The organism is Escherichia ruysiae (assembly GCF_031323975.1).
In the GTDB taxonomy this organism is placed as follows: Bacteria; Pseudomonadota; Gammaproteobacteria; order Enterobacterales; family Enterobacteriaceae; genus Escherichia; species Escherichia ruysiae.
Genome location: NZ_JAVIWS010000001.1, coordinates 1,379,337 through 1,435,657, shown reverse-complemented (window position 1 = coordinate 1,435,657; position 56,321 = coordinate 1,379,337). Strand labels below are relative to the sequence as shown.

At 50.5% G+C, this 56,321-nt stretch carries 55 protein-coding genes, 1 tRNA gene, 3 rRNA genes, 1 other RNA gene and 1 other annotated feature (1 of these 61 only partly in view); of the genes, 35 read left to right on the top strand and 25 right to left on the bottom strand.

The window, feature by feature from the left end; genetic code table 11:
• The 3 genes from RGV86_RS07165 to smpB all read right to left on the bottom strand — a co-directional run.
• Nucleotides 1-429, bottom strand: the 5' portion of a protein-coding gene (locus tag RGV86_RS07165) for an SOS response-associated peptidase (RefSeq protein ID WP_137598311.1). 258 nt of this gene lie to the left of the window's left edge; the window shows 429 of its 687 coding nt (coding positions 1-429); its start codon is at nt 427-429; its stop codon lies off the left edge, out of view.
• A 196-nt stretch (nt 430-625) separates the two neighbouring features.
• Nucleotides 626-988, bottom strand: a transfer-messenger RNA (tmRNA) gene (gene ssrA, locus RGV86_RS07160).
• Nucleotides 989-1,201: 213 nt separating this feature from the next.
• Complete coding sequence (gene smpB / locus RGV86_RS07155) at nt 1,202-1,684, bottom strand: SsrA-binding protein SmpB (protein WP_000162574.1); 483 nt, start codon at nt 1,682-1,684, stop codon at nt 1,202-1,204.
• Between the two features lie 170 nt (nt 1,685-1,854).
• Between smpB and ratA the strand changes: the two genes are divergently transcribed.
• Nucleotides 1,855-2,292 carry a type II toxin-antitoxin system toxin RatA gene (gene ratA / locus RGV86_RS07150; protein ID WP_024191158.1) on the top strand — a complete coding sequence of 146 codons (438 nt, stop codon included), beginning with the start codon at nt 1,855-1,857 and terminating at the stop codon, nt 2,290-2,292.
• Entirely contained in the window at nt 2,282-2,572 is a 291-nt protein-coding gene (locus RGV86_RS07145) for an RnfH family protein (RefSeq protein WP_032226002.1), read from the top strand. The genes ratA and RGV86_RS07145 overlap by 11 nt, the downstream gene beginning before the upstream one ends.
• 57 nt (nt 2,573-2,629) lie before the next feature.
• Here the strand turns inward: RGV86_RS07145 and bamE are convergent, their stop codons facing one another.
• From bamE to nadK, 3 genes are all read right to left on the bottom strand, one after another.
• Entirely contained in the window at nt 2,630-2,974 is a 345-nt protein-coding gene (gene bamE, locus RGV86_RS07140) for an outer membrane protein assembly factor BamE (RefSeq protein ID WP_001203438.1), read from the bottom strand.
• 148 nt (nt 2,975-3,122) lie between these two features.
• On the bottom strand, nt 3,123-4,784 hold the full coding sequence (recN, locus tag RGV86_RS07135) for a DNA repair protein RecN (RefSeq protein WP_000880898.1): 1,662 nt from the start codon (nt 4,782-4,784) through the stop codon (nt 3,123-3,125).
• 85 nt (nt 4,785-4,869) lie between these two features.
• Nucleotides 4,870-5,748, bottom strand: a complete 879-nt coding sequence (nadK, locus tag RGV86_RS07130) for an NAD(+) kinase (RefSeq protein ID WP_001059169.1) — start codon at nt 5,746-5,748, stop codon at nt 4,870-4,872.
• Nucleotides 5,749-5,870: 122 nt separating this feature from the next.
• Between nadK and grpE the strand changes: the two genes are divergently transcribed.
• Nucleotides 5,871-6,464, top strand: coding sequence for a nucleotide exchange factor GrpE (gene grpE, locus RGV86_RS07125; RefSeq protein WP_001366580.1), 594 nt, complete (start codon nt 5,871-5,873; stop codon nt 6,462-6,464).
• Nucleotides 6,465-6,518: 54 nt separating this feature from the next.
• Here the strand turns inward: grpE and RGV86_RS07120 are convergent, their stop codons facing one another.
• Entirely contained in the window at nt 6,519-7,805 is a 1,287-nt protein-coding gene (locus RGV86_RS07120; protein ID WP_010723175.1) for an HlyC/CorC family transporter, read from the bottom strand.
• A 20-nt stretch (nt 7,806-7,825) separates the two neighbouring features.
• Nucleotides 7,826-8,617, bottom strand: coding sequence for a cytochrome C assembly family protein (locus RGV86_RS07115; protein WP_024165125.1), 792 nt, complete (start codon nt 8,615-8,617; stop codon nt 7,826-7,828).
• Between the two features lie 166 nt (nt 8,618-8,783).
• Between RGV86_RS07115 and ffh the strand changes: the two genes are divergently transcribed.
• The 5 genes from ffh to rplS all read left to right on the top strand — a co-directional run bounded on the left by ffh (nt 8,784) and on the right by rplS (nt 12,395).
• Complete coding sequence (gene ffh / locus RGV86_RS07110) at nt 8,784-10,145, top strand: signal recognition particle protein (RefSeq protein ID WP_000460035.1); 1,362 nt, start codon at nt 8,784-8,786, stop codon at nt 10,143-10,145.
• A gap of 247 nt (nt 10,146-10,392) precedes the next feature.
• Nucleotides 10,393-10,641 carry a 30S ribosomal protein S16 gene (rpsP, locus tag RGV86_RS07105; protein ID WP_000256450.1) on the top strand — a complete coding sequence of 83 codons (249 nt, stop codon included), beginning with the start codon at nt 10,393-10,395 and terminating at the stop codon, nt 10,639-10,641.
• A gap of 18 nt (nt 10,642-10,659) precedes the next feature.
• Nucleotides 10,660-11,208, top strand: coding sequence for a ribosome maturation factor RimM (rimM, locus tag RGV86_RS07100; RefSeq protein WP_000043335.1), 549 nt, complete (start codon nt 10,660-10,662; stop codon nt 11,206-11,208).
• Between the two features lie 30 nt (nt 11,209-11,238).
• The gene (trmD, locus tag RGV86_RS07095; protein WP_000264784.1) at nt 11,239-12,006 is read left to right on the top strand and encodes a tRNA (guanosine(37)-N1)-methyltransferase TrmD; all 768 of its coding nucleotides are present in this window, start codon (nt 11,239-11,241) and stop codon (nt 12,004-12,006) included.
• Between the two features lie 41 nt (nt 12,007-12,047).
• On the top strand, nt 12,048-12,395 hold the full coding sequence (gene rplS, locus RGV86_RS07090) for a 50S ribosomal protein L19 (protein WP_000065253.1): 348 nt from the start codon (nt 12,048-12,050) through the stop codon (nt 12,393-12,395).
• Between the two features lie 76 nt (nt 12,396-12,471).
• Here the strand turns inward: rplS and RGV86_RS07085 are convergent, their stop codons facing one another.
• The 4 genes from RGV86_RS07085 to RGV86_RS07070 form a co-directional block, all read right to left on the bottom strand.
• On the bottom strand, nt 12,472-12,954 hold the full coding sequence (locus RGV86_RS07085; protein ID WP_000595359.1) for an OmpA family protein: 483 nt from the start codon (nt 12,952-12,954) through the stop codon (nt 12,472-12,474).
• A gap of 15 nt (nt 12,955-12,969) precedes the next feature.
• Nucleotides 12,970-14,193 carry a diguanylate cyclase DgcN/YfiN gene (gene dgcN, locus RGV86_RS07080; RefSeq protein WP_000368158.1) on the bottom strand — a complete coding sequence of 408 codons (1,224 nt, stop codon included), beginning with the start codon at nt 14,191-14,193 and terminating at the stop codon, nt 12,970-12,972.
• Entirely contained in the window at nt 14,186-14,704 is a 519-nt protein-coding gene (yfiR, locus tag RGV86_RS07075; RefSeq protein WP_085461040.1) for a regulatory sequestration protein YfiR, read from the bottom strand. Before yfiR ends, dgcN begins: the two co-directional genes overlap by 8 nt.
• A gap of 150 nt (nt 14,705-14,854) precedes the next feature.
• Nucleotides 14,855-15,220, bottom strand: a complete 366-nt coding sequence (locus tag RGV86_RS07070) for a DUF2799 domain-containing protein (RefSeq protein WP_000976011.1) — start codon at nt 15,218-15,220, stop codon at nt 14,855-14,857.
• 209 nt (nt 15,221-15,429) lie between these two features.
• Here RGV86_RS07070 and aroF point away from each other — a divergent pair, with 209 nt between their 5' ends.
• Both aroF and tyrA read left to right on the top strand, forming a co-directional pair.
• Nucleotides 15,430-16,500, top strand: a complete 1,071-nt coding sequence (gene aroF, locus RGV86_RS07065; protein WP_001168056.1) for a 3-deoxy-7-phosphoheptulonate synthase AroF — start codon at nt 15,430-15,432, stop codon at nt 16,498-16,500.
• 10 nt (nt 16,501-16,510) lie between these two features.
• Nucleotides 16,511-17,632, top strand: a complete 1,122-nt coding sequence (tyrA, locus tag RGV86_RS07060) for a bifunctional chorismate mutase/prephenate dehydrogenase (protein WP_000225241.1) — start codon at nt 16,511-16,513, stop codon at nt 17,630-17,632.
• A gap of 39 nt (nt 17,633-17,671) precedes the next feature.
• Here the strand turns inward: tyrA and pheA are convergent, their stop codons facing one another.
• The 4 genes from pheA to bamD form a co-directional block, all read right to left on the bottom strand.
• Nucleotides 17,672-18,832, bottom strand: a complete 1,161-nt coding sequence (gene pheA, locus RGV86_RS07055) for a bifunctional chorismate mutase/prephenate dehydratase (protein ID WP_085461039.1) — start codon at nt 18,830-18,832, stop codon at nt 17,672-17,674.
• A gap of 22 nt (nt 18,833-18,854) precedes the next feature.
• Nucleotides 18,855-18,980, bottom strand: a sequence feature (Phe leader region).
• On the bottom strand, nt 18,932-18,979 hold the full coding sequence (gene pheL / locus RGV86_RS07050) for a pheA operon leader peptide PheL (RefSeq protein WP_001386991.1): 48 nt from the start codon (nt 18,977-18,979) through the stop codon (nt 18,932-18,934). (Overlaps the previous feature by 48 nt.)
• Before the next feature lie 102 nt (nt 18,981-19,082).
• On the bottom strand, nt 19,083-19,424 hold the full coding sequence (raiA, locus tag RGV86_RS07045) for a ribosome-associated translation inhibitor RaiA (protein ID WP_000178456.1): 342 nt from the start codon (nt 19,422-19,424) through the stop codon (nt 19,083-19,085).
• 270 nt (nt 19,425-19,694) lie between these two features.
• Nucleotides 19,695-20,432, bottom strand: coding sequence for an outer membrane protein assembly factor BamD (gene bamD / locus RGV86_RS07040; protein ID WP_000197682.1), 738 nt, complete (start codon nt 20,430-20,432; stop codon nt 19,695-19,697).
• A 134-nt stretch (nt 20,433-20,566) separates the two neighbouring features.
• On the opposite strand from bamD, the gene rluD reads away from it, so the two are divergent.
• The 8 genes from rluD (at nt 20,567) to kgtP (ending at nt 32,085) form a co-directional block, all read left to right on the top strand.
• Nucleotides 20,567-21,547, top strand: a complete 981-nt coding sequence (gene rluD / locus RGV86_RS07035; protein WP_000079112.1) for a 23S rRNA pseudouridine(1911/1915/1917) synthase RluD — start codon at nt 20,567-20,569, stop codon at nt 21,545-21,547.
• Nucleotides 21,544-22,275 carry a purine nucleoside phosphorylase YfiH gene (gene yfiH / locus RGV86_RS07030; RefSeq protein WP_085461037.1) on the top strand — a complete coding sequence of 244 codons (732 nt, stop codon included), beginning with the start codon at nt 21,544-21,546 and terminating at the stop codon, nt 22,273-22,275. Before rluD ends, yfiH begins: the two co-directional genes overlap by 4 nt.
• A 129-nt stretch (nt 22,276-22,404) precedes the next feature.
• On the top strand, nt 22,405-24,978 hold the full coding sequence (gene clpB, locus RGV86_RS07025; protein WP_002431841.1) for an ATP-dependent chaperone ClpB: 2,574 nt from the start codon (nt 22,405-22,407) through the stop codon (nt 24,976-24,978).
• Nucleotides 24,979-25,418: 440 nt separating this feature from the next.
• A 16S ribosomal RNA gene (locus tag RGV86_RS07020) occupies nt 25,419-26,960 on the top strand.
• An 85-nt stretch (nt 26,961-27,045) separates the two neighbouring features.
• A tRNA-Glu gene (locus RGV86_RS07015) sits at nt 27,046-27,121 on the top strand.
• Between the two features lie 193 nt (nt 27,122-27,314).
• Nucleotides 27,315-30,221: ribosomal RNA gene (locus RGV86_RS07010) — 23S ribosomal RNA — on the top strand.
• Nucleotides 30,222-30,319: 98 nt separating this feature from the next.
• A 5S ribosomal RNA gene (gene rrf / locus RGV86_RS07005) occupies nt 30,320-30,435 on the top strand.
• The 16S, 23S and 5S rRNA genes sit together here with 1 tRNA gene alongside, the layout of an rRNA operon.
• Before the next feature lie 351 nt (nt 30,436-30,786).
• A complete protein-coding gene (kgtP, locus tag RGV86_RS07000; protein ID WP_000841090.1) occupies nt 30,787-32,085 on the top strand; it encodes an alpha-ketoglutarate permease in 1,299 nt (432 codons plus the stop codon).
• Here kgtP and RGV86_RS06995 read toward each other — a convergent pair.
• From RGV86_RS06995 to trxC, 5 genes are all read right to left on the bottom strand, one after another.
• Nucleotides 32,082-32,405 carry a YfiM family lipoprotein gene (locus RGV86_RS06995; RefSeq protein WP_085461030.1) on the bottom strand — a complete coding sequence of 108 codons (324 nt, stop codon included), beginning with the start codon at nt 32,403-32,405 and terminating at the stop codon, nt 32,082-32,084. The two genes, kgtP and RGV86_RS06995, sit on opposite strands and share 4 nt — an antisense overlap.
• A 45-nt stretch (nt 32,406-32,450) precedes the next feature.
• The gene (gene pssA / locus RGV86_RS06990) at nt 32,451-33,806 is read right to left on the bottom strand and encodes a CDP-diacylglycerol--serine O-phosphatidyltransferase (RefSeq protein ID WP_000949267.1); all 1,356 of its coding nucleotides are present in this window, start codon (nt 33,804-33,806) and stop codon (nt 32,451-32,453) included.
• Nucleotides 33,807-33,919: 113 nt separating this feature from the next.
• Nucleotides 33,920-36,580 carry a peptidyl-lysine N-acetyltransferase PatZ gene (gene patZ / locus RGV86_RS06980; RefSeq protein WP_085461029.1) on the bottom strand — a complete coding sequence of 887 codons (2,661 nt, stop codon included), beginning with the start codon at nt 36,578-36,580 and terminating at the stop codon, nt 33,920-33,922.
• A 31-nt stretch (nt 36,581-36,611) separates the two neighbouring features.
• Complete coding sequence (gene tapT, locus RGV86_RS06975; RefSeq protein ID WP_000138186.1) at nt 36,612-37,310, bottom strand: tRNA-uridine aminocarboxypropyltransferase; 699 nt, start codon at nt 37,308-37,310, stop codon at nt 36,612-36,614.
• Nucleotides 37,311-37,380: 70 nt separating this feature from the next.
• On the bottom strand, nt 37,381-37,800 hold the full coding sequence (trxC, locus tag RGV86_RS06970; protein WP_001098726.1) for a thioredoxin TrxC: 420 nt from the start codon (nt 37,798-37,800) through the stop codon (nt 37,381-37,383).
• 206 nt (nt 37,801-38,006) lie between these two features.
• Here trxC and RGV86_RS06965 point away from each other — a divergent pair, with 206 nt between their 5' ends.
• Complete coding sequence (locus RGV86_RS06965; RefSeq protein WP_000997415.1) at nt 38,007-39,044, top strand: tRNA/rRNA methyltransferase; 1,038 nt, start codon at nt 38,007-38,009, stop codon at nt 39,042-39,044.
• A gap of 46 nt (nt 39,045-39,090) precedes the next feature.
• Here RGV86_RS06965 and ung read toward each other — a convergent pair whose 3' ends face one another.
• The gene (gene ung, locus RGV86_RS06960; RefSeq protein ID WP_000184515.1) at nt 39,091-39,780 is read right to left on the bottom strand and encodes a uracil-DNA glycosylase; all 690 of its coding nucleotides are present in this window, start codon (nt 39,778-39,780) and stop codon (nt 39,091-39,093) included.
• A gap of 303 nt (nt 39,781-40,083) precedes the next feature.
• Here ung and grcA point away from each other — a divergent pair, with 303 nt between their 5' ends.
• Nucleotides 40,084-40,467: an autonomous glycyl radical cofactor GrcA gene (gene grcA / locus RGV86_RS06955; protein ID WP_000627804.1), complete on the top strand. Its 384-nt coding sequence runs from the start codon at nt 40,084-40,086 to the stop codon at nt 40,465-40,467.
• 60 nt (nt 40,468-40,527) lie between these two features.
• On the opposite strand, the gene eamB is transcribed toward grcA, so the two are convergent.
• The gene (eamB, locus tag RGV86_RS06950; protein WP_085461027.1) at nt 40,528-41,115 is read right to left on the bottom strand and encodes a cysteine/O-acetylserine transporter; all 588 of its coding nucleotides are present in this window, start codon (nt 41,113-41,115) and stop codon (nt 40,528-40,530) included.
• A gap of 102 nt (nt 41,116-41,217) precedes the next feature.
• Here eamB and RGV86_RS06945 point away from each other — a divergent pair, with 102 nt between their 5' ends.
• Nucleotides 41,218-42,099, top strand: a complete 882-nt coding sequence (locus tag RGV86_RS06945) for a LysR family transcriptional regulator (RefSeq protein ID WP_085461035.1) — start codon at nt 41,218-41,220, stop codon at nt 42,097-42,099.
• A 31-nt stretch (nt 42,100-42,130) separates the two neighbouring features.
• Here RGV86_RS06945 and srmB read toward each other — a convergent pair whose 3' ends face one another.
• Nucleotides 42,131-43,465, bottom strand: coding sequence for an ATP-dependent RNA helicase SrmB (srmB, locus tag RGV86_RS06940; RefSeq protein WP_000219193.1), 1,335 nt, complete (start codon nt 43,463-43,465; stop codon nt 42,131-42,133).
• Nucleotides 43,466-43,596: 131 nt separating this feature from the next.
• Between srmB and trmN the strand changes: the two genes are divergently transcribed.
• Nucleotides 43,597-44,334 (top strand): tRNA(1)(Val) (adenine(37)-N(6))-methyltransferase TrmN, encoded by a 738-nt coding sequence (gene trmN / locus RGV86_RS06935; protein ID WP_024212358.1) that lies wholly within the window; start codon nt 43,597-43,599, stop codon nt 44,332-44,334.
• Here the strand turns inward: trmN and nadB are convergent.
• Nucleotides 44,319-45,941, bottom strand: coding sequence for an L-aspartate oxidase (gene nadB / locus RGV86_RS06930; RefSeq protein ID WP_032225980.1), 1,623 nt, complete (start codon nt 45,939-45,941; stop codon nt 44,319-44,321). The two genes, trmN and nadB, sit on opposite strands and share 16 nt — an antisense overlap.
• 255 nt (nt 45,942-46,196) lie before the next feature.
• Between nadB and rseD the strand changes: the two genes are divergently transcribed.
• From rseD to shoB, 13 genes are all read left to right on the top strand, one after another.
• Nucleotides 46,197-46,352 (top strand): rpoE leader peptide RseD, encoded by a 156-nt coding sequence (gene rseD, locus RGV86_RS06925; RefSeq protein WP_032147913.1) that lies wholly within the window; start codon nt 46,197-46,199, stop codon nt 46,350-46,352.
• Nucleotides 46,349-46,924, top strand: coding sequence for an RNA polymerase sigma factor RpoE (gene rpoE / locus RGV86_RS06920; protein ID WP_001295364.1), 576 nt, complete (start codon nt 46,349-46,351; stop codon nt 46,922-46,924). The genes rseD and rpoE overlap by 4 nt, the downstream gene beginning before the upstream one ends.
• A 32-nt stretch (nt 46,925-46,956) precedes the next feature.
• Nucleotides 46,957-47,607 (top strand): anti-sigma-E factor RseA, encoded by a 651-nt coding sequence (gene rseA / locus RGV86_RS06915; RefSeq protein WP_085461026.1) that lies wholly within the window; start codon nt 46,957-46,959, stop codon nt 47,605-47,607.
• A complete protein-coding gene (gene rseB, locus RGV86_RS06910) occupies nt 47,607-48,563 on the top strand; it encodes a sigma-E factor regulatory protein RseB (RefSeq protein ID WP_000812045.1) in 957 nt (318 codons plus the stop codon). The genes rseA and rseB overlap by 1 nt, the downstream gene beginning before the upstream one ends.
• A complete protein-coding gene (rseC, locus tag RGV86_RS06905; RefSeq protein ID WP_032225978.1) occupies nt 48,560-49,039 on the top strand; it encodes a SoxR-reducing system protein RseC in 480 nt (159 codons plus the stop codon). Before rseB ends, rseC begins: the two co-directional genes overlap by 4 nt.
• A gap of 197 nt (nt 49,040-49,236) precedes the next feature.
• Nucleotides 49,237-51,036, top strand: a complete 1,800-nt coding sequence (gene lepA, locus RGV86_RS06900) for a translation elongation factor 4 (protein ID WP_000790173.1) — start codon at nt 49,237-49,239, stop codon at nt 51,034-51,036.
• A gap of 15 nt (nt 51,037-51,051) precedes the next feature.
• Complete coding sequence (gene lepB / locus RGV86_RS06895) at nt 51,052-52,026, top strand: signal peptidase I (RefSeq protein ID WP_000002532.1); 975 nt, start codon at nt 51,052-51,054, stop codon at nt 52,024-52,026.
• 272 nt (nt 52,027-52,298) lie between these two features.
• Nucleotides 52,299-52,979, top strand: coding sequence for a ribonuclease III (gene rnc, locus RGV86_RS06890; RefSeq protein ID WP_001068343.1), 681 nt, complete (start codon nt 52,299-52,301; stop codon nt 52,977-52,979).
• A complete protein-coding gene (gene era / locus RGV86_RS06885) occupies nt 52,976-53,881 on the top strand; it encodes a GTPase Era (protein WP_000020737.1) in 906 nt (301 codons plus the stop codon). Before rnc ends, era begins: the two co-directional genes overlap by 4 nt.
• Nucleotides 53,882-53,892: 11 nt before the next feature.
• Nucleotides 53,893-54,621 carry a DNA repair protein RecO gene (gene recO / locus RGV86_RS06880; RefSeq protein ID WP_000399406.1) on the top strand — a complete coding sequence of 243 codons (729 nt, stop codon included), beginning with the start codon at nt 53,893-53,895 and terminating at the stop codon, nt 54,619-54,621.
• Between the two features lie 11 nt (nt 54,622-54,632).
• The gene (gene pdxJ, locus RGV86_RS06875; RefSeq protein ID WP_001297412.1) at nt 54,633-55,364 is read left to right on the top strand and encodes a pyridoxine 5'-phosphate synthase; all 732 of its coding nucleotides are present in this window, start codon (nt 54,633-54,635) and stop codon (nt 55,362-55,364) included.
• A complete protein-coding gene (gene acpS / locus RGV86_RS06870) occupies nt 55,364-55,744 on the top strand; it encodes a holo-ACP synthase (protein WP_000986026.1) in 381 nt (126 codons plus the stop codon). The genes pdxJ and acpS overlap by 1 nt, the downstream gene beginning before the upstream one ends.
• A gap of 441 nt (nt 55,745-56,185) precedes the next feature.
• Nucleotides 56,186-56,266 (top strand): type I toxin-antitoxin system toxin ShoB, encoded by an 81-nt coding sequence (shoB, locus tag RGV86_RS06865; RefSeq protein ID WP_000128779.1) that lies wholly within the window; start codon nt 56,186-56,188, stop codon nt 56,264-56,266.
• Nucleotides 56,267-56,321 lie beyond the last annotated feature (55 nt).

Below are 56,321 nucleotides of genomic sequence, written 5' to 3'. Positions count from 1 at the left end.
TTCTGCCTCATCGCCGCGTGTGAACGGGGAACGGCCAATTGCTGCCATAAAAATGGGTTGACCATCTTTGCGATGAATGAAGTAAGGTTGTTTTATGTCACCGTCTTTTTTCCACTCAAACCAGCCATCAGCAAAACAGATTGCCCTACCATGCTGCCAGAGAGGTTTAAACATCCGACTGGTTGCGGCGGTTTCTACACGTGCGTTAATCAGCGGAGGTTTATTCCACCATTCGGGCGCATATCCCCAGAACACAGGATCAAGATGCAACCGCTCATCTCGTTCGCTTAACAATAGTACTTTAGTTCCCGGAGCAACGTTGAAGCGATCTATTGGTTCGGGTTCGTATGGGATATCACGCTCTGATTCTTCTGATAACAGGGCAAGATAGTCTTCACGCGTCATTGATTGGGCGAAACGTCCGCACATAGAAACCTCCAGTAACCAGACTGAAAGTATAGGGTAGAGACAAAGAAAAGCCCGCATCTGCGGGCTTTCATGTCATTAGGGAGCTGCGGCTCCTTTGCGTATCCTTTTTTGTCTCCTCACCGTCTGGTCGGTGTCCTGCTGAGACTGCTAACTTCCTGTTTTTGTTGGTGTTATCCTTACACCGTCCAATCATGATTGGTGGAGCTGGCGGGAGTTGAACCCGCGTCCGAAATTCCTACATCCTCGGCACTACATGCTTAGTCTGTCTTTACATTCGCTTGCCAGCTGCGGACGGACACGCCACTAACAAACTAGCCTGATTAAGTTTTAACGCTTCAACCCCAGGCAGGGCTTCCACGCGATCTCTTTTGGGTTTGACCTCTCTTGATCCCCGTCCTAAGAGCGGAGGCTAGGGAGAGAGGGCTCTAAGCAGGTTATTAAGCTGCTAAAGCGTAGTTTTCGTCGTTTGCGACTATTTTTTGCGGCTTTTTACGAGGCCAACCGCCCCTCGGCATGCACCTTGGGTTTCGCAAATCCCGTCGAATCCAGAATCAGCCCCAATGTGTAACGGCGAGTATACCAGATTTGTGAGCGTCATGACCAGCCCCAATGGCGTTATCGTTCAGGATTTAGCGCCCGCGTAGCATGATTTTTATTCGATTAAGCAAAGGGATGACGACATCTGTATCAAATATGATAGCCGATAAGATGTGCATTCGCGCCACCGGAGAGGGGAGGCGCGGTGAGGATCTGCAGTATATGTGATGCAGGTTTAACGGTGAGCGTTTTTCATGATACGCGCTTTATCAACCTGCCATTCACGTTCTTTGATGTCGGAACGTTTATCGTGCTGTTTCTTACCTTTCGCGACGCCGATTTTCACTTTGCACCAGGCATTTTTCCAGTACAGAGAGAGCGCCACTACGGTATAGCCTTCACGATTGACGCGACCATATAATGAGTCCAGTTCGCGCTGATTGAGAAGTAACTTGCGGGTACGAGTAGGATCGCACACCACATGTGTGGAAGCCACAGCCATCGGCGTGATATTTGCGCCAAACAGGAACGCTTCTCCGTCGCGCAGAAGGACATAGCTGTCGCTAATATTGGCTTTTCCTGCGCGCAGGGATTTAACTTCCCAGCCTTGCAGGGCAAGTCCCGCTTCGAACTCTTCTTCAATAAAGTATTCGTGACGGGCGCGCTTGTTAAGCGCGATGGTCGCTGAACCAGGTTTATGTGCTTTTTTCTTCGTCATAAGCGTCGTGAATCATCGGTAATCTGAAATCGAAAATACCCCATATCAATCCTGCGGGGGACAAGGCTCTATCTTAGCATGAACACGATGTTACCCAGCGCCGGGATAGCGTTTTTTTTACAGCAGGATAAATGATATTATTTGTTGGATTTTTGTTGATGGAATTTGTTATGCCTCAAATTAGCCGGACCGCACTCGTTCCCTACAGCGCGGAGCAAATGTATCAGTTAGTGAATGACGTTCAGTCTTATCCTCAGTTTTTGCCAGGTTGTACTGGAAGTCGGATTCTGGAGTCCACTCCTGGACAGATGACCGCTGCGGTAGATGTCTCTAAGGCTGGGATCAGCAAAACGTTTACTACCCGCAACCAGTTGACCAGTAACCAAAGTATTCTGATGAATCTGGTTGATGGGCCGTTCAAGAAATTGATCGGCGGCTGGAAGTTTACACCGTTGAGTCCGGAAGCGTGCCGTATCGAGTTTCATCTCGACTTTGAGTTTACTAATAAGTTGATTGAACTCGCCTTCGGTCGCGTGTTTAAAGAGCTGGCGGCTAATATGGTGCAGGCTTTCACCGTGCGAGCAAAAGAGGTTTATAGTGCCAGGTAAAATTGCTGTAGAGGTAGCTTACGCGTTACCAGAGAAGCAGTATTTGCAGCGTGTAACATTGCTGGAGGGCGCGACGGTTGAAGAGGCAATTCGCGCAAGTGGTTTGCTGGAATTGCGTACAGATATCGATTTAACTAAAAATAAAGTCGGCATTTACAGTCGTCCGGCAAAACTGAGCGATATCGTGCGCGAGGGCGATCGTGTAGAGATTTATCGACCACTGATTGCCGATCCGAAAGAGCTTCGTAGACAGCGCGCAGAAAAATCGGCGAATAAATAGCAGGCAGAAAAAAGGTGCTCACTGAGCACCTTTTTTAATCGCTATAAACAGCAAGTTTTATTCGTTGCCACTCAGCGCAGGTTTGTTATCAATATTGGTCAACACACCGCTGCTGTTAAAGGTCAGCGTCAGAGTTTGCTGCGTTACACCTTCATGGCCTGGTTGCTGGCGGAAGACATAGAACCAGGTATTTGTACCAAATGGATCGGACATCAGCGGTGTACCCAATGCGTACGCAACTTGTTGTTGCGTCATGCCAACGCGTATTTTGGACACGTCGTTAGCGGTCAGATAGTTCCCCTGGTTGATGTCAGGACGGTAAACCACTCGCTCCAGAGTGGAACAGCCTGCGGTCAACATCAATAGTACTGCTGCTGCAGCAGTCAGCGTTTTACAGCGCATAGTGATTTGATTCCTTTTCGGGCCCGAGCAGTACGTGGCTCATCTGTAATATGCCGATGATAATAGACCTTTCATCACTTTAAAACCTTTTGCTTTCCGGTCTTACGGCGTTTTGCTGTTTATTCTGACCGTGAAGCAGGAAAAAAGTTTACGCTGCCAGTAGTTCTTTCGCGTTCGCCAGCGTGTTGCGTGTGACTTCACTGCCGCCAAGTAGGCGCGCCAGCTCTTGTAACCGCGCCTTTTTATCCAGGGATTGCATATGCGTTTCGGTCATAGCGCCATCGGTTTCTTTGCTGACAAAATAGTGTTGATGACCGCATCCTGCAACTTGTGGCAGGTGGGTAACACACATCACCTGGGTTGATTCACCAAGCTGACGTAGCAGTTTGCCGACAACTGCCGCTGTCGGACCGCTAATCCCCACATCCACTTCATCGAAAATAAGCGCCGGGGTTTCCATTTTACGCGCGGTGATGACCTGAATTGCCAGTGCGATACGGGACAATTCACCACCGGAGGCGACTTTGGCAATGGGCTGCATCGGCTGACCTGGGTTGGTGGTTACCCGAAACTCAATACGATCAGCGCCGTCAGTGCCCAGGTGATGTTCGTCAAATTTAACATCAATCGTAAACTGGCCATGCGGCATGGAGAGCGCCTGCATACTGTCGGTGATCAGGTGCGCCAGCTCAGTTGCATAGTGCTGGCGTTGCAGGTGTAATGCGCGCGCCGTTTCCAGCGCCTGCTGATGATGTTTCGTTACCGCCAATGCGAGTGTTTCTTGCGAGTCAGCTTGATCGTCCAGTTGCTGCTGTTCTTCCAGTAGCGACTGGTAATACTGTGGCAATGCCTCAGGGCTGACGTGATGTTTACGTGCCAGCGAAATCTGTTTGGAGATGCGCTGTTCAAGTTCAAACAAGCGGTTAGGGTCGAGATCCAGACGATCGCAGTAGTGGCGTAATTCGTCACTGGCTTCGGCAATCTGGATAGTAGCCTCTTCCAGCATATCAAGTACGCCGGACAGTTTGCTGTCCATACCAATCAATTCGCTGACCAGTTGTTTAGCGGTGTAAAGCTGGCTTTGCAGGTTCGCATCTTCACCGTCGGCCATTAATGCCAATGCATTCTGGCTGGTCGTAAGCAATTGACCGCTGTTAGCCAGACGTTTGTACTCTTCGTCGATTTGTTCAAACTCGCCGGGCTGCGGATTAAATTCGTTTAATTCTTTTAATTGGTATTGCAGTAGTTCAGCTCGGGCGGCGCGTTCCTGACTGAGTTGTTGATGATGCGCGAGGTCACGGCAGCTTTGATGCCACAACTGATAACGTGCGGTCATTTCCTGGAGCAGAGACGTTTCATTGGCGTAGCCATCAAGCAGGAATTTCTGATGCTCAGGTTTGGTGAGTAACTGATGAGCGTGTTGACCATGGATCTGAATCAGCAACTGACCCAGTTCGCGTAGCTGAGACAGCGGAACAGCCGTACCGTTGATAAAACCACGAGAGCGACCATCACTACTGATAACACGACGAAGCAGGCATTCGTGGCCATCTTCCAGTTGGTTTTCTTCCAGCCAGTGCAGTGCTGCGGGCGTATCTTTCAGTGAAAAACGGGCGCACAGATCAGCGCGGGCAGCGCCGGTACGCACCATGTCGGCTTCAGCACGACCACCGAGACACAGGCCGAGAGCATCTATCGCAATAGATTTACCCGCGCCGGTCTCGCCGGTTATTACGGTCATGCCGCTGTGAAAATCAATCTCAAGCTCACGAACGATAGCAAAATTGCTGATGGTCAGTTGTGCCAACATAGTTGTTTTCCTGTATGAAAAACCATTACTGTTATTGTGTACAGTATAAACTGGTTTTATATACAGTAAAGAGGCTGGCATAAAATTAGAATAATTTTTTTGACCAGCCGAGTTTGGTACTTAATGTATTGAAATAGCTGTAATCTTTCGGATGAATTAGATTCAGATGGTAATCACAGCGACGAATCAGGACATCTTCACCTTCCTGAATCGGCAGTGCTATCTGACTGTCACAACTGATTTCCAGGTCGTTACGTCGATGCGAAAAACGCAGGCGGATCGTGCTGCTGCTGTTTATGACCAGTGGTCGCGCTGACAACGTATGCGGGAACATGGGTACCAGGGTAATCGCATCCAGAGAGGGGGTCAGAATTGGGCCACCCGCCGACAGAGAATAGGCGGTAGAGCCTGTAGGTGTCGAAATAATCAGTCCATCAGATCGCTGAGAAAACGCAAAGATCTCGTCGATGTACACTTCGAACTCAATCATATGCGCCACTTTGCCAGGATGTAGTACCACTTCATTAATCGCGGTGCTGATGCGTTTCTGGCAATCTTGCTGACAGACCTGCGCTTCCAGCAAAAAACGTTTCTCGCTGATGTAATGACCTTCCAGCACATCGGCTAATTGTTGCTGGGCGTTATCGGGATCAAGGTCAGTCAGGAAACCCAGGTTGCCACGGTTGATGCCGATGACTTTAATGTCGTAGCGCGCGAGTGTGCGCGCCGCGCCCAGCATATTGCCATCGCCACCAACGACTACTGCGAGATCAGCCAGTTGCCCAATCTCCGCGAGCGTACCAGTTTTCACATTCTTCAGTTGTAGTTCGTGAGCGATTTGCTGCTCGACGATGACCTCGTAACCTTTTGTGCACAGCCAGCGGTAGAGCATTTCATGTGTTGTCAGTGCAGTAGGGTGCCGTGGGTGTCCCACAATGCCAATACACTTGAAATGATTATTCATTTTTCCGAGGTCCTTGTTGCGAAGATTGATGACAATGTGAGTGCTTCCCTTGAAACCCTGAAACTGATCCCCATAATAAGCGAAGTTAGCGAGATGAATGCGAAAAAAACGCGGAGAAATTCATGAGTAGTAAAGAACAGAAAACGCCTGAGGGGCAAGCCCCGGAAGAAATTATCATGGATCAGCACGAAGAGATTGAGGCAGTTGAGCCAGAAGCTTCTGCTGAGCAGGTGGATCCGCGCGATGAAAAAATTGCGAATCTCGAAGCTCAGTTGGCTGAGGCTCAGACCCGTGAACGTGACGGCATTTTGCGCGTAAAAGCGGAAATGGAAAACCTGCGTCGTCGTACTGAACTGGATATCGAAAAAGCGCATAAATTCGCGCTGGAAAAATTCATCAACGAATTGCTGCCGGTGATTGATAGTCTGGATCGCGCGCTGGAAGTGGCTGATAAAGCTAATCCGGATATGTCTGCGATGGTTGAAGGCATTGAGCTGACGCTGAAGTCGATGCTGGATGTAGTACGTAAGTTTGGCGTTGATGTGATTGCCGAAACTAACGTGCCGCTGGACCCGAATGTGCATCAGGCTATCGCAATGGTGGAATCTGATGATGTAGCGCCGGGTAACGTACTGGGCATTATGCAAAAAGGTTATACGCTGAACGGTCGTACGATTCGCGCGGCGATGGTTACTGTAGCGAAAGCAAAAGCTTAATTACTGTTTTCGTAATAAATTACGGCCCGGCATGTGAATGCTGGGCCGTTTTTGTTACTCCGCCACACTCTCGCGCAGCGGTTTCACAGGAAAAACTTTTACCTGCTTAATCATATTGTCCTGTACGTCGAGAATATCGATATCGTACTCGCCAATACGCACGCGAGTGCCTGCGACAGGAATCTCTTCCAGTGCTTCCAGAATGACGCCATTAACCGTGCGTGCATCGTCTTCCGGTAGATGCCAGTTAAAGGCTTTGTTGATTTCTCGCACGTTGGCGGTGCCATCAATAATCACCGAACCGTCGTTTTGCGGAGTGACTTCTTCGGCAAGCGTTGGCGACATCGACGTGGTGAAATCGCCGACAATCTCTTCCAGAATATCTTCAACCGTCACCAGCCCCTGAATATCGCCGTATTCGTTGACAACCAGGCCGACTTTCTTTTTATTGCGTTGAAATTTAACTAATTGGGTACTGAGCGGCGTGCCTTCCGGCACAAAATAGATTTCGTCCGCAGCGCGCAGCATAGTTTCTTTAGTGAACTCTTTTTTCTCCGACATTAGCCGCCAGGCTTCACGCACACGCAACATGCTGATAGCGTCGTCCAGCGAGTCGCGGTACAGCACTATGCGCCCGTGAGGAGAGTGGGAGAGCTGACGGAGAATCGATTTCCAGTCATCGTTGATATCAATACCGATAATTTCACTGCGCGGCACCATGATGTCATCAACGGTCATTTTTTCCAGATCGAGTACCGACAGCAGCATATCCTGGTTACGACGGGAAATTTGTGACCGCGATTCGTGCACAATGGTGCGCAACTCTTCTTTACTCAAAGAGCCGCTAACCACGATATCGGTTTTGATGCCCATCATGCGCATTAACATGCGGGTGATCGCGTTCAGCAACCAGACCAGCGGCATCATCAAAATTTGCAGCGGAGCTAACAGAAAACTACTCGGATAGGCGACTTTTTCCGGGTACAGCGCGGCAATGGTTTTCGGCAATACTTCGGCAAAAACCAGCACTACGAAGGTCAGTACGCCAGTCGCAATTGCCACACCCGCATCGCCGTACAAGCGCATCCCAACAATAGTGCCGAGCGCGGAGGCAAGAATATTGACCAGGTTATTGCCGATTAACACCAGGCTTATCAGGCGGTCTGGCTTGCGTAGTAATTTTTCGACCCGTTTAGCCGAACGATTACCCTGCTTCGCCATATGCCGCAGACGATAGCGGTTGAGTGTCATCATTCCGGTTTCGGAGCCGGAAAAATAGGCTGAAATGACCACCATGATGATCAGAATTATGATCAACGTGGTAGTAGAGATATGTTCCAGGGGAAACTCCTTTTCTGGTTTTAGCTGATTAACTGCTGGACAATTCGGCTGCCAAAGTAGGCCAGTGTAAGGATGACCGCTCCTGCAACGTTAAACCAAACGACGCGGCGCCCACGCCATCCTTCATGATAATGCCCCCACAGCAGCACAATATAGACAAACCACGCCACAATAGAGAGCACGGCCTTGTCGATATTTTCCATGCTAAATAAGTTGTGCATGTAGAACAGGCCGGTACAAAGAGTGAGCGTTAACAGCACCACGCCAATTTGCGTAATGTGGAACATTTTACGCTCAATACTCATCAGCGGCGGCATTTCCTGATTGAATGCCAGCTTCTTGTTCTTCAGTTGATAATCAATCCATGCCAGTTGCAACGCGTACAGGGCGGCAATAATTAGCGTGGCATAGGAAAAGAGCGATAAGCCAATGTGCACCAGCATTCCTGGCGTTGCTTCCAGATGAGTGATGTATTCATTGGGCATGAAGGTCGCCAGCGCCAGATTGATGAGCGCAAAGGCATAAACAATCGGCAACAGCAGCCAGCCACGGTTGCGTGAGGCCACGATGGTCATTACCGTACAAATCATCAGGCTGACCAGCGAACCGACATTCAACAGGCTAAGGTTTTGTCCGCTATCGCCGCCAGGCAAAATGCGGGCTTCAAGAGCGATAGCGTGGCAGACCAGCGCGATGACCGCAGAAATAATAGCCATTCGCCGCCAGCCGCCGTTTTTTTGCAGCAGACCGGGAACAATCAGCGCGAGACTGACGGAGTAGGCGACGAGCGCGAGCAGAGCAAAAACGGGCATAGTGATGTCGACAGTTTGAGCAATGAGAAAGAAAAGCAGTATAGCGTCAGGTGAACGCTGCTCCAACCGTTGCATAACAACAAAGACGCCTTCATGTTATACTGCGGCAAAATACAGATGATGTGTCGCGATTGCGGCCAACCGTTTCCACCCCAGGCGAGAGACAATGTTTGATAATTTAACCGATCGTTTGTCGCGCACGCTGCGCAATATCAGTGGCCGTGGACGCCTTACTGAAGACAACGTTAAAGATACGCTGCGCGAAGTGCGCATGGCGCTGTTGGAGGCGGACGTCGCTCTGCCGGTAGTGCGTGAGTTTATCAATCGCGTAAAAGAGAAAGCGGTTGGTCATGAAGTTAATAAAAGCCTGACGCCGGGGCAGGAGTTCGTCAAAATCGTCCGTAACGAGTTGGTTGCGGCGATGGGCGAAGAGAACCAGACCCTGAACCTGGCTGCGCAACCGCCTGCGGTGGTGCTGATGGCGGGCCTGCAAGGTGCCGGTAAAACAACCAGCGTGGGTAAACTCGGTAAGTTCCTGCGCGAGAAGCACAAGAAGAAAGTGCTGGTGGTTTCTGCCGACGTTTATCGCCCGGCGGCAATCAAACAGCTTGAGACGCTGGCCGAACAGGTAGGCGTCGATTTCTTCCCTTCAGATGTTGGTCAGAAGCCGGTTGATATTGTTAATGCGGCGCTGAAAGAAGCCAAACTGAAATTCTACGACGTGCTGCTGGTGGATACCGCCGGTCGTCTGCACGTTGACGAAGCGATGATGGATGAGATCAAACAGGTCCATGCGTCGATTAACCCGGTTGAAACCCTGTTTGTGGTTGACGCCATGACCGGTCAGGATGCTGCCAATACGGCAAAAGCGTTCAATGAAGCGTTACCGCTTACCGGCGTAGTGTTGACTAAAGTGGACGGCGATGCGCGTGGCGGTGCGGCGCTTTCTATTCGCCATATTACCGGCAAGCCCATCAAGTTCCTCGGTGTTGGCGAGAAAACAGAGGCGCTGGAGCCGTTCCACCCGGATCGTATCGCTTCACGCATTCTCGGCATGGGCGATGTTCTGTCGCTGATCGAAGATATCGAAAGCAAAGTTGACCGCGCGCAGGCTGAGAAATTAGCCAGCAAGCTGAAAAAAGGTGATGGCTTCGATCTCAACGATTTCCTTGAGCAGTTGCGCCAGATGAAAAATATGGGCGGCATGGCCAGCCTGATGGGCAAGCTGCCGGGCATGGGGCAGATCCCGGATAACGTGAAGTCCCAGATGGACGATAAAGTGCTGGTGCGTATGGAAGCCATCATCAACTCGATGACGATGAAAGAGCGCGCTAAGCCAGAAATCATCAAAGGTTCGCGTAAACGCCGTATCGCTGCCGGTTGCGGTATGCAGGTGCAGGACGTTAACCGTCTTCTGAAGCAGTTCGACGACATGCAGCGCATGATGAAGAAAATGAAGAAGGGCGGAATGGCGAAGATGATGAGAAGCATGAAGGGTATGATGCCCCCAGGCTTCCCAGGCCGCTAATCGGCCTGGCTTATTTGCCATTTTGGCACCGGGGTATGCTCGTCATCCTCACGTACTGGGGTACGCTCCGGTGACTGCGCGCACTCCGGCACCAAACTGGCTGCGCCGCCAGCGGCCTTTTAATGCCGGGTTAGCAACTGTTGGTTGCAATTTCTGCAAAAATGAGTAAAATTTTCGGGCTTTTAATATGACACCGGACTCCGTTCCTCGATGGGGTCCGGTTGTTTTATTCACACAAGAGGATGTTATGGTAACTATTCGTTTAGCACGTCACGGCGCTAAAAAGCGTCCGTTCTACCAGGTTGTTGTCGCTGACAGCCGTAATGCACGCAACGGTCGCTTCATCGAGCGCGTTGGTTTCTTCAACCCAATCGCTAGCGAAAAAGAAGAAGGCACTCGCCTGGATCTGGATCGCATCGCTCACTGGGTTGGCCAGGGCGCAACTATTTCTGATCGCGTTGCTGCGCTGATCAAAGAAGTAAACAAAGCAGCTTAATCTGTCACGGTGGTCATGATGAGCAAACAACTCACCGCGCAAGCACCTGTTGATCCCATCGTTTTGGGAAAAATGGGTTCGTCTTACGGTATTCGTGGGTGGCTCAGAGTGTTTTCTTCCACCGAAGACGCCGAAAGCATTTTTGACTATCAGCCCTGGTTTATCCAGAAGGCGGGTCAGTGGCAGCAAGTCCAGCTGGAAAGCTGGAAGCACCACAATCAGGACATGATCATCAAGCTGAAAGGTGTTGACGATCGTGATGCGGCGAACCTGCTGACGAACTGTGAAATTGTCGTGGATTCATCGCAGCTGCCTCAGCTTGAAGAGGGTGACTACTACTGGAAAGACCTGATGGGCTGCCAGGTAGTGACCACTGAAGGCTACGATCTCGGTAAAGTCGTCGACATGATGGAAACCGGATCTAATGACGTTCTCGTCATTAAGGCAAACCTGAAAGATGCGTTTGGTATCAAGGAACGTCTCGTACCGTTCCTCGATGGGCAGGTTATCAAGAAAGTCGATCTCACTACTCGTTCAATCGAAGTAGATTGGGATCCTGGTTTTTAAACCACCGGATAAACGGTAAAAGACGGCGCTATGTGGATTGGCATAATTAGCCTGTTTCCTGAAATGTTCCGCGCAATTACCGATTACGGGGTAACTGGCCGGGCAGTGAAAAATGGCCTGCTGAGCATCCAGAGCTGGAGTCCACGTGACTTCACGCATGACCGGCACCGTACCGTGGACGATCGTCCTTACGGCGGCGGACCGGGGATGTTAATGATGGTGCAACCTTTACGGGACGCCATTCATGCAGCAAAAAGCGCGGCGGGTGAAGGCGCTAAGGTGATCTATCTGTCACCGCAGGGGCGCAAGCTTGATCAAGCGGGCGTCAGCGAACTGGCAACGAATCAAAAATTGATTTTGGTGTGCGGTCGCTACGAAGGTATAGATGAGCGCGTGATCCAAACCGAAATTGACGAAGAATGGTCAATCGGCGATTACGTTCTCAGCGGTGGTGAGTTACCAGCAATGACGCTGATTGACTCCGTTTCCCGGTTTATTCCGGGGGTACTGGGACATGAAGCCTCGGCAACGGAAGATTCCTTTGCTGAAGGATTGCTGGATTGCCCGCACTATACGCGGCCTGAGGTGTTAGAAGGGATGGAAGTTCCGTCAGTGTTACTGTCGGGCAACCATGCCGAGATACGTCGCTGGCGTTTGAAACAGTCGCTGGGCCGTACCTGGCTTAGAAGACCTGAACTTCTGGAAAACCTGGCTCTGACTGAAGAGCAAGCAAGGTTGCTGGCGGAGTTCAAAAAGGAACACGCACAACAGCAACATAAACATGATGGGATGGCGTAAGCCCCCGAGATATCAGTTTACCCAGGATAAGAGATTAAATTATGAGCAACATTATTAAGCAACTTGAACAAGAGCAGATGAAGCAGGACGTACCTTCCTTCCGTCCGGGTGATACCGTGGAAGTGAAAGTATGGGTTGTTGAAGGTTCCAAAAAACGTCTGCAGGCATTCGAGGGCGTGGTTATCGCTATTCGTAACCGCGGTCTGCACTCTGCATTCACTGTTCGTAAAATTTCCAACGGCGAAGGCGTTGAGCGTGTCTTCCAGACTCACTCTCCGGTAGTTGACAGCATTTCTGTCAAACGTCGTGGTGCTGTTCGTAAAGCTAAACTGTACTACCTGCGTGAGCGTACTGGTAAGGCTGCTCGTATCAAAGAGCGCCTCAACTAAGATTTCGCTTAAGCGACATCCTGTTAAGAAGGGCTGGCCAATTGGCTGGCCCTTTTTTTATCTACTGAAATTGTATTTAAGGCGCACTAATTACCACCGCAACGCGGCGGTTTTCAGCCCGGCCCTGTGCTGTCTTGTTGCTGGCAATAGGATATTTTTTCCCTAAACCCTGAGTGGTGAGATTGCTGCGCGGAATCTGTCCACCCTCGGCCCAGGCATCGGCGACGACATTCGCTCGCTTCAGTGATAAGGCTTCGTTGTAGCTATCTTCACCATAGTTATCGGTATGACCATCCATACGGGCATGTGTTAGCCCGGTAGAGGTCAGTTTTGCCGCCATAGTCTGGATTTGTTGCTGACTTTCCGGAAGCAGTTTGTAGTCATTTTTAGCAAACAGAATAGTGTCGGATAAGCCAAGCGACCAGTCACCGGCAGATTCAGTAAAACCATAAGACTGCATAGCAGCGACTTGCTCTGGGGTAAATTTGCCTTGTGGAGTCTGGCAACCAGCCAGTATCAGAGTGGAGAAAACCAGAGGTGCTACCAGTTGCTTTATCATGTAGATATTTCCTTGTTATTTCACCAGCTTTTCGGCGCGCTGATGTTTGGCCTGATACATATTACGATCGGCAAGCTCTTGTAATTTTTCCGCAGAAGCGTGTTCGCGAGTCAGAGCGTATCCAATACTTAAGGTCATACTGGTCTGGTGACCGTTATGGAGATCGAATGGGCGATGAAAGGTTTGTGTGAGAGCAGTACAAATACGCTGTACTTCATATTCTGACAGTACGCCATACAGAATCATGGCGAACTCATCGCCTCCTATACGGTACGCTTGATGCCGTTTCCCGCTAAATTCCATTAACCGTGTTGCTATCTCGATCAAGACCTGATCACCCGTCGCGTGACCCCATGTGTCATTGATATATTTAAAATTATCGCCATCAAGAAAAAGTAAGGCTGAGGTTTCCCGAACGGCAGAATCACTCATTAACGTATTGATGCAGTTGCGGAATGCAGCGCGGTTAGCCAGGCCGGTTAACGGATCATGCAGGGCAGTACGTAAGAGTTGCGCATTTTTTGCCTGTAAACGAAGCTGCCACTCTTCCATTTCATCCAGCAGACTATTGAAGTCGAGAGCAAAGCGGTGAAATTCTTCGATGCGCTCTTCCGAAACTCGTCGGGAAAAATTGCGGTTGGATCGCACATCATGAACTACATCAGTAATGTTTTTTAGCGCCTCCACCAGTCCGTTATGCAAATGGCGGGTGAGGGTGATTGCAATGCCTGATGCCAGCAGAATACAACCGGTAAGCACAGCGAGTGAAAACCAGATGAAATGGCTGATTGAACTGTCGCGAGCGGTTAACTGAACTTCGCCGATGATTTTTCCATTGTGGCGAATGGGCTGAATTACCGGTGCGGGAAAGAGCCAGTGGCTAATGAAATTGCTGAATCTATCTCCCGGTTCTCTGGCTGTGTAGTGCCAGGATGCAATGATATTTTGCTGATTATCACGTACTTCAGCGGTTGAAAATTGACCTTGCTGCCCTAGTGCGGCCAGGGTTTCTGTCGCTGCCGAACCATCGGCAAAAACGACCGCTGCTTCCAGACTATAAGTCATGGTTGCTGCGGTGAGCGCCAGGTTTTTTTGTGCGTATTGTTTCAGTGTCAGTACCGACGTCACGGAAAGCAGCAGCCAGATCAGCGTCATGGTGATAAAGATGCTGGTCATGCTGATGTTGCGTAATGCTCTTTTAAACGTTGGTCGCTTATTAAGAGAATTATCGTTATCCATCTTTTTTCTTCCGAGCGAGCATTAAGACATCCGGGTTGACCTTTACACCACTACGCGATAAGGCATCCAGGTTGACGGCAAATCTGACATCATTATTGTTGATAATCAGACAAAAGGCGCTGCCAATAATGCACTCTGCATTTTGTTCGGCAATTAATAATAACGCCTTAGACGGATATTGTTTGATTAATTCTATCTGGAATGTCGGTGATTCGTTGCCAAAATAAAAACCATTGCAGTCTGAAATCAGTGCTTCTTGTTTGCTGTGAATGATGACGGGCAGATAAGGTAAAGAAGTCGCGCCATTATCTTGTAGGGCGGTACTAAAACGTGAAGATGAAAAAATACATAGCTTTGGCGGGCCAGATAACGCTGGCCAACGAGTGTAGCTGACAATACCGGAAACCATCAGACGCACATTTTTCGCGGTGTTAGTGGTTTCCTGAGCGAGTAATGGTGCACTCGCCAGGAGGGGCATCAGCAGTAAAAATAACCGGTGGGAAAAACGCATTCAGGGATCCTCACCACCGTCGCTCGAAATGCATCGATAATTTTTTCAGAATGCTCATTAAAATATCATTCTTTTATGCGGGCGTCATCACGATGAGAATTAAAGTTTGAATGAGTTAAATCTTATGATTAATTTATTGAGGCGCTCCAGTTAATTCAATCGCATCGTGCTGGCATTTTCATCTGCCCCTTTTTGCCATGCTTCATGTAGTTGGTTGGCATTTTCAACATTGTTGCAGCTGGCAGGGAAACTTTTACCGGAAAGCCCTCTGGCATAAGTAAAATCGATTTGGCAGGTTTTCTTTTGTCCTTCGGCATATCCTTTAAGGTATACCCCCCGATCAGCCTGTGAATCGCTAAATGTATCGCGATCTTTTATGGCAATGCCAGATATAGCATCTTCCATACCAACATCATACCAGTCGGTGCTGGTTAAGTTTGGCGCGTGAGTATAAGGATCAATCTGGCAACCACTAACCACCAAAGCCAACAAGGAACCGATAAATTTTTTCATCATTTTCTCTCCTTTTTTCAAAGCATAGCGGATTGTTTTTAATGATGGTGTAAATTTATTTATACGAATTTTGTGGCTTGTAGCTTATTAAAATTGTATGTGTAAAGTAATATTTACGTAATTTGGATTGAAATCTTTACTAGCTGTGTTATCGTTACGTCATCCTCATTGAGGATCAACTATCGCAAACGAGCATAAACAGGATCGCCATCATGCAAAAAGACGCGCTGAATAACGTACACATTACCGACGAACAGGTTCTGATGACCCCGGAACAGTTGAAGGCCGCTTTTCCATTAAGCCAGCAACAAGAAGCCCAGATTGCTGATTCGCGTAAAACTATTTCAGATATTATCGCCGGGCGCGATCCTCGTCTGTTGGTAGTTTGTGGGCCTTGCTCCATTCATGACCCTGAAACCGCTCTGGAATATGCTCGTCGATTTAAAGCTCTTGCCGCAGAGGTCAGCGATAGCCTCTATCTGGTGATGCGCGTCTATTTTGAAAAACCCCGTACGACTGTCGGCTGGAAAGGGTTAATTAACGATCCTCATATGGATGGCTCTTTTGACGTAGAAGCCGGCCTGCAAATCGCGCGTAAATTGCTGCTTGAACTGGTGAGCATGGGGCTGCCGCTGGCGACAGAAGCGTTAGATCCAAATAGCCCGCAATACCTGGGCGATCTGTTTAGCTGGTCGGCAATTGGTGCTCGTACCACGGAATCGCAAACGCACCGTGAAATGGCATCCGGGCTATCTATGCCGGTTGGTTTTAAAAACGGCACCGACGGCAGTCTGGCAACGGCAATTAACGCCATGCGCGCTGCCGCTCAGCCACACCGTTTTGTTGGTATTAACCAGGCAGGGCAGGTTGCGTTGCTACAAACTCAGGGGAATCCGGACGGACATGTGATCCTGCGTGGCGGTAAAGCGCCGAACTACAGCCCTGCAGATGTCGCGCAATGTGAAAAAGAGATGGAACAGGCGGGACTGCGTCCGTCTCTGATGGTAGATTGCAGTCACGGTAATTCCAATAAAGATTATCGCCGTCAGCCTGCGGTGGCAGAGTCCGTGGTTGCCCAGATTAAAGACGGTAATCGCTCAATTATTGGTCTGATGATCGAAAGTAACATCCACGAAGGCAATCAGTCTTCCGAGCAACCGCGCAGCGAAATGAAATACGGTGTATCCGTAACCGATGCCTGCATCAGTTGGGAAATGACCGATGCCTTGCTGCGTGAGATTCATCAGGATCTGAACGGGCAGCTGACGGCACGCGTGGCTTAAGAGGTTTATTATGGTTGCTGAGTTGACCGCGTTACGCGATCAAATTGATGAAGTCGATAAAGAGCTGCTGAATTTATTAGCGAAGCGTCTGGAACTGGTCGCCGAAGTCGGTGAGGTGAAAAGCCGCTTTGGACTGCCTATTTATGTCCCGGAGCGTGAGGCATCTATGCTGGCCTCGCGTCGCGCTGAGGCGGAAGCCTTGGGTGTACCGCCAGATCTTATTGAGGATATCCTGCGTCGGGTGATGCGGGAGTCCTACTCCAGCGAGAATGACAAAGGCTTTAAAACGCTTTGTCCTACGTTGCGCCCGGTGGTTATCGTCGGTGGTGGCGGTCAGATGGGGCGCTTGTTCGAGAAGATGCTGACCCTCTCGGGTTATCAGGTGCGGATTCTGGAGCAACATGACTGGGAACGTGCGGCTGATATTGTTGCCGATGCCGGAATGGTGATTGTCAGTGTGCCGATTCATGTGACCGAACAGGTTATCGCCAAATTACCGCCTTTACCGCAGGATTGTATTCTGGTCGATCTGGCATCGGTGAAAAATGGACCGTTACAGGCCATGCTGGCGGCACATGATGGTCCGGTGTTGGGACTTCACCCGATGTTTGGCCCGGACAGCGGCAGTCTGGCGAAGCAGGTGGTGGTCTGGTGTGATGGACGCCAGCCGGAAGCATATCAATGGTTTCTGGAGCAAATTCAGGTTTGGGGCGCGCGGCTGCATCGGATTAGCGCCGTCGAGCACGATCAGAATATGGCGTTTATTCAGGCACTGCGCCACTTTGCCACTTTTGCTTATGGTTTGCATCTGGCAGAAGAAAATGTTCAGCTTGAGCAACTTCTGGCGCTCTCTTCGCCCATTTACCGCCTTGAGCTGGCGATGGTTGGGCGACTGTTTGCTCAGGATCCGCAGCTTTATGCCGACATCATTATGTCGTCAGAACGTAATCTGGCGTTGATCAAGCGTTACTATAAGCGTTTTGGCGAGGCAATTGAGCTGCTGGAGAAGGGGGACAAGCAGGCGTTTATCGACAGTTTCCGCAAGGTGGAAAACTGGTTTGGCGATTATGCGCAACGCTTCCAGAGTGAAAGCCGCGTGTTATTGCGTCAGGCGAACGACAGTCGCCAGTAGTCATCTTGTGCCGGGGAGGCATCACCCGGCACGATTTCATCACGCCGGGTCAACAGGCACTACATTCTCACTTGGGTAACAGCCTAATACCTTCATCGAACGGGTAATTTCACCTAACTCTTTCAATGCTTTTTGCATTTCCGCTGATTCAAGATTGGCCTGAATATCCAGATAAAACATCTCTTCCCACGGATTACCGTGAATCGGGCGTGATTCCAGACGGGTCATAATCAGATTATGGTTACGCAGTACCAGCAATGCTTCTACCAGTGCACCAGCTTGTTGTCCGGTCGCCATTAATAATGTGGTTTTTGCCGGAACCTGGTCAGACACGTTAATCGCTTTACGTGCCAGCACCACAAATCGGGTGAAGTTTTGTCGCTGATTTGCCTCAATACGTTCCAGTACCTGTAAACCGTACAAAGAGCCGCCTGCCTCGCTCCCCAGTGCAGCAACATGCGGTGATTTTGCCTGTGCAACCTTTTCCATCGCCGCAGACGTACTTTCGGTATATTCAATCTTCCAGTGCGGGTAACGATTAAGAAATTTACTGCATTGCTGGAACGGCTGTGGATGGCTGTAGACTGTGGTGATGGTTGATAAATCTGTAGTACCAGAAACCAGCAGGCAGTGATCGATGGTCAGCGTCATCTCGCCAACAATCGATAAGCTGGTATGTTGTAGTAGATCGTAAACGTCGTTTATGGCACCTGAACTGGTATTCTCAATCGGTACTACCGCATAGTCGGCCTGACCGGTTTCCACCTGATTAAAAATATCAGCAAATTTTGCGCAACCGCTTTCAATAAATTGTTCGAAATGGCGGGCAGCGTACTGACGTGCGGCAAGGTGTGAATAGGAACCTTTAGGGCCGAGAAAAGCAATACGTGCTGAATGTGGATTAATTTTATTGAGATGCTGCTGGAGCAGTGCCTGCTGAGTTAATACGGAATCTTCAATGATGAGCTGGAACAGGCGAGTAATGTAATGGGCGTCCAGATGGTGCGTTTTACCGAGCGTAATTAATCTTTCCAGTAAATCGCGTTCACGATCAATATCACGCACGGGGCGATGAGAGAGCAGTTTGGCTTTTCCCACCTCGACAGCCAGTTCACGCCGCTCTGCCAGTAACGCCAGTAATTTTTCATCCAGCGCGCTGATTTTCTCGCGCAGCGCCAGTAATGGGTTTTCCGATGTCATAGTGTTGCCTTTTTTGTTATCAATAAAAAAGGCCCCCCGGTTTGGGAGGCCTTATTGTTCGTCTTCGCATTCTGTTTCACACGACGAAACGCCTCCCATTCAGGGGAAGGTAAAAAAGAATGCGAAGAAGAACGGCGTGTGTTTCATGTTTGTTTCCTTAAGCGACTTAAGTACAGTACCTGTACTGTTTTCACGCTGTCAACAAAAAACGCGCCCGAAGGCGCGTTGGCGATACACTCAATATAAAGGACTACTCTTCTTCAACTTCTTCGACGAAGTTGGCGTCTTTCACCGATGTTGCGGCACGACGTGCTTCGCCTTTGTGCTGCAGTTTATTGAGCTGCCGTTCCAGCTTGTTGATCAATTCGTTAATTGCGGTGTACATATCTTCATGTTTACCACTGGCAACCAGAACGCCGTTAGGTGTATTGATTGTGGCGTCAGCAACGAACCCTTGTGGCTCTTTGGACAAAATGATATGTGGATTAATCAGATGTGTTTGCCATTTTTCCAGTTTGGCGAGACGGTCTGCGACATGTTGGCGGATGGCCGGAGTAATTTCCATTTGTTTGCTGGTAATGTTCATTGTCATAAATTTTACCTCTTGTCTTCCCGTCTTGGTGAATTCAGCATACCGTTCCTGATGTCAAAATGTGTGATGGAAATCTCATAATTTTGTCACTTTTTGTCAATGAGGCTTTTTTGTGAGAAATCGCAGGAAGAGGTGTTTTTTTACTTGAGGAATATCTCAAAGCGAGCCATATTTGATGGGATCGATAGTGACTAAATCGCTTCAGTTTCACAACTGACAGAATAAAAAAACGGCAGCTCAAGGGCTGCCGTTTTGTGTTTCAGATTTCTGTTATGTATTGCTGCTGTTTGCGGCGATGATTTTCGCTACTTTTTCAGCTTGCGCATTCATCTGCATCTGACGGTATGCATTTTCCATCAGCGGCAGCGCATCACGCGTAGCCTTGGTATCCGGGTAATCGCGCAACATGCCTTCTACACGGTTAACGACGGCAACCCATGCACCACGTTCTGTATAGTACTCAGCAACGGAGTATTCATATTTCGCCAGACGATCTTTCAGGAATACCAGACGTTTGGTGGCATCGGTGGTGTACTGACTGTTTGGATAGCCGCGAACCAATTTGGAAAAGTCACTAAACGCAGCTCGTGCATGTTGAGGATCGCGATCGCTACGGTCAACGCCAAAGAACCCTTGCAGCGCACTGTCATCCAGCGCCATATTGGTCAGGCCACGCATGTACATGACATAATCGATATTCGGATGGGTCGGGTTGAGGCGAATAAAACGATCGATGGCAGCCTGTGCTAACGGCAAATCGGCGTTTTTATAGTAGGCGTAGATGAGATCCAGCTGCACCTGCTGCGAATACGGACCAAACGGATAGCGATTATCTAACGCTTCCAGTTGCGTTATTGCCTGTCTCCAGTTACCGTCCTGCAGCTTTTGTTGTGCAGTCGCGTAAATTTCATTTGGCGGATTATCAGGTACTTCTTCCTTTGACCCCGAGCAACCCGCCAAAAACAGGCTTAGTGTGGCGGCTGCCACCAGATATTTCATGCGCGTCATGACGTTTTGACTTTCCTCAAAATGTAATACGGGAGATTCTCTGTTCCTGCTCCCGGTTAAGACCAGCTACAATAGCACACTATATTAAACGGCAAAGCCGTAAAACCCCAACGATAAACGAAGAAGCAGTATATATGGCACAACGAGTACAGCTCACTGCAACGGTGTCCGAAAACCAACTCGGTCAACGCTTAGATCAGGCTTTGGCCGAAATGTTCCCGGATTATTCACGTTCGCGGATAAAAGAATGGATCCTCGACCAGCGCGTGCTGGTTAACGGCAAAGTTTGTGATAAGCCGAAAGAAAAAGTATTAGGTGGCGAGCAGGTTGCCATCAACGCTGAGATTGAAGAAGAAGCACGTTTTGAACCGCAGGATATCCCGCTGGATATCGTCTATGAAGATGAAGATATCATCGTCATTAATAAACCGCGCGACCTGGTGGTACATCCTGGCGCGGGTAACCCGGATGGCACGGTATTGAATGCGTTGCTTCATTACTATCCGCCAATTGCCGATGTTCCACGTGCGGGCATTGTCCATCGTCTGGATAAAGACACCACTGGTCTGATGGTTGTGGCAAAAACCGTTCCGGCTCAGACGCGTTTAGTCGAATCTTTGCAACGGCGTGAAATTACTCGTGAGTATGAAGCGGTGGCAATTGGTCATATGACCGCTGGTGGTACGGTGGATGAGCCAATCAGTCGCCACCCAACCAAACGTACTCACATGGCGGTACATCCCATGGGCAAACCGGCGGTCACTCACTATCGCATCATGGAACACTTCCGTGTGCACACGCGTCTGCGGTTGCGTCTGGAAACTGGACGTACGCACCAGATCCGCGTGCATATGGCCCATATCACTCATCCGCTGGTGGGCGATCCGGTTTATGGTGGTCGTCCGCGTCCGCCAAAAGGGGCTTCGGAAGCATTTATCTCCACGCTGCGTAAGTTTGACCGCCAGGCGCTTCATGCAACCATGCTGCGTCTTTATCACCCAATCTCCGGCATCGAAATGGAATGGCATGCGCCTATTCCACAGGATATGGTGGAGCTGATTGAGGTGATGCGCGCCGATTTCGAAGAGCATAAGGATGAAGTTGACTGGTTATGAGTAAGCTGATTGTCCCGCAGTGGCCGCTGCCAAAAGGTGTTGCGGCCTGTAGCTCTACCCGTATCGGCGGCGTGAGCTTGCCGCCTTACGACTCGCTCAACCTCGGCGCCCATTGTGGCGATAACCCGGATCACGTTGAGGAGAATCGCAAGCGGCTTTTTGCTGCGGGCAATTTGCCTTCAAAACCGGTCTGGCTTGAGCAGGTGCACGGCAAAGATGTGCTTAAGCTTACTGGCGAACCCTATGCTTCAAAACGAGCGGATGCCTCTTATAGCAACACACCCGGCACGGTTTGTGCTGTGATGACTGCCGACTGCCTGCCCGTGCTGTTTTGTAATCGTGCGGGAACGGAAGTCGCCGCCGCTCATGCTGGCTGGCGTGGACTGTGCGCTGGCGTGCTGGAAGAGACGGTCTCCTGTTTTGCTGATAACCCCGAAAACATTCTCGCCTGGTTAGGGCCAGCAATCGGTCCACGCGCGTTTGAAGTGGGGGGGGAGGTCCGCGAGGCATTTATGGCAGTAGACGCCAAAGCGAGTACAGCTTTTATTCAGCATGGTGATAAGTATCTGGCAGATATTTATCAGCTTGCCCGCCAGCGTCTGGCGAGCGTTGGTGTTGAACAAATTTTCGGCGGCGACCGCTGTACATTCACGGAAAATGAGACTTTCTTCTCTTATCGTCGCGACAAGACCACGGGTCGTATGGCAAGTTTCATTTGGCTGATATAACCTAAAGAATCAAGACGATCCGGTACGCGTGATTTTCTTTTCACATTAATCTGGTCAATAACCTTGAATAATTGAGGGATGACCTCATTTAATCTCCAGTAGCAACTTTGATCCGTTATGGGAGGAGTTATGCGTCTGGATCGTCTTACTAATAAATTCCAGCTTGCTCTTGCCGATGCCCAATCACTTGCACTCGGGCACGACAACCAATTCATCGAACCACTTCATTTAATGAGCGCCCTGCTGAATCAGGAAGGGGGTTCGGTTAGCCCTTTATTAACATCCGCTGGCATTAATGCTGGCCAGTTGCGCACAGATATCAATCAGGCATTAAATCGTTTACCGCAGGTTGAAGGTACGGGTGGCGATGTCCAGCCTTCACAGGATCTGGTGCGCGTTCTTAATCTTTGCGACAAGCTGGCGCAAAAACGTGGTGATAATTTTATTTCGTCAGAACTGTTCGTTCTGGCGGCACTTGAGTCTCGCGGCACGCTGGCCGACATCCTGAAAGCAGCAGGGGCGACCACCGCCAACATTACTCAAGCGATTGAACAAATGCGTGGAGGTGAAAGCGTGAACGATCAAGGAGCCGAAGACCAACGTCAGGCTTTGAAAAAATACACCATCGACCTTACCGAACGTGCCGAACAGGGCAAACTCGATCCGGTGATTGGTCGTGATGAAGAAATTCGCCGTACCATTCAGGTACTGCAACGTCGTACTAAAAATAACCCGGTGCTGATTGGTGAACCTGGCGTTGGTAAGACTGCCATCGTTGAAGGTCTGGCGCAGCGTATTATCAATGGCGAAGTGCCTGAAGGGCTGAAAGGCCGCCGCGTACTGGCGCTGGATATGGGCGCGCTGGTGGCCGGGGCAAAATATCGCGGTGAGTTTGAGGAACGATTAAAAGGCGTACTGAACGATCTCGCTAAACAGGAAGGCAACGTCATCCTGTTTATCGACGAATTACATACTATGGTCGGCGCGGGTAAAGCCGATGGCGCAATGGACGCCGGGAACATGCTGAAACCGGCGTTGGCTCGTGGTGAACTGCACTGCGTGGGTGCCACGACGCTGGACGAATATCGCCAGTACATCGAAAAAGATGCTGCGCTGGAACGTCGCTTCCAGAAAGTATTTGTCGCCGAGCCAACGGTGGAAGACACCATTGCTATTCTGCGTGGCCTGAAAGAACGTTACGAACTGCACCACCATGTGCAAATTACTGACCCGGCAATTGTTGCAGCGGCGACGTTGTCTCATCGCTACATTGCTGACCGTCAACTGCCGGATAAAGCCATCGACCTGATCGATGAAGCAGCATCCAGCATTCGTATGCAGATTGACTCAAAACCAGAAGAACTCGACCGACTCGATCGTCGTATCATCCAGCTCAAACTGGAACAACAGGCGTTAATGAAAGAGTCTGATGAAGCCAGTAAAAAACGCCTGGATATGCTCAACGAAGAACTGAGCGACAAAGAACGTCAGTACTCCGAGTTAGAAGAAGAGTGGAAAGCAGAGAAAGCATCGCTTTCTGGTACACAGACCATTAAAGCAGAACTGGAACAGGCGAAAATCGCTATTGAACAGGCTCGCCGTGTAGGTGACCTGGCGCGGATGTCTGAACTGCAATACGGCAAAATCCCAGAACTGGAAAAGCAACTGGAAGCCGCAACGCAGCTCGAAGGCAAAACTATGCGTCTGTTGCGTAATAAAGTGACCGACGCCGAAATTGCTGAAGTGCTGGCGCGTTGGACTGGGATTCCGGTTTCTCGCATGATGGAAAGCGAGCGCGAAAAACTGCTGCGTATGGAGCAAGAACTGCACCATCGCGTTATTGGTCAGAACGAAGCGGTTGATGCGGTATCTAACGCTATTCGTCGTAGCCGTGCGGGGCTGGCGGATCCAAATCGCCCGATTGGTTCATTCCTGTTCCTCGGCCCAACTGGTGTGGGGAAAACTGAGCTTTGTAAGGCGCTGGCGAACTTTATGTTTGATAGCGACGAGGCGATGGTCCGTATCGATATGTCCGAGTTTATGGAGAAACACTCGGTGTCTCGTCTGGTTGGTGCGCCTCCGGGATATGTCGGTTATGAGGAAGGTGGCTACCTGACCGAAGCGGTGCGTCGTCGTCCGTATTCCGTCATCCTGCTGGATGAAGTGGAAAAAGCGCATCCGGATGTTTTCAACATTCTGTTACAGGTACTGGATGATGGGCGTCTGACTGACGGGCAGGGGAGAACGGTCGACTTCCGCAATACGGTGGTCATTATGACCTCTAACCTCGGTTCCGATTTGATTCAGGAACGCTTTGGTGAACTGGATTATGCACACATGAAAGAGCTGGTGCTCGGTGTGGTGAGCCATAACTTCCGTCCGGAATTCATTAACCGTATCGATGAAGTGGTGGTCTTCCATCCGCTGGGTGAACAGCACATTGCGTCGATTGCGCAGATTCAGTTGAAACGTCTGTACAAACGTCTGGAAGAACGTGGTTATGAAATCCACATTTCTGACGAGGCGCTGAAACTGCTGAGCGAGAACGGTTACGATCCGGTCTATGGTGCTCGTCCTCTGAAACGTGCTATCCAGCAGCAGATCGAAAACCCGCTGGCACAGCAAATACTATCTGGTGAATTGGTTCCGGGTAAAGTTATTCGCCTGGAAGTTAATGAAGACCGGATTGTCGCCGTCCAGTAATGATAAAACGAGCCCTTCGGGGCTCGTTTTTGTCTATAAGTTAGACGGAAAAGACTATATTTAAGATGTTTTGCTTGAAAAATGAGCGAACGATAAAGTTTTTTTATTTTTCGCTTGTCAGGCCGGAATAACTCCCTATAATGCGCCACCACTGACACGGAACAACGGCAAACACGCCGCCGGGTCAGCGGGGTTCTCCTGAGAATCTCAACAGAGAAAAGCAAAAAATGCTTGACTCTGTGGCGGGAAAGCGTATTATGCACACCCCGCGCCGCTGAGAAAAAGCGAAGCGGCACTGCTCTTTAACAATTTATCAGACAATCTGTGTGGGCACTCGAAGATACGGATTCTTAACGTCGCAAGACGATAAATGAATACCAAGTCTCAAGAGTGAACACGTAATTCATTACGAAGTTTAATTCTTTGAGCATCAAACTTTTAAATTGAAGAGTTTGATCATGGCTCAGATTGAACGCTGGCGGCAGGCCTAACACATGCAAGTCGAACGGTAACAGGAAGCAGCTTGCTGCTTTGCTGACGAGTGGCGGACGGGTGAGTAATGTCTGGGAAACTGCCCGATGGAGGGGGATAACTACTGGAAACGGTAGCTAATACCGCATAACGTCGCAAGACCAAAGAGGGGGACCTTCGGGCCTCTTGCCATCGGATGTGCCCAGATGGGATTAGCTAGTAGGTGGGGTAACGGCTCACCTAGGCGACGATCCCTAGCTGGTCTGAGAGGATGACCAGCCACACTGGAACTGAGACACGGTCCAGACTCCTACGGGAGGCAGCAGTGGGGAATATTGCACAATGGGCGCAAGCCTGATGCAGCCATGCCGCGTGTATGAAGAAGGCCTTCGGGTTGTAAAGTACTTTCAGCGGGGAGGAAGGGGGTAAAGTTAATACCTTTGCTCATTGACGTTACCCGCAGAAGAAGCACCGGCTAACTCCGTGCCAGCAGCCGCGGTAATACGGAGGGTGCAAGCGTTAATCGGAATTACTGGGCGTAAAGCGCACGCAGGCGGTCTGTTAAGTCAGATGTGAAATCCCCGGGCTCAACCTGGGAACTGCATCTGATACTGGCAGGCTTGAGTCTCGTAGAGGGGGGTAGAATTCCAGGTGTAGCGGTGAAATGCGTAGAGATCTGGAGGAATACCGGTGGCGAAGGCGGCCCCCTGGACGAAGACTGACGCTCAGGTGCGAAAGCGTGGGGAGCAAACAGGATTAGATACCCTGGTAGTCCACGCCGTAAACGATGTCGACTTGGAGGTTGTGCCCTTGAGGCGTGGCTTCCGGAGCTAACGCGTTAAGTCGACCGCCTGGGGAGTACGGCCGCAAGGTTAAAACTCAAATGAATTGACGGGGGCCCGCACAAGCGGTGGAGCATGTGGTTTAATTCGATGCAACGCGAAGAACCTTACCTGGTCTTGACATCCACGGAAGTTTTCAGAGATGAGAATGTGCCTTCGGGAACCGTGAGACAGGTGCTGCATGGCTGTCGTCAGCTCGTGTTGTGAAATGTTGGGTTAAGTCCCGCAACGAGCGCAACCCTTATCCTTTGTTGCCAGCGGTCCGGCCGGGAACTCAAAGGAGACTGCCAGTGATAAACTGGAGGAAGGTGGGGATGACGTCAAGTCATCATGGCCCTTACGACCAGGGCTACACACGTGCTACAATGGCGCATACAAAGAGAAGCGACCTCGCGAGAGCAAGCGGACCTCATAAAGTGCGTCGTAGTCCGGATTGGAGTCTGCAACTCGACTCCATGAAGTCGGAATCGCTAGTAATCGTGGATCAGAATGCCACGGTGAATACGTTCCCGGGCCTTGTACACACCGCCCGTCACACCATGGGAGTGGGTTGCAAAAGAAGTAGGTAGCTTAACCTTCGGGAGGGCGCTTACCACTTTGTGATTCATGACTGGGGTGAAGTCGTAACAAGGTAACCGTAGGGGAACCTGCGGTTGGATCACCTCCTTACCTTAAAGAAGCGTTCTTTGAAGTGCTCACACAGATTGTCTGATAGAAAGTGAAAAGCAAGGCGTCTTGCGAAGCAGACTGATACGTCCCCTTCGTCTAGAGGCCCAGGACACCGCCCTTTCACGGCGGTAACAGGGGTTCGAATCCCCTAGGGGACGCCACTTGCTGGTTTGTGAGTGAAAGTCACCTGCCTTAATATCTCAAAACTCACTTACGAGTGATGTTTGAGATATTTGCTCTTTAAAAATCTGGATCAAGCTGAAAATTGAAACACTGAATAGTCGAAAGATTATTCGTGAGTCTCTCAAATTTTCGCAACACGATGGTGTTTTACGAAACATCTTCGGGTTGTGAGGTTAAGCGACTAAGCGTACACGGTGGATGCCCTGGCAGTCAGAGGCGATGAAGGACGTGCTAATCTGCGATAAGCGTCGGTAAGGTGATATGAACCGTTATAACCGGCGATTTCCGAATGGGGAAACCCAGTGTGATTCGTCACACTATCATTAACTGAATCCATAGGTTAATGAGGCGAACCGGGGGAACTGAAACATCTAAGTACCCCGAGGAAAAGAAATCAACCGAGATTCCCCCAGTAGCGGCGAGCGAACGGGGAGCAGCCCAGAGCCTGAATCAGTGTGTGTGTTAGTGGAAGCGTCTGGAAAGGCGCGCGATACAGGGTGACAGCCCCGTACACAAAAATGCACATACTGTGAGCTCGATGAGTAGGGCGGGACACGTGGTATCCTGTCTGAATATGGGGGGACCATCCTCCAAGGCTAAATACTCCTGACTGACCGATAGTGAACCAGTACCGTGAGGGAAAGGCGAAAAGAACCCCGGCGAGGGGAGTGAAAAAGAACCTGAAACCGTGTACGTACAAGCAGTGGGAGCCTTGATTTATCAGGGTGACTGCGTACCTTTTGTATAATGGGTCAGCGACTTATATTCTGTAGCAAGGTTAACCGAATAGGGGAGCCGAAGGGAAACCGAGTCTTAACTGGGCGTTAAGTTGCAGGGTATAGACCCGAAACCCGGTGATCTAGCCATGGGCAGGTTGAAGGTTGGGTAACACTAACTGGAGGACCGAACCGACTAATGTTGAAAAATTAGCGGATGACTTGTGGCTGGGGGTGAAAGGCCAATCAAACCGGGAGATAGCTGGTTCTCCCCGAAAGCTATTTAGGTAGCGCCTCGTGAATTCATCTCCGGGGGTAGAGCACTGTTTCGGCAAGGGGGTCATCCCGACTTACCAACCCGATGCAAACTGCGAATACCGGAGAATGTTATCACGGGAGACACACGGCGGGTGCTAACGTCCGTCGTGAAGAGGGAAACAACCCAGACCGCCAGCTAAGGTCCCAAAGTCATGGTTAAGTGGGAAACGATGTGGGAAGGCCCAGACAGCCAGGATGTTGGCTTAGAAGCAGCCATCATTTAAAGAAAGCGTAATAGCTCACTGGTCGAGTCGGCCTGCGCGGAAGATGTAACGGGGCTAAACCATGCACCGAAGCTGCGGCAGCGACACTATGTGTTGTTGGGTAGGGGAGCGTTCTGTAAGCCTGTGAAGGTGGCCTGTGAGGGTTGCTGGAGGTATCAGAAGTGCGAATGCTGACATAAGTAACGATAAAGCGGGTGAAAAGCCCGCTCGCCGGAAGACCAAGGGTTCCTGTCCAACGTTAATCGGGGCAGGGTGAGTCGACCCCTAAGGCGAGGCCGAAAGGCGTAGTCGATGGGAAACAGGTTAATATTCCTGTACTTGGTGTTACTGCGAAGGGGGGACGGAGAAGGCTATGTTGGCCGGGCGACGGTTGTCCCGGTTTAAGCGTGTAGGCTGGTTTTCCAGGCAAATCCGGAAAATCAAGGCTGAGGCGTGATGACGAGGCACTACGGTGCTGAAGCAACAAATGCCCTGCTTCCAGGAAAAGCCTCTAAGCATCAGGTAACATCAAATCGTACCCCAAACCGACACAGGTGGTCAGGTAGAGAATACCAAGGCGCTTGAGAGAACTCGGGTGAAGGAACTAGGCAAAATGGTGCCGTAACTTCGGGAGAAGGCACGCTGATATGTAGGTGAAGCGACTTGCTCGTGGAGCTGAAATCAGTCGAAGATACCAGCTGGCTGCAACTGTTTATTAAAAACACAGCACTGTGCAAACACGAAAGTGGACGTATACGGTGTGACGCCTGCCCGGTGCCGGAAGGTTAATTGATGGGGTCAGCCGCAAGGCGAAGCTCTTGATCGAAGCCCCGGTAAACGGCGGCCGTAACTATAACGGTCCTAAGGTAGCGAAATTCCTTGTCGGGTAAGTTCCGACCTGCACGAATGGCGTAATGATGGCCAGGCTGTCTCCACCCGAGACTCAGTGAAATTGAACTCGCTGTGAAGATGCAGTGTACCCGCGGCAAGACGGAAAGACCCCGTGAACCTTTACTATAGCTTGACACTGAACATTGAGCCTTGATGTGTAGGATAGGTGGGAGGCTTTGAAGCGTGGACGCCAGTCTGCGTGGAGCCGACCTTGAAATACCACCCTTTAATGTTTGATGTTCTAACGTAGACCCGTTATCCGGGTTGCGGACAGTGTCTGGTGGGTAGTTTGACTGGGGCGGTCTCCTCCTAAAGAGTAACGGAGGAGCACGAAGGTTGGCTAATCCTGGTCGGACATCAGGAGGTTAGTGCAATGGCATAAGCCAGCTTGACTGCGAGCGTGACGGCGCGAGCAGGTGCGAAAGCAGGTCATAGTGATCCGGTGGTTCTGAATGGAAGGGCCATCGCTCAACGGATAAAAGGTACTCCGGGGATAACAGGCTGATACCGCCCAAGAGTTCATATCGACGGCGGTGTTTGGCACCTCGATGTCGGCTCATCACATCCTGGGGCTGAAGTAGGTCCCAAGGGTATGGCTGTTCGCCATTTAAAGTGGTACGCGAGCTGGGTTTAGAACGTCGTGAGACAGTTCGGTCCCTATCTGCCGTGGGCGCTGGAGAACTGAGGGGGGCTGCTCCTAGTACGAGAGGACCGGAGTGGACGCATCACTGGTGTTCGGGTTGTCATGCCAATGGCACTGCCCGGTAGCTAAATGCGGAAGAGATAAGTGCTGAAAGCATCTAAGCACGAAACTTGCCCCGAGATGAGTTCTCCCTGACTCCTTGAGAGTCCTGAAGGAACGTTGAAGACGACGACGTTGATAGGCCGGGTGTGTAAGCGCAGCGATGCGTTGAGCTAACCGGTACTAATGAACCGTGAGGCTTAACCTTACAACGCCGAAGGTGTTTTGGCGGATGAGAGAAGATTTTCAGCCTGATACAGATTAAATCGACAGGTCGGAATAAGACGTGTTGATAAACAGAATTTGCCTGGCGGCCGTAGCGCGGTGGTCCCACCTGACCCCATGCCGAACTCAGAAGTGAAACGCCGTAGCGCCGATGGTAGTGTGGGGTCTCCCCATGCGAGAGTAGGGAACTGCCAGGCATCAGATAAAGCAGAAGGCCATCCGTAAGGATGGCCTTTTTGCGTTGGTGCAAAAAAATGCCGGATGCGACGCTGGCGCGTCTTGTCCGGTCTACGCAGGCACGGTAGGGGGAAACCGCGCATTATTCCTCCACATACGCCAGCAAATACGGCTTCCCCAATTTGCCCACTTCCATACGTCCCCTTTACCAGAAATCTATCGTTAAGATCCTCAATAACCATTTTCCTGCTAACTAAATTCATGGTTAAGGTTGTATAATGATACACAACAAATGTATAACATTTTATTTACTAAAAAAATAAACAACAGCAACCGACAAAGCATCGGATTAGGGCAGGAGAAATAGTGGCATGGCAGAAAGCACTGTAACGGCAGACGGCAAACTGACAAGTAGTGATACTCGTCGCCGCATTTGGGCAATTGTGGGGGCCTCTTCAGGTAATCTGGTCGAGTGGTTCGATTTCTATGTCTACTCGTTCTGTTCACTCTACTTCGCCCACATCTTCTTCCCTTCTGGGAACACGACTACTCAACTACTGCAAACAGCCGGTGTTTTTGCTGCGGGATTCCTGATGCGCCCAATAGGCGGTTGGCTATTTGGACGCATAGCCGATAAACATGGTCGTAAAAAATCGATGCTGTTATCGGTGTGTATGATGTGTTTCGGCTCACTGGTAATCGCCTGTTTGCCTGGTTATGAAACAATCGGTACGTGGGCTCCGGCATTATTGCTTCTCGCGCGTTTATTTCAGGGATTATCCGTTGGCGGAGAATATGGCACCAGCGCCACCTATATGAGTGAAGTCGCAGTAGAAGGTCGTAAAGGTTTTTATGCTTCATTTCAGTATGTCACGTTGATCGGCGGACAACTGCTAGCCCTACTGGTTGTCGTGGTTTTACAACACACCATGGAAGACGCTGCACTCAGAGAGTGGGGATGGCGTATTCCTTTTGCGTTAGGAGCTGTGTTAGCTGTTGTAGCGTTGTGGTTACGCCGTCAATTGGATGAAACTTCACAACAAGAAACACGCGCTTTAAAAGAAGCTGGATCTCTGAAAGGATTATGGCGCAATCGCCGAGCATTCATCATGGTTCTCGGTTTTACCGCTGCGGGCTCCCTTTGTTTCTATACCTTCACCACTTACATGCAGAAGTATCTGGTGAATACTGCGGGAATGCACGCAAACGTAGCAAGCGGCATTATGACAGCAGCACTGTTTGTATTTATGCTCATCCAGCCGCTCATTGGGGCACTGTCGGATAAGATTGGCCGCCGAACTTCAATGTTATGTTTCGGTTCTCTGGCAGCCATTTTTACCGTTCCGATTCTTTCAGCATTGCAGAACGTTTCCTCTCCTTATGCCGCTTTTGGTCTGGTGATGTGCGCCCTGCTGATAGTGAGTTTTTATACTTCAATCAGTGGAATACTGAAGGCTGAGATGTTCCCGGCACAGGTTCGCGCATTAGGCGTTGGTCTGTCATATGCAGTCGCCAATGCTATATTTGGTGGCTCCGCAGAGTATGTAGCGTTATCGTTGAAATCGGTAGGAATGGAAACAGCCTTCTTCTGGTATGTCACCTTTATGTCAGTTATTGCATTTCTGGTTTCACTAACATTGCATCGCAAAGGGAAGGGAATGCGTCTTTAGTGATGCGCCAGTTGCCAGATGGTATAGCCGGTGCTTGCACCGGCGATATCCCAGGCAAAATCTTTCCAGCTCCAGCCGCTCCCTTCAGGGCGGCTATCCCAAAGTTCTTTTGACGCGCCCAGCCCTACAGAGAACATCAGCCCGAACGTGGCGCTACGGTCAGAGCTCATTCCCTGATGCTGTGCGTATTCATTTCCGGCGGCAGAAAGCATCGCCGAGGCGATAAAGTGTTGAGCTTTATCCTGCCCGCTCCAGCTATCGTTAGCCATGTGGCTGCATCCAGAAAGTAACAATAGCGAACAGACAAAAAGAATACGCAAAACGTGGCCTCCAAAAAACAAACCCCGTACAGGACGGGGTTGTGATTACAGGATGCGGCTAATTAATCGGTCGATGCGGATACGGCGCAAACGGCGGATAAGTTTGCGAACCTTCACCGGATAATCGGCAATACTTTGCAGATCGCGGTAGTGCTTAACGATGGTAGTATGCTCGCGGATCAGCTCCAGTTCTTTCTCACGCTGTGGTGCAAGCTCCAGTTGCGGATCGTGGATCAAAATGGCGTTTTCCAGATCCAGACGCCAGGCGCGTGGGTTCAGGTTATTACCGGTTACCAGCATCCACTTATCATCAACCCACATCCCTTTCAGGTGATAGGTGTTGTCGTCATCTTTCCATAACCGAACCACTAACTGGTCAGTATTGACGTAATACTGCAAACGGCTCAGGAAGCGACGCAGATTGATCTCATAAAGATAAGGCAGTGCGCCAATTATCTTGAAAGGTTCATCTTCCGGAATGTAGAAGTCATTCGCGGTTTTATCACCAACAATAATTTCGACCTTTTTCCCTTCGCGCAGCAACTGGATGATATTGCGCACAAGGATTGCTGGCAGGTTGAAGTAGGGGGTGCAGATGGTTAGTTTCTGCTCGGCACAAGGCATAAGATGGAAAATGGTCTTGTTCAACAGACTCGATTTCCCCAGACCTACCAACGGCGTTACGGAAAGCTGATCGTTGTCGGCATCGCCCTGGAAATGATAAGCGGCATCACGCAGCTCCTGGCGGAACAGGCGAATGTCGTTCTTGATTTCCGGACTTTTTGGGCGATTAACATCATCCAGACGATTAACGCCGCGACCATTCATAATATTCTGTGTAACCCATTCAAACATAATGTCTGACATCTTACGGTTACGGATCAGATGATAACGGTCGTAGCGATATTTATCGTGCTGATGCAGGTAAACATCGTTCAGGCTGGCACCGCTATAAAGTACGCTATCGTCGATGATAAAGCCTTTAAAGTGCAGAACACCAAGGGCTTCACGGGTATTGATTGGAACGCCATAAACCGGAACATCTACGCCCGGATTTTCCTGCGCCATGCGGCAGTACCAGTCAGCGTTAGTGTTAGATGCCGCAGCGCCAATGCGTCCACGTTGTGCACGATGCCAGTCGACCAGCACCCGCACATCCAGTTCCGGACGCTGCCTTTTAGCCTCATACAACGCGTTCAGAATGCCTTTGCCACCGTCATCCTGTTCGAGATACAGGGCGACAATGCAAATGCGCTGCTTCGCGCTGGCTATTTTTTCCAGCAGCGTCTCCCGGAAGTCGGCGGGAGCGTAAAAGAAATCGACATCATCAACTGATTGAGAAATCTTGGGTAGTTGGGCAAGGTGTTGTTGATGTTTATTACGCTTAAATTTTGACAACATCACAGTGCATTTCTTCTCTGTTCATTGAAGGGTCCTCTGTGCAATGCAGACGACATAAGCGGGCAATAATAACACCAGTCCCGATTAAGTGGTCAACATTTCCAGTACCTTACTCATGATTCCTCGCGCTGGGCAAGATTTAGCGTAAGCCCAACGATCCCCTCTTCGAGCTGGATATCAACGTTAAACCCGAGCTTGCGGGCTAGCGCCACCATGCCACGATTGTTTGGCATCGTAATACCATTCAGACGTTGTAGTCCGTGATCTCGCGTATAGGTAATCAACTTTTCCATTAAGCGTCGACCTAAGCCTAACCCTTTGAGATCCGAGCGAACCAGTACAGCAAATTCGGCATCGATGTTATCAGGATCGGAAATCGCACGCGTGACGCCGAGGATCTCTTCCGTTTGATCAATACGTCGTACCGCTACAAACGCCATTTCCCGATCGTAGTCGATCTGTGTCATGTTGGCTAAATCTTCATGGGTAAATTCGTTGATCTCGCTAAAGTAGCGGTAATAAAGATCTTCTTTGGTGACTCGCGAAATGAATTGCTGAAGTTGTGGCTCATCTTCTGGCAAAATCGGGCGGAACAAGCAGCGTTCACCGTTTTTCAATTCTACCCATTCTTCCAGCTGATGCGGATAAGGGCGCACTGCCAGCCGACTCTCGTTATCGCCTTCAAACGGCGCGATATCCAGCGTGACATCCAGCGCGGTAAATTCACTGCCAGAAGCCAGCAAAGGATGAATATCCAGACGCTGAATTTCCGGGCAATCGACAATCAAGTTGGAAACCTGCACCAGAAGCTGGCTCAGGCCTGCAACATCTAATGGGCGTAGCGCACTGCGCGCACGAATCTTTTTACTTTTGATTCCCTGAATAACCAGATAGCGGGCCAGGTTCATATTCAGCGGCGGCAGTGCGACGACGGCTTGATCTTCAGGACGCCACTCCACACCGCCTTCACCCAGCATGATAAGCGGCCCGAAAACCGGATCGTGCTCAACCACAACCCGCAACTCCTGAGCGCCAGCACGGTTAGCCATACTTTGCACCAACAGGCCGTGGACCCGCGCCTGCGGCCAGGTCATTTTTACGCGATCGAAAATAGCGTTTGCCGCTTGCTGGACTTCATTGGCTGTACGCAGGTACAGCATGACGCCCTGAACTTCCGATTTATGTGGAATATCCGGCGAACGCAATTTCAGTGCCACCGGATAACCAATCTGTTCGGCAATATGCACCGCTTCGGTGCTATCACTGGCAATCCAGGTAGGGAGCGTGTTCATGCCATACTCTTGCAGAATGGGCTGAACTTCATGGGTATCGAGCGACGTAGCCCCTTCGGCAATCGCCTGTTGCAACAGAAGATGCGCTTCTGCGGTATTAGAGGTCAGATTGCTGGGCAGCGCCGGCGTTTCGCGTAGTTGCTTCTGATTACGTCGGTACTCCACCATATGCATAAAAGCGGTAATAGTACCTTCCGGCGTTCGATAGGTCGGCAGCCCGGCTTCGCTGAATAAACGTCGTGCCTCTTGCGAGGAGTGTTCTCCACACCAGTTCGTCAGCAGAGATAAATACTTGCTGCGAGGGTGATGTTTTACCGCTTCAATTAATGCTTGCGCACTTTCTGTTGCGGGCGCTGCGGCGCTGGGCGAATGAATAACCATCAGCGCATCAAAATCCTGGCTGTGAAACAGAATATCCAGCGTTTTGACATAATGCTCGCTGCTGGCGTCATCGCGCAGATCGAGCGGGTTAGAGATAGCAACATGTTCTGGCAGCGCATCGCGCAGTTTCTGGCAAATCTCTTCACTTAGCGTTGCCAGCTTGCCATTGCGCGACCATAAGGCATCCAGTGCCAGCGCGGCAGGCGCGGCACCGTTGCTGATTATCATCAGCCGGTCGCCACGTAGCGGGCGCATATGGCTAAGGGTTTCTACCGCCGAAAACAGTTCGTGAGTGTCCTGCACTCGTAATAAACCTGCACGCTGAATAGCTGCATCCCACGCCGGATCCATTCCTGCCGTGGTGTTCAACAGACGTTGCGCCGCTGGGCTACGTCCGCTTTTAATCACCAGAATCGGTTTATTGCGCGAGGCGCTACGGGCAGCCGAAACAAAGCGTCGCGCATCGCTTAACTGTTCGAGGTAGAGCAGGATGGCACTGGTTTTACTGTCGCGCGCCAGATAGTCGAGCAATTCATCAACGTCGATATCCAGGCTGTCGCCGAGAGCAATAAAATACGAAAAGCCCATCTCACGCTGTTGCGCCCAGTCGAGGATGGTGTTGGAGACGGCAGCCGATTGCGAAATAAACGCCAGCTTGCCGCGTTTAATCGGCACAGGCGAAAAGCTGGCATTCAGACCTTGCCAGGGAGCCAGTAAGCCCAGACTGTTTGGTCCTAGCAAGCGCATGTTATGGCGCAAGGCGCAGGCGCGGAGATCTTCGTGTTGAGATGCCGGTGCAGAAAGAATAATGCAGGTTTTACAGCCTTTCTCGCCGAGCTCTTCCAGAAGAGCAAGATTACGGCTGGCATTGGTACATAAAACCGCAAGGTCGGGTGTAAAGGGTAAGCTGGCAATATCCGGCCAGGCCAACACACCCAACACCGCTTTCCAGGCTGGCGTCACCGGGAGTACCGGTCCGTTAAAGCCTCCCGCCAGCAGGTTACGCATCATCAGGTAACCTGCGCGATTGGGTTTCATCGATGCGCCAATTACCGCAATCGATTTTGGTCGCAGTAGTGCTTCCAGTCCTCGCTGACTCATACCGGTCTCCCGCAGAAGTGACCGAATGATTTTAAACGCTTTCTAACAGTTCTGCTGTGATGCTACCCAGATGTTGCGTTTTTCCTGCCAGATAGCGCGTTTTAAAACGAGTGAAATGCTCGCCTAAGCCCGTTGCTGCTTCGGTATCGCCTGCCATATCTAAAAGTGCGATGGCTACTTCGGCAGTACAATATTGGCCTTCGGCCTGGGCTTCACGCAGGCGATAGGCAGAAAGCCGGGAAAGATCGACGGAAATAACCGGGAAATTATCCAGATACGGACTTTTACGAAACATCTTGCGTGCTTCCGGCCAGGTGCCATCGAGCATAATAAACAGCGGCGGCTTACCGGAAGGCGGCGAGAAGATGACTTCCCGTTGCTCGCCGGCATACGAGGCAGGAAAAACCACCATTGGCTGATAATCCGGGTTTTGTACCAGATCCAGCAAATCTTGCGAGGGTTCGGTACGCGACCATTGAAACGCGACAGTATCCGGCAAGATATCAGCAATTAAACGTCCGGTATTGCTGGGCTTCATTGGCTCGGTATCGAACATCAGCAAACAAAAACGGCTTTTTGCTTCAGTTGGGGTGATTGTCGAACAGAGGCAAAGTTTCTCTGGCAAAAGACAGCGTTGGCAACGACGAACGCGATTACCACGGGCAAGAAAAGGACGCGTTGCGCGTGCAATACGTTCGGCGCGTAACTGGAGAACAGCGTTTTCGGTCATGAGAGAGAGCGTCGAAAAACCGCCATTGTCGCAGAGGAGAAAACGGGGCACAAGATGCGCCCCGGCAAGATTAAAGAGATTCGTTCAACCAGCTATCGAACGGCGCTTTCGGCACAGCGCCGTTAAGCATGTCAACAACCTGACCATTTTTGAAAATCATGATCGTCGGAATGCTACGAATACCAAAGCGGCTGCTTAATTCACGTTCGGCTTCGGTATTCACTTTTACAAAACGCACTTTACCGCTACGCTCTTGCGCAACATCTTCAAAAATCGGCGCGAAGTTACGGCAAGGGCCGCACCACGGCGCCCAGAAGTCGATCACTACAGGCAGATCGTCTTTCAGCAATTTGTCGAGTGTTTCACCGGTCGCATTAATCACCTCTCCGTCAAACAGGTCGTGACCGCAGCGTCCGCATTTTGCCGCATCTTCGATCCGATCGTCGGGAATGCGATTGATGGCCTGACAATGGGTACAAACGGTATTCATAACTAACCTCGGGATGAGTAAGGAGACTTATCGGCAATGACGCCGGTATGTTTCTAATATGTTACATATTATCAAAGGCAATGTTCCAGACAACAATCTGTTTTATTCAATAGATATGATAGTCGCAGGCTTTGGTACGAAATCATGGCGAACCGCGCGCACTTCGGGTAATCTGCGCGCTTCGCGCAGCGCTGGTGGAGAAAAGCATGAACGATGAAATGAAAGGTAAAAGCGGCAAGGTCAAAGTGATGTATGTCCGCAGTGATGATGATTCTGATAAACGTACCCATAACCCGCGAACCGGGAAAGGGGGCGGGCGTCCAGGAAAATCTCGTGCTGACGGTGGCCGTCGCCCCGCCCGCGATGACAAACAGAGTCAGCCCCGTGACCGCAAGTGGGAAGAGTCGCCGTGGCGCACCGTTTCCCGCGCGCCGGGTGATGAGGCACCAGAAAAGGCCGATCACGGTGGCATCAGTGGTAAAAGTTTTATTGATCCCGAAGTTTTGCGTCGTCAGCGTGCGGAAGAAACCCGCGTCTACGGCGAAAATGCATGTCAGGCACTGTTCCAGAGCCGTCCGGAAGCGATTGTTCGCGCCTGGTTTATCCAGAGCGTAACGCCACGTTTTAAAGAAGCATTGCGCTGGATGGCGGCAAACCGCAAAGCGTACCATGTAGTGGATGAAGCGGAACTGACAAAAGCGTCAGGCACGGAACATCACGGCGGCGTTTGCTTCCTGATCAAAAAGCGTAACGGCACAACCGTACAGCAGTGGGTAAGCCAGGCTGGCGCGCAGGATTGCGTACTGGCGCTGGAAAACGAATCTAACCCGCATAACCTGGGTGGCATGATGCGTAGCTGTGCGCACTTCGGCGTGAAAGGCGTTGTGGTGCAGGATGCAGCGTTGCTGGAATCGGGTGCGGCAATCCGTACCGCAGAAGGCGGCGCAGAGCACGTTCAGCCGATTACCGGCGACAACATTGTTAACGTGCTGGATGATTTCCGTCAGGCGGGTTACACCGTGGTAACCACTTCCAGCGAACAGGGTAAACCGCTGTTCAAAACCAGTCTGCCAGCGAAAATGGTGCTGGTGCTGGGTCAGGAATATGAAGGGTTACCGGATGCCGCACGCGATCCGAACGATCTGCGCGTGAAGATTGACGGTACTGGCAACGTTGCCGGGCTGAATATCTCTGTCGCAACTGGTGTGCTGCTTGGCGAATGGTGGCGTCAGAATAAAGCCTGATAAATCAGCCGGATGGCAATTCTGCCATCCGGTATTTTTCCGTCAATTACTCACTCTCTGCCGGTAATACTGGCATCCAGTCAATCGGCGTCTCGCCACGTTGTACCAGCCACTGATTTGCCAGCACAAAATGGTTGCAGCCAAAGAATCCACGATGCGCCGAAAGCGGTGACGGATGTGGCGCTTTCAGCACGTGATGGCGTTGCTTATCTATAATCGCCCCTTTCTTTTGCGCATGTGATCCCCACAACAAAAACACCACGCCTTCACGATGCTGATTAATCAGGCTGATGACTTTATCAGTAAACGTTTCCCAGCCGAGGCTGGCGTGGGAATGTGCCTGGCCTGCGCGCACCGTCAATACGGTGTTGAGCAGGAGAACCCCTTGACGTGCCCAGCTTTCAAGATAGCCATGTGTCGGGCGAGTAAAGCCTGGAAGGGTATTTTCCAGCTCTTTGTACATATTCAGTAGAGAAGGCGGTATAGCAATGCCTGGGCGAACGGAAAATGCCAGACCGTGCGCTTGTCCGGAGCCGTGGTAAGGATCCTGACCGAGGATCACCACTTTGACATCGCCCAGTTCAGTAAAGCGAAAGGCGTTAAAGACATCTTTTTGTGGTGGGTAGATGGTTATCCCGGACTGCCGCTCGCTGGCAACGGTCTGGAGGGTGTTAAGAAAATAGGGTTGCTGCTTTTCTTCAGCCAGCACGTCATGCCAGGTTAATTGGTTAGTCATCTCGCTCTCCTGCGGATCTTCAATCCGCCTAGCTTAACTGCTTCTTTCTACAGAACAAAATCAAGCTCATTTTTTAGCCATAAACGAGTGCAAAAAAATGTAAATTGGTAAAATTCCACACTCGTATAAGTTGATGTAAAACAATAAAATCCATTTACGACCACATTTGATGTGTGGTTTTTGTTGATTTAAATCAAAGAATCAAGGGTGTTTGAGGAGTATATATACACTCAAGCAACAATGGTTTTACCAATTGGCCGCAACAGGCTAATCAAATCAAATAATTTGCCGGGGAGGCATCACATGATTACAGGTATCCAGATTACTAAAGCCGCTAATGACGATCTGCTGAACTCTTTCTGGCTGCTGGACAGCGAAAAAGGCGAAGCGCGTTGCATCGTTGCGAAAGCAGGTTTTGCAGAAGACGAAGTGGTTGCAGTAAGCAAACTGGGTGACATTGAATACCGTGAAGTTCCAGTAGAAGTTAAACCAGAAGTTCGCGTTGAAGGTGGCCAGCACCTGAACGTAAACGTTCTGCGTCGTGAAACTCTGGAAGATGCAGTTAAGCATCCGGAAAAATATCCGCAGCTGACCATCCGTGTATCCGGTTATGCAGTTCGCTTCAACTCTCTGACTCCGGAACAGCAGCGCGACGTTATCGCTCGTACCTTTACTGAAAGCCTGTAAGGCTTAAGTAGCAAGTTATTAAGCGGAAGAGGGTGACCTCTTCCGCTTTTCTTTTGTCTTTCAATAGAAAATGCGTACCGCACAATAGACCAGCAACAGCGCCAGCACGATATTCAACTGGCGGCCATAGCGGTTAAACAATCGCTGAAACAGATGTCCCGCCAGCGCCCAACACACATTGCCAAACGTCCCAATCATCGCCAGCAAAACGCTGACGCCAACTACCCAGCTTAACGCCTGTGTTTGCGGCAGAACAAACGTCGACAGTGCCGTAATGCCGTACAAAATAATTTTGACGTTCACAAACTGCAAAGCAAAGCTGGCCCAAAAACTGATCGGTTTTGCCTGAAGTCCGTCTTCTTTTGTTGGACTGGTAGCGATTTTCCACGCCAGCCAGACAATATATGCTGCCCCCGCCCAACTCAACAAATGCACTGCTGCCGGATCGATAACAGCCAGTGAAAACGAAATTCCCGCACACAGCAACATGACGATTAAAAATCCCAGACTCATCCCTGCCAGCACGCGGGAACTCTGACGAACCCTATGCGACGTGGCTGAACTCAAAGCGAGAATATTGTTCGGTCCTGGCGTGAGGGCCGTAATCAGAGTGTAGGTCCAAAAAGCACTTAAAAGGGTCGGTGTCACTTGTTATCTCCTCTGTTTTGGTAGACAGTACCCGACATGAAACATTTAAAAAAATGAATGTTTTTTCATTCTAAATTCGACAATCTCGATAGGTTTGGGTTTATGGATCTGCGCCGTTTTATTACGCTTAAAACCGTGGTGGAAGAGGGTTCCTTTTTGCGAGCTTCGCAAAAATTGTGCTGCACACAATCGACGGTGACTTTTCATATTCAGCAGCTTGAGCAGGAGTTCTCGGTACAGTTGTTTGAGAAAATTGGTCGACGGATGTGCCTTACCCGCGAAGGAAAAAAGCTGCTGCCGCACATTTATGAACTCACCAGAGTGATGGATACCCTTCGTGAGGCTGCCAAAAAAGAGTCGGATCCGGACGGGGAGCTGCGCGTTGTTTCGGGCGAAACGTTACTCTCTTACCGAATGCCGCAGGTGTTGCAGCGTTTTCGGCAACGCGCACCAAAAGTGCGTTTATCGTTGCAGTCGCTGAACTGTTACGTGATCCGTGATGTGCTACTGAATGATGAGGCCGATGTCGGCGTCTTTTATCGCGTAGGGAATGATGATGCCCTGAACCGACGAGAGTTGGGTGAACAATCGCTGGTGCTGGTGGCTTCACCACAAATTGCAGATGTCGATTTTACTGAGCCGGGAAGACATAACGCCTGTAGCTTTATTATCAACGAACCGCAATGTGTCTTCCGGCAGATATTTGAGAGCACGCTGCGTCAGCGGCGGATCACGGTGGAAAGCACCATTGAGCTTATAAGCATTGAAAGTATCAAGCGATGTGTCGCGGCAAACATCGGAGTCAGCTACTTACCGCGATTTGCGGTAGCAAAAGAGCTGGAGTGCGGAGAATTAATTGAATTACCCTTCGGCGAACCGTCGCAGACCATTACGGCAATGTGCGCTCACCATGCCGGAAAAGCGGTTAGCCCGGCGATGCATACTTTTATTCAGTGTGTTGAAGAGTGTTTTTTGCCGGGATAAAAAAATGCCGGGCTTAAACCCGGCATTATGATTACTCTTCTGTCGTTTGCGGCGGCACGCCCGTTCCGCTTGGTTTGCGGCGCTTACCAATATTTTTGGTATCGCGATGGCGTTTTTTCACCCGTGGCTTCTCTTTCTCTTTAGCCTTTTTCTTCTCGGCGCGTTTTGCCAACACTTTTTTCGATGGCTTGCCGGTCTGTTTCTCGCTTGGCGCACGCGTTTTCGGGCGTAACTCATCAATTACGCGAGCTTTAATTGGCTCTTCAATATAACGGCCAACTTTGCCCAGCAGCAGATGGTCATGAGCTTCAACCAGTGAAATTGCGGTGCCTTTACGGCCAGCGCGAGCGGTACGCCCGATACGGTGCAAATAAGTATCGCCACTGCGCGGCATATCGAAGTTAAAGACGTGGCTGACATCCGGAATGTCGATACCACGCGCGGCAACATCAGTTGCAACCAGTACGTTAACGCGGCCTTCGGTCAGGCGTTTGATCGCTTCGTTGCGTTTGCCTTGCACCATCTCACCTTCGAGATAGCAGTTGTTGATGCCTGCTTCGCGCAGCCAGTTTGCCAGTTCATGCACACGCTCACGCTTACGCACAAAGACAATTGAGCGAGTCGCTTCCGGCTGTTTTAACAGATGCACCAGCAACGCAGTTTTATGCTCAAGATCATCGGCGCGGTAATACCACTGATGAATCTTTTTGCGCTCACGGGTGGACGGATTCGCAGAAACTTCCACCGGATCTTCGAGCAGACGCTCAGCAAAATCCTGAATAGCATCGCCTTCCAGTGTTGCCGAGAAGAGCAGGGTTTGTTTACGCCAGCGAGTTTCGCCAGCAATATGTTCGATATCCTGGGCGAAGCCCATATCCAGCATACGGTCTGCTTCATCGAGGATCAGCGTTTCAACCGCGCGGCAATCGAAGTTCTCTTCTTTTATATACTGCAGCAGACGACCAGTTGTGGCGACCACGATGTCCTGGTTTTCGCTGAACACTTCTGCGTGGTTCATATAAGCCACGCCACCGGTGATGGTGGCAATATCCAGATGCGTATGTTTCGCCAGTTCGCGGGCATGATCGGCCACCTGCATCGCCAGTTCGCGAGTTGGGGTGAGGATCAAAATACGCGGCGGACCGGATTTCTTACGCGGGAAATCGAGCAGGTGCTGCAACGCTGGCAGCAGATACGCCGCCGTTTTACCGGTGCCTGTCGGCGCAGAACCGAGTACATCACGGCCATCGAGCGCAGGCGGAATGGCGGCAGCCTGAATGGCGGTCGGGCGAGTGAAACCTTTATCCTGGAGTGCTTCCAGCAGGCTTTCGTCGAGTTCAAGTTCGGAAAAAGTCGTTACAGTCATGTTCTACCTCTGTGTGGGGCGCTGATTATAGACGTTACGGCTGCAATCTTCATCTGTTTGTATGGATATCGCTTCTCAGGTATTGTTCTTACCCGGCGCTATCGCCGTTTTTCCAGCAAGGTTTTATTTTCATGTCACAGTCTACATCCGTGCTTCGTCGTAATGGATTTACTTTTAAACAGTTTTTTGTCGCACACGATCGCTGTGCAATGAAAGTGGGAACGGATGGAATTTTGCTGGGCGCATGGGCTCCTGTGGCTGGGGTAAAACGCTGCCTTGATATCGGCAGCGGTAGCGGCTTATTGGCTTTGATGCTGGCGCAGCGCACCGATGATGGCGTGATAATCGATGCGGTTGAAATTGAAAATGAAGCGGCTGCCCAGGCGCAGGAAAATATCGCGCAGTCCCCGTGGGCAGAGCGGATTAACGTCCATACGGTGGATATTCAGCAGTGGATTACCCAGCAGTCTGCGCGTTTTGATTTAATTATCAGCAACCCGCCGTATTATCAGCAGGGAGTAGAGTGCGCAACACCACAGCGGGAGCAGGCGCGCTATACCACTACACTTGATCACCAGACGTTGCTCACTTGCGCGGCAGAATGCATTACCGAAGAGGGATTTTTCTGCGTGGTGCTGCCAGAACAGGTCGGTAATGGTTTTACTGAACTGGCGTTAAATATGGGCTGGCATTTACGTTTACGGACGGATGTGGCGGAAAACGAAGCGCGACTGCCGCATCGGGTGCTGCTGGCATTCTCCCCACAGGCGGGGGAGTGTTTTAGCGATCGCTTAGTGATTCGTGGGCCAGACCAGAACTATTCCGAAGCGTATACGGCGCTGACCCAGGCTTTTTATCTGTTTATGTAATGATTGCCGGGGGTGAGAATCGACGGACCGGAATGCGCGAGTAGCTCCGGGTAATCCAGCGTGTAATGCAAGCCCCGACTCTCTTTGCGCATTATCGCGCAGCGAACAATCAACTCGGCAACCTGCACCAGATTACGCAGCTCCAGCAAATTATTCGACACACGGAAGTGAGCATAATATTCATCTATCTCCTGCTGCAACATATTGATCCGCCGCAGGGCGCGCTCCAGGCGCTTTGTTGTGCGTACAATGCCCACGTAATCCCACATAAACAGGCGTAACTCATGCCAGTTATGTTGAATCACCACCAGTTCATCAGGATTCTCAACGCGGCTTTCATCCCACGGCGGTAACGTACTGACGCCGCGCACATAGGGCATACGCTTTGCAATATCTTCCGCTGCCGACCAGCCGTAGACCAGACACTCCAGCAATGAGTTAGAGGCCATTCGGTTAGCGCCATGTAATCCTGTATAGCTGACTTCACCAATGGCATACAGGCCATCAACGTCGGTACGCCCATAATCATCTACCATCACGCCACCGCAGGTGTAGTGCGCAGCGGGCACTATTGGGACAGGCTCTTTCGTGAGATCAATACCCAGTCCCAATAACTTTTCATAAATCATCGGGAAATGCTGACGAATAAAATCCGCAGGTTTATGGCTGATATCGAGGAACATACAATCCGCGCCGAGGCGCTTCATTTCGTGATCAATAGCACGAGCAACAATATCGCGCGGTGCCAGTTCGCCGCGATCATCAAAATCGGGCATAAATCGTGTACCGTCCGGGCGTTTCAAATAAGCGCCTTCGCCACGTAAAGCTTCCGTTAACAGGAAATTTCGAGCCTGTGGATGATACAGTGCGGTAGGGTGGAACTGATTAAATTCAAGATTAGCAACCCGGCAACCCGCGCGCCAGGCCATGGCAATACCATCGCCGGAGGATATATCAGGATTGGTGGTATACTGATAAACTTTCGATGCGCCTCCGGTTGCCAGCACTACCGCTTTTGCGTGGCAGGTTTCTACCGCTTCTTTATTGCGATTCCATACCCACGCGCCAACAACCCGCCGCGTACCCGGCAGACCAATTTTGTCAGAAATAATCAGATCGACTGCGTTGCTGCGTTCCAGCACGCGAATATTCGGATGGTTCTGCGCCTTGCTCACCAGCGTGGTTTCTACTTCTTTACCAGTGGCGTCGGCGGCATGAAGAATACGACGGTGACTATGTCCACCTTCACGGGTCAGATGGTAGCTCTCTTCGCCATTTGGCCGAACGTGGGTATCAAACAACACCCCCTGGTCGATCAACCATTGCACGCAGGAACGCGCATTGCTGGCAACAAATTCAACTGCATGGCGATCGCAAATTCCGGCACCAGCAATTAAGGTATCTTCCACATGGGAATCGATGCTGTCAGTTTCATCAAACACGGCGGCAATTCCGCCCTGGGCGTAAAACGTCGAGCCTTCTGTAACTTGACCTTTACTTAGAACGATGACTTGATGCTTATCCGCCAGACGTAGCGCCAGTGAAAGCCCGGCGGCACCGCTACCAATAATCAACACATCACAAGAATGTTCAGGGAAAATATTCATTTTGATTGTTTAATTTACTAAACACCGTTCGGTCAGCATAGCATCATGTTGTACAATTAAACATCTGTTATTTTGATGTTTGTTACAAGGGCTAAACATGTTGATTCAGGAAGACGGGAAAAAGAGAAGTTGCTCGTCGGCGGAGGATTAGGTGGTGAAATAAAAAGGCCGTTGGGTTACTCTTCAGGCAGTTAAATGGGCATTTCTACACAGATAATGCGTTATTCAGATTCTGTAGACTTATAATGATAGATAATGATCCGTCTACAGCATGACAAACAAAAACAGATGCGTTACGGAACTTTACAAAAACGAGACACTCTAACCCTTTGCTTGCTCAAATTGCAGCTAATGGAGTGGCGTTTCGATAGCGCGTGGAAATTTGGTTTGGGGAGATTTTACCTCGGATGAGCGAGCAGTTAACGGACCAGGTCCTGGTTGAGCGGGTCCAGAAGGGAGATCAGAAAGCCTTTAACTTACTGGTAGTGCGCTATCAGCATAAGGTGGCGAGTCTGGTTTCCCGCTATGTGCCGTCGGGTGATGTTCCCGATGTGGTACAAGAAGCTTTTATTAAAGCCTATCGTGCGCTGGATTCGTTCCGGGGAGATAGTGCTTTTTATACATGGCTGTATCGGATTGCTGTTAATACGGCAAAAAATTACCTGGTTGCTCAGGGGCGTCGTCCACCTTCCAGTGATGTGGATGCCATTGAAGCTGAAAACTTCGAAAGTGGCGGCGCGCTGAAAGAAATTTCGAACCCTGAGAACTTAATGTTGTCAGAAGAACTGAGACAGATAGTTTTCCGAACTATTGAGTCCCTCCCGGAAGATTTACGCATGGCAATAACCTTGCGGGAGCTGGATGGCCTGAGCTATGAAGAGATAGCCGCTATCATGGATTGTCCGGTGGGTACGGTGCGTTCACGTATCTTCCGTGCGAGGGAAGCTATTGATAATAAAGTTCAACCGCTTATCAGGCGTTGACGATAGCGGGATACTGGATAAGGGTATTAGGCATGCAGAAAGAACAACTTTCCGCTTTAATGGATGGCGAAACGCTGGATAGTGAGCTGCTTAACGAACTGGCTCACAACCCGGAAATGCAGAAAACCTGGGAAAACTATCACTTAATCCGTGACTCTATGCGGGGTGATACTCCCGAGGTACTTCATTTCGATATCTCTTCCCGCGTGATGGCTGCCATTGAAGAAGAGCCAGTACGTCAACCGACGACATTGATCCCAGAGGCTCAGCCTGCACCGCATCAATGGCAGAAAATGCCATTCTGGCAGAAAGTCCGTCCGTGGGCGGCACAGCTTACCCAAATGGGCGTAGCGGCGTGTGTATCGCTTGCAGTTATCGTTGGCGTCCAGCACTATAATGGACAATCTGAAACGTCCCAGCAGCCCGAAACTCCGGTATTTAATACTCTGCCGATGATGGGTAAAGCCAGTCCGGTAAGTCTGGGAGTGCCTTCTGAAGCGACCACGAACAATGGTCAACAGCAGCAGGTACAGGAGCAGCGTCGTCGCATTAATGCCATGTTGCAGGATTACGAACTGCAACGTCGACTCCACTCCGAACAGCTTCAGTTTGAGCAGGCCCAGACACAGCAAGCCGCTGTACAGGTGCCAGGAATTCAAACTTTAGGAACGCAATCGCAGTAATGAAGCAACTTTGGTTTGCCATGTCATTAGTGACAGGTAGCCTGTTATTCTCTGCTAACGCCTCGGCCACCCCTGCGTCCGGGGCGTTATTACAGCAGATGAACCTGGCTAGCCAGTCACTGAATTACGAGCTGTCATTCATCAGCATCAATAAACAAGGTGTTGAGTCTCTGCGTTATCGACATGCACGCCTCGATAACCGTCCTCTTGCACAGTTGTTGCAAATGGATGGCCCGCGCCGGGAAGTGGTACAGCGCGGCAATGAAATCAGCTATTTTGAACCGGGTCTTGAACCGTTCACACTTAATGGCGATTACATTGTTGATTCTCTGCCATCGCTCATCTATACCGATTTCAAGCGTCTTTCTCCTTACTACGACTTTATCTCCGTGGGGCGTACGCGTATTGCCGACCGCTTATGTGAGGTAATCCGCGTAGTAGCTCGTGATGGCACACGCTACAGCTACATCGTATGGATGGATACCGAATCGAAATTACCGATGCGGGTAGATCTCCTTGATCGTGATGGTGAAACGCTGGAACAATTCCGTGTGATTGCTTTCAACGTCAATCAGGATATCAGCAGCAGTATGCAGACGCTGGCGAAAGCGAACTTGCCACCGCTGCTTTCTGTACCTGTGGGTGAAAAAGCCAAATTTAACTGGACTCCAACCTGGTTGCCGCAGGGCTTTAGTGAAGTCTCCAGCAGTCGGCGTCCGTTACCGACGATGGACAACATGCCTATCGAATCACGTCTCTATTCCGACGGATTATTCAGCTTCTCGGTAAACGTAAACCGTGCTACGCCATCGAGCACCGACCAAATGTTGCGCACCGGACGCAGAACCGTCAGTACCAGCGTACGTGATAACGCCGAAATCACCATTGTTGGTGAACTGCCACCGCAAACGGCGAAGCGCATTGCCGAGAATATTAAGTTTGGGGCAGGGCAATGATTAAAGAGTGGGCCACTGTTGTCTCCTGGAAAAACGGGCAGGCGCTGGTCAGTTGTGATGTCAAAGCCTCATGTAGCAGCTGTGCTTCCCGTGCTGGTTGCGGTAGCCGCGTGTTAAATAAACTTGGCCCGCAAACCACGCATACCATCGTCGTACCCTGTGATGAACCGTTAGTGCCGGGGCAAAAAGTGGAATTAGGAATCGCCGAAGGCAGCCTGCTCAGCTCCGCATTACTGGTTTATATGTCGCCGTTGGTGGGATTATTCTTCATCGCTTCGTTATTTCAGCTACTCTTTGCTTCAGATATTGCAGCATTATGTGGTGCGATTCTCGGCGGCGTTGGCGGATTCCTCATTGCGCGTGGATACTCACGTAAGTTTGCTGCCCGGGCAGAATGGCAACCTGTCATCTTAAGCGTGGCATTGCCGCCTGGTCTTGTGCGATTTGAAACATCTTCGGAAGACGCGAGCCAGTGATTTCACTGGCTTTGTTGTATTTTGCATAACAAATGCGAGGACGTTTCCAGATACCACAATCCATACGGTATGAACATTTCCTCGCCTCAATGTTGTAGTGTAGAATGCGGCGTTTCTATTAATACAGACGTTAAGCTCAGAACAGCGACTTCTAAAAGCCTGGTTAACCGGGCATTAAGGCACAATAATCATACTTTATGAAGAATATACGTAACTTTTCGATCATAGCTCACATTGACCACGGTAAATCGACGCTGTCTGACCGTATTATCCAGATCTGCGGTGGCCTGTCTGACCGTGAAATGGAGGCACAGGTTCTCGATTCCATGGATCTTGAGCGTGAGCGTGGCATAACTATCAAAGCGCAGAGCGTGACGCTGGACTATAAAGCGTCCGATGGCGAAACCTATCAACTTAACTTTATCGACACCCCGGGTCATGTGGACTTCTCTTATGAAGTATCGCGTTCGCTGGCCGCTTGTGAAGGTGCATTGCTGGTGGTTGACGCCGGGCAGGGCGTAGAAGCGCAAACCCTGGCAAACTGCTACACCGCAATGGAAATGGATCTTGAAGTGGTGCCGGTACTGAATAAGATTGACTTACCGGCAGCCGATCCGGAACGCGTGGCGGAAGAAATTGAAGATATCGTTGGTATCGACGCCACCGACGCAGTGCGTTGCTCGGCGAAAACCGGCGTTGGTGTGCAGGACGTTCTTGAACGTCTGGTGCGCGACATCCCACCGCCGGAAGGCGATCCGGAAGGCCCGTTGCAGGCTCTGATTATCGACTCCTGGTTCGACAACTACCTGGGCGTTGTTTCACTTATCCGTATTAAAAACGGCACCCTGCGTAAGGGCGACAAAGTGAAAGTCATGAGTACCGGGCAGACTTATAACGCCGACCGTCTGGGTATTTTCACGCCGAAGCAAGTTGACCGTACAGAACTGAAATGTGGCGAAGTAGGCTGGTTGGTATGTGCGATTAAAGATATCCACGGCGCACCAGTCGGTGACACCTTAACGCTGGCGCGTAATCCGGCAGAAAAGGCGCTGCCAGGATTTAAAAAAGTCAAACCGCAGGTTTACGCCGGTCTGTTCCCGGTAAGTTCTGACGACTATGAAGCCTTCCGCGATGCGCTGGGCAAACTTAGCCTGAACGATGCCTCATTGTTCTATGAGCCAGAAAGCTCCACGGCGCTGGGCTTTGGTTTCCGCTGCGGCTTCCTCGGCCTGCTGCACATGGAGATCATTCAGGAACGTCTGGAACGCGAGTACGACCTTGACCTGATTACTACCGCTCCGACAGTAGTGTATGAAGTAGAAACTACGGCGAAAGAAGTTATCTACGTCGACAGCCCATCCAAGCTGCCAGCGGTGAATAACATCTATGAATTGCGCGAACCGATAGCAGAGTGTCACATGCTGCTGCCGCAGGCGTATCTTGGTAACGTCATTACGCTATGCGTAGAAAAACGCGGCGTACAGACCAACATGGTTTATCACGGTAACCAGGTGGCACTGACGTATGAGATCCCTATGGCGGAAGTGGTACTCGACTTCTTCGATCGCCTGAAATCTACCTCGCGTGGTTATGCGTCTTTGGATTACAACTTCAAACGCTTCCAGGCGTCCGACATGGTGCGTGTTGACGTTTTAATCAACGGTGAACGTGTTGATGCGCTGGCGTTGATCACCCACCGTGATAATTCGCAAAACCGTGGTCGCGAGCTGGTGGAGAAGATGAAAGATCTGATCCCCCGCCAGCAGTTTGATATCGCCATTCAGGCTGCGATTGGAACGCACATCATTGCGCGTTCCACCGTGAAACAGCTGCGTAAAAACGTACTGGCTAAATGTTATGGCGGCGATATCAGCCGTAAGAAAAAGCTGCTGCAGAAGCAGAAAGAAGGTAAGAAACGCATGAAGCAGATCGGTAACGTCGAACTGCCGCAGGAAGCGTTCCTCGCCATTCTGCACGTCGGCAAAGACAACAAATAACCATTAGGAGTTGGCATGGCGAATATGTTTGCCCTGATTCTGGTGATTGCCACACTGGTGACGGGCATTTTGTGGTGCGTGGATAAATTCTTTTTCGCACCTAAACGGCGGGAACGTCAGGCAGCAGCACAAGCAGCTGCCGGGGACTCACTGGATAAAGCAACGCTGAAAAAAGTTGCGCCGAAGCCAGGTTGGCTCGAAACCGGCGCTTCTGTATTTCCGGTGCTGGCTATCGTATTGATTGTGCGTTCGTTTATTTATGAACCGTTCCAGATCCCGTCAGGTTCGATGATGCCGACTCTGTTAATCGGTGACTTTATTCTGGTAGAGAAGTTTGCTTACGGCATTAAAGATCCTATCTACCAGAAAACGCTGATCGAAACCGGTCATCCGAAACGTGGCGATATCGTGGTCTTTAAATACCCGGAAGATCCAAAGCTTGATTACATCAAGCGTGCGGTGGGTTTACCGGGCGATAAAGTCACTTACGATCCGGTTGCGAAAGAGGTGACTATTCAACCGGGATGCAGTTCCGGTCAGGCGTGTGAAAACGCGCTGCCGGTCACCTACTCAAACGTGGAACCGAGCGATTTCGTTCAGACCTTCTCGCGTCGTAACGGCGGGGAAGCAACCAGCGGATTCTTTGAGGTGCCGAAAAACGAAACCAAAGAAAATGGAATTCGTCTTTCTGAACGTAAAGAGACACTGGGCGATGTAACGCATCGTATCCTGACCGTGCCGATTGCGCAGGATCAGGTGGGGATGTATTACCAGCAGCCAGGACAACAACTGGCAACCTGGATTGTTCCGCCGGGCCAATACTTCATGATGGGTGACAACCGCGACAACAGCGCGGACAGCCGTTACTGGGGCTTTGTGCCGGAAGCGAATCTGGTCGGTCGGGCAACGGCTATCTGGATGAGTTTCGATAAGCAAGAAGGCGAATGGCCGACTGGTGTGCGCTTAAGTCGTATTGGCGGCATCCATTAATAGCTTATCTTCGTTCACGTTGTCGCCGTTATGGCGACAACGTGAATTATTTATGAGATAAATCTCCCGTGACTAACGACATCCCCCGTCGTTGTGTATAGAATATTCCCCCGAAGTTTAAGGTTGGCACCTCCAGGTCGCCACGGCACACGAAACAGCGTTGGTCCCCATATACAGGTCAACTGAAACTGCTGCAAAGCTGTTAGCAGAACCCTGCATATCAGGTCTGTTTCGTGTGCTGAATTGTTGACGCATTTATTTATTGGTATCGCATGAACCCCATCGTAATTAATCGGCTTCAACGGAAGCTGGGCTACACTTTTAATCATCAGGAGCTGTTGCAGCAGGCATTAACCCATCGTAGTGCCAGCAGCAAACATAACGAGCGTTTAGAATTTTTAGGCGACTCTATTTTGAGCTACGTTATCGCCAATGCGCTGTATCACCGTTTCCCTCGTGTGGATGAAGGGGATATGAGCCGGATGCGCGCCACGCTGGTTCGTGGCAATACGCTGGCAGAACTGGCGCGTGAATTTGAGTTAGGTGAGTGCTTGCGTTTAGGGCCAGGTGAACTTAAAAGCGGTGGATTTCGTCGTGAGTCGATTCTTGCTGACACCGTTGAAGCATTAATTGGCGGCGTATTCCTCGACAGCGATATTCAGACCGTCGAGAAATTAATCCTTAACTGGTATCAAACCCGTCTGGACGAAATTAGCCCAGGCGATAAACAAAAAGATCCGAAAACGCGCTTGCAAGAATATTTGCAGGGGCGCCATCTGCCTCTGCCAACTTATCTGGTAGTTCAGGTACGTGGCGAAGCGCACGATCAGGAATTTACTATCCACTGCCAGGTTAGCGGCCTGAGCGAACCGGTGGTTGGCACAGGTTCAAGCCGTCGTAAGGCTGAACAGGCTGCCGCCGAACAGGCGTTGAAAAAACTGGAGCTGGAATGAGCATCGATAAAAGTTACTGCGGATTTATTGCTATCGTCGGACGTCCGAACGTTGGCAAATCCACATTGCTGAACAAACTGTTGGGGCAGAAAATCTCCATCACTTCCCGCAAAGCGCAGACAACCCGTCACCGCATTGTGGGTATCCATACTGAAGGCGCGTATCAGGCGATCTACGTCGATACTCCGGGTCTGCATATGGAAGAAAAACGCGCCATTAACCGCCTGATGAACAAAGCGGCGAGCAGCTCCATTGGCGACGTTGAGCTGGTGATTTTTGTCGTTGAAGGCACCCGCTGGACGCCGGACGATGAAATGGTGCTCAATAAGCTGCGTGACGGTAAAGCGCCGGTGATCCTCGCGGTGAACAAAGTGGACAACGTGCAGGAGAAAGCCGATCTGCTGCCGCATCTGCAGTTCCTGGCAAGCCAGATGAATTTTCTTGATATCGTACCGATCTCTGCCGAAACCGGGCTGAATGTCGACACTATCGCAGCAATCGTGCGTAAGCATCTGCCTGAAGCGACCCATCACTTCCCGGAAGATTACATCACCGATCGCTCACAGCGTTTTATGGCGTCTGAAATCATCCGTGAAAAACTGATGCGTTTCCTCGGTGCTGAACTGCCGTACTCCGTGACCGTGGAGATCGAACGTTTCGTCTCTAACGAACGCGGCGGTTATGACATCAATGGTTTGATTCTCGTTGAGCGTGAAGGGCAGAAGAAGATGGTGATTGGCAACAAAGGGGCCAAGATCAAAACCATCGGGATTGAAGCGCGTAAAGACATGCAGGAAATGTTCGAAGCGCCTGTCCACCTTGAGCTGTGGGTGAAAGTGAAATCCGGCTGGGCCGATGACGAACGTGCGCTGCGTAGTCTCGGTTACGTTGACGATCTCTAAGAGTTACTCCGATGGAAGGCTGGCAGCGCGCATTTGTCCTGCATAGTCGCCCGTGGAGCGAAACCAGCCTGATGCTGGACGTCTTCACGGAGGAATCGGGACGCGTGCGTCTGGTTGCTAAAGGCGCACGTTCAAAACGTTCTACCCTGAAAGGCGCATTGCAGCCTTTCACGCCTCTCTTGCTACGCTTCGGTGGGCGCGGTGAAGTCAAAACTCTGCGCAGTGCCGAAGCTGTCTCACTGGCGCTGCCATTAAGTGGTGTTACGCTTTACAGCGGTCTGTACATCAACGAACTTCTCTCCCGCGTGCTGGAATACGAGACCCGCTTCTCGGAACTCTTTTTTGATTACTTGCACTGCATTCAGTCTCTGGCAGGTGCCACTGGTACGCCAGAACCGGCGTTGCGTCGCTTTGAGCTGGCGTTGTTGGGGCATCTGGGTTATGGCGTCAACTTTACCCATTGTGCGGGTAGCGGTGAGCCGGTAGATGACACCATGACGTATCGTTATCGCGAAGAAAAAGGATTTATCGCCAGCGTAGTTATCGACAATAAAACTTTCACCGGGAGGCAGTTGAAAGCGTTATACGAGCGGGAGTTTCCTGACGCCGACACATTGCGTGCCGCGAAACGCTTTACCCGCATGGCGCTTAAGCCTTATCTTGGCGGTAAACCTTTAAAAAGCAGGGAACTGTTCCGGCAGTTTATGCCTAAGCGAACAGTGAAAACACATAATGACTGATGAGGATTGTCATGGCTGAATTACTGTTAGGCGTCAACATTGACCATATTGCAACGCTGCGTAATGCGCGTGGTACTGCTTACCCGGATCCGGTGCAGGCGGCGTTTATTGCCGAGCAGGCGGGCGCGGATGGCATTACCGTGCATTTACGTGAAGATCGCCGCCACATTACTGACCGCGATGTGCGCATCCTGCGTCAGACGCTGGATACCCGCATGAATCTGGAGATGGCGGTGACCGAAGAGATGCTGGCGATCGCCGTTGAGACGAAGCCGCATTTTTGCTGCCTGGTGCCGGAAAAGCGTCAGGAAGTGACAACCGAAGGCGGCCTGGACGTTGCAGGTCAGCGTGACAAAATGCGCGATGCTTGCAAACGTCTGGCAGATGCCGGGATTCAGGTTTCTCTGTTTATCGACGCCGATGAAGAACAAATTAAAGCTGCCGCTGAGGTTGGCGCACCGTTTATTGAGATTCACACCGGTTGTTACGCTGATGCCAAAACTGATGCTGAACAGGCGCAAGAACTGGCGCGTATTGCCAAAGCTGCGACCTTTGCCGCAAGCCTCGGTCTGAAAGTTAATGCCGGTCACGGCCTGACCTATCACAACGTGAAAGCCATTGCTGCCATCCCTGAAATGCACGAACTGAATATTGGACATGCCATTATCGGTCGTGCGGTGATGACCGGACTGAAAGATGCGGTGGCAGAAATGAAGCGTCTGATGCTGGAAGCGCGTGGCTAATGGCAATATTAGGTTTAGGCACGGATATCGTGGAGATCGCCCGTATTGAAGCGGTGATCGCCCGATCCGGCGATCGCCTTGCACGACGCGTATTAAGCGATAATGAATGGGAGATCTGGAAAACGCACCATCAGCCGGTGCGTTTTCTGGCGAAGCGTTTTGCCGTGAAAGAAGCGGCGGCAAAAGCGTTTGGTACAGGGATCCGCAATGGCCTGGCATTTAATCAGTTTGAAGTGTTCAACGATGAACTCGGCAAGCCACGGCTGCGGTTGTGGGGCGAGGCGTTAAAATTGGCAGAAAAGCTGGGTGTCGCACATATGCATGTGACGCTGGCAGATGAACGCCACTATGCTTGCGCCACGGTAATAATTGAAAGTTAAAACTCTTTCTCGAACACCTAAATAATACCGTTCTTTTAAAAAGTAAAATCCCCGAACTGGTAAGGAACGGGGGTTTTACTTTTTAACTTAAATAATATTGTGCAGCACGCACCCTCAACGAGAGTGATTATGGATCAGGGGGGTTATCTTTTACAAGCAACTTGCAATCTTTAGCATAAAAACTCGAGCCTTGACGAAGAATTCGATAGTGATGGAAAGATTAACGTGACTGCTAATTCATAAGCACTTTAAAATTGGCTTCGTTATTGGAGATTTTGCTGTGCTTTACACCATATCACTGAATTCCCCCATTGAAACGAGTGGTGTCGTCAAAGCTCTGGTGCGGAGTGCAGCATGTACCCTCAATAACTCGCACGTTCAGTTTTGGGGAGATGTAAGGGCTAATCTGAACGGCTGCATTCCTTGTTTAAGGAAAAACGAATGACTGATTGTCGATACCTTATTAAACGGGTAATTAAAGTCGTCATTGCTGTTTTACAGCTGATCCTTCTGTTCTTATAACATCAGGAAACGTACTTAAGGCGCGTCGGCTTAACAAGTCTGACGCGCCTTTAAT

What these genes read in the sequence shown, in the direction of transcription:
- smpB (WP_000162574.1), bottom strand. Translation starts at nt 1,684, where the DNA reads ATGACGAAGAAAAAAGCACATAAACCTGGTTCAGCGACCATCGCGCTT.
- ratA (WP_024191158.1), top strand. Translation starts at nt 1,855, where the DNA reads ATGCCTCAAATTAGCCGGACCGCACTCGTTCCCTACAGCGCGGAGCAA.
- bamE (WP_001203438.1), bottom strand. Translation starts at nt 2,974, where the DNA reads ATGCGCTGTAAAACGCTGACTGCTGCAGCAGCAGTACTATTGATGTTG.
- recN (WP_000880898.1), bottom strand. Translation starts at nt 4,784, where the DNA reads ATGTTGGCACAACTGACCATCAGCAATTTTGCTATCGTTCGTGAGCTT.
- nadK (WP_001059169.1), bottom strand. Translation starts at nt 5,748, where the DNA reads ATGAATAATCATTTCAAGTGTATTGGCATTGTGGGACACCCACGGCAC.
- grpE (WP_001366580.1), top strand. Translation starts at nt 5,871, where the DNA reads ATGAGTAGTAAAGAACAGAAAACGCCTGAGGGGCAAGCCCCGGAAGAA.
- RGV86_RS07115 (WP_024165125.1), bottom strand. Translation starts at nt 8,617, where the DNA reads ATGCCCGTTTTTGCTCTGCTCGCGCTCGTCGCCTACTCCGTCAGTCTC.
- ffh (WP_000460035.1), top strand. Translation starts at nt 8,784, where the DNA reads ATGTTTGATAATTTAACCGATCGTTTGTCGCGCACGCTGCGCAATATC.
- rpsP (WP_000256450.1), top strand. Translation starts at nt 10,393, where the DNA reads ATGGTAACTATTCGTTTAGCACGTCACGGCGCTAAAAAGCGTCCGTTC.
- rimM (WP_000043335.1), top strand. Translation starts at nt 10,660, where the DNA reads ATGAGCAAACAACTCACCGCGCAAGCACCTGTTGATCCCATCGTTTTG.
- trmD (WP_000264784.1), top strand. Translation starts at nt 11,239, where the DNA reads ATGTGGATTGGCATAATTAGCCTGTTTCCTGAAATGTTCCGCGCAATT.
- rplS (WP_000065253.1), top strand. Translation starts at nt 12,048, where the DNA reads ATGAGCAACATTATTAAGCAACTTGAACAAGAGCAGATGAAGCAGGAC.
- RGV86_RS07085 (WP_000595359.1), bottom strand. Translation starts at nt 12,954, where the DNA reads ATGATAAAGCAACTGGTAGCACCTCTGGTTTTCTCCACTCTGATACTG.
- dgcN (WP_000368158.1), bottom strand. Translation starts at nt 14,193, where the DNA reads ATGGATAACGATAATTCTCTTAATAAGCGACCAACGTTTAAAAGAGCA.
- yfiR (WP_085461040.1), bottom strand. Translation starts at nt 14,704, where the DNA reads ATGCGTTTTTCCCACCGGTTATTTTTACTGCTGATGCCCCTCCTGGCG.
- RGV86_RS07070 (WP_000976011.1), bottom strand. Translation starts at nt 15,220, where the DNA reads ATGATGAAAAAATTTATCGGTTCCTTGTTGGCTTTGGTGGTTAGTGGT.
- aroF (WP_001168056.1), top strand. Translation starts at nt 15,430, where the DNA reads ATGCAAAAAGACGCGCTGAATAACGTACACATTACCGACGAACAGGTT.
- tyrA (WP_000225241.1), top strand. Translation starts at nt 16,511, where the DNA reads ATGGTTGCTGAGTTGACCGCGTTACGCGATCAAATTGATGAAGTCGAT.
- pheA (WP_085461039.1), bottom strand. Translation starts at nt 18,832, where the DNA reads ATGACATCGGAAAACCCATTACTGGCGCTGCGCGAGAAAATCAGCGCG.
- raiA (WP_000178456.1), bottom strand. Translation starts at nt 19,424, where the DNA reads ATGACAATGAACATTACCAGCAAACAAATGGAAATTACTCCGGCCATC.
- bamD (WP_000197682.1), bottom strand. Translation starts at nt 20,432, where the DNA reads ATGACGCGCATGAAATATCTGGTGGCAGCCGCCACACTAAGCCTGTTT.
- rluD (WP_000079112.1), top strand. Translation starts at nt 20,567, where the DNA reads ATGGCACAACGAGTACAGCTCACTGCAACGGTGTCCGAAAACCAACTC.
- yfiH (WP_085461037.1), top strand. Translation starts at nt 21,544, where the DNA reads ATGAGTAAGCTGATTGTCCCGCAGTGGCCGCTGCCAAAAGGTGTTGCG.
- clpB (WP_002431841.1), top strand. Translation starts at nt 22,405, where the DNA reads ATGCGTCTGGATCGTCTTACTAATAAATTCCAGCTTGCTCTTGCCGAT.
- kgtP (WP_000841090.1), top strand. Translation starts at nt 30,787, where the DNA reads ATGGCAGAAAGCACTGTAACGGCAGACGGCAAACTGACAAGTAGTGAT.
- pssA (WP_000949267.1), bottom strand. Translation starts at nt 33,806, where the DNA reads ATGTTGTCAAAATTTAAGCGTAATAAACATCAACAACACCTTGCCCAA.
- patZ (WP_085461029.1), bottom strand. Translation starts at nt 36,580, where the DNA reads ATGAGTCAGCGAGGACTGGAAGCACTACTGCGACCAAAATCGATTGCG.
- tapT (WP_000138186.1), bottom strand. Translation starts at nt 37,310, where the DNA reads ATGACCGAAAACGCTGTTCTCCAGTTACGCGCCGAACGTATTGCACGC.
- trxC (WP_001098726.1), bottom strand. Translation starts at nt 37,800, where the DNA reads ATGAATACCGTTTGTACCCATTGTCAGGCCATCAATCGCATTCCCGAC.
- RGV86_RS06965 (WP_000997415.1), top strand. Translation starts at nt 38,007, where the DNA reads ATGAACGATGAAATGAAAGGTAAAAGCGGCAAGGTCAAAGTGATGTAT.
- ung (WP_000184515.1), bottom strand. Translation starts at nt 39,780, where the DNA reads ATGACTAACCAATTAACCTGGCATGACGTGCTGGCTGAAGAAAAGCAG.
- grcA (WP_000627804.1), top strand. Translation starts at nt 40,084, where the DNA reads ATGATTACAGGTATCCAGATTACTAAAGCCGCTAATGACGATCTGCTG.
- RGV86_RS06945 (WP_085461035.1), top strand. Translation starts at nt 41,218, where the DNA reads ATGGATCTGCGCCGTTTTATTACGCTTAAAACCGTGGTGGAAGAGGGT.
- srmB (WP_000219193.1), bottom strand. Translation starts at nt 43,465, where the DNA reads ATGACTGTAACGACTTTTTCCGAACTTGAACTCGACGAAAGCCTGCTG.
- trmN (WP_024212358.1), top strand. Translation starts at nt 43,597, where the DNA reads ATGTCACAGTCTACATCCGTGCTTCGTCGTAATGGATTTACTTTTAAA.
- nadB (WP_032225980.1), bottom strand. Translation starts at nt 45,941, where the DNA reads ATGAATATTTTCCCTGAACATTCTTGTGATGTGTTGATTATTGGTAGC.
- rseD (WP_032147913.1), top strand. Translation starts at nt 46,197, where the DNA reads ATGATCCGTCTACAGCATGACAAACAAAAACAGATGCGTTACGGAACT.
- rpoE (WP_001295364.1), top strand. Translation starts at nt 46,349, where the DNA reads ATGAGCGAGCAGTTAACGGACCAGGTCCTGGTTGAGCGGGTCCAGAAG.
- rseA (WP_085461026.1), top strand. Translation starts at nt 46,957, where the DNA reads ATGCAGAAAGAACAACTTTCCGCTTTAATGGATGGCGAAACGCTGGAT.
- rseB (WP_000812045.1), top strand. Translation starts at nt 47,607, where the DNA reads ATGAAGCAACTTTGGTTTGCCATGTCATTAGTGACAGGTAGCCTGTTA.
- rseC (WP_032225978.1), top strand. Translation starts at nt 48,560, where the DNA reads ATGATTAAAGAGTGGGCCACTGTTGTCTCCTGGAAAAACGGGCAGGCG.
- lepA (WP_000790173.1), top strand. Translation starts at nt 49,237, where the DNA reads ATGAAGAATATACGTAACTTTTCGATCATAGCTCACATTGACCACGGT.
- lepB (WP_000002532.1), top strand. Translation starts at nt 51,052, where the DNA reads ATGGCGAATATGTTTGCCCTGATTCTGGTGATTGCCACACTGGTGACG.
- rnc (WP_001068343.1), top strand. Translation starts at nt 52,299, where the DNA reads ATGAACCCCATCGTAATTAATCGGCTTCAACGGAAGCTGGGCTACACT.
- era (WP_000020737.1), top strand. Translation starts at nt 52,976, where the DNA reads ATGAGCATCGATAAAAGTTACTGCGGATTTATTGCTATCGTCGGACGT.
- recO (WP_000399406.1), top strand. Translation starts at nt 53,893, where the DNA reads ATGGAAGGCTGGCAGCGCGCATTTGTCCTGCATAGTCGCCCGTGGAGC.
- pdxJ (WP_001297412.1), top strand. Translation starts at nt 54,633, where the DNA reads ATGGCTGAATTACTGTTAGGCGTCAACATTGACCATATTGCAACGCTG.
- acpS (WP_000986026.1), top strand. Translation starts at nt 55,364, where the DNA reads ATGGCAATATTAGGTTTAGGCACGGATATCGTGGAGATCGCCCGTATT.
- shoB (WP_000128779.1), top strand. Translation starts at nt 56,186, where the DNA reads ATGACTGATTGTCGATACCTTATTAAACGGGTAATTAAAGTCGTCATT.